The 57671-nt window shown below is 48.6% G+C and carries 53 protein-coding genes and 2 pseudogenes (2 of these 55 cut by a window edge); 13 read left to right on the forward strand and 42 right to left on the reverse strand.

The features are described 5' to 3' along the window. The 6 genes in view from PRUB_RS10295 to ccmA are tightly spaced (at most 2 nt apart) and all read right to left on the reverse strand, a layout consistent with a single transcriptional unit that may run on beyond the window. Window positions 1-1619: the 5' portion of a heme lyase CcmF/NrfE family subunit gene (locus PRUB_RS10295; protein WP_010385725.1), read on the reverse strand. It extends 337 nt beyond the left edge of the window; 1619 of the gene's 1956 nt are visible here — the first part of the coding sequence; its start codon is at window positions 1617-1619; the stop codon falls past the left edge of the window. Window position 1620: 1 nt separating this feature from the next. After that, complete coding sequence (gene ccmE, locus PRUB_RS10300) at window positions 1621-2100, reverse strand: cytochrome c maturation protein CcmE (protein ID WP_010385724.1); 480 nt, start codon at window positions 2098-2100, stop codon at window positions 1621-1623. Then, window positions 2097-2303, reverse strand: a complete 207-nt coding sequence (gene ccmD / locus PRUB_RS10305) for a heme exporter protein CcmD (RefSeq protein ID WP_010385722.1) — start codon at window positions 2301-2303, stop codon at window positions 2097-2099. Before ccmD ends, ccmE begins: the two co-directional genes overlap by 4 nt. 2 nt (window positions 2304-2305) lie before the next feature. Next, complete coding sequence (locus tag PRUB_RS10310; protein ID WP_010385721.1) at window positions 2306-3043, reverse strand: heme ABC transporter permease; 738 nt, start codon at window positions 3041-3043, stop codon at window positions 2306-2308. A gap of 1 nt (window position 3044) precedes the next feature. Beyond that, window positions 3045-3731, reverse strand: a complete 687-nt coding sequence (ccmB, locus tag PRUB_RS10315) for a heme exporter protein CcmB (protein WP_010385720.1) — start codon at window positions 3729-3731, stop codon at window positions 3045-3047. After that, the gene (gene ccmA / locus PRUB_RS10320; RefSeq protein WP_081694295.1) at window positions 3731-4354 is read right to left on the reverse strand and encodes a cytochrome c biogenesis heme-transporting ATPase CcmA; all 624 of its coding nucleotides are present in this window, start codon (window positions 4352-4354) and stop codon (window positions 3731-3733) included. The genes ccmB and ccmA overlap by 1 nt, the downstream gene beginning before the upstream one ends. 104 nt (window positions 4355-4458) lie before the next feature. On the opposite strand from ccmA, the gene fliK reads away from it, so the two are divergent. From fliK to PRUB_RS10350, 6 genes are all read left to right on the forward strand, one after another. Next, window positions 4459-7110, forward strand: coding sequence for a flagellar hook-length control protein FliK (fliK, locus tag PRUB_RS10325; RefSeq protein ID WP_010385718.1), 2652 nt, complete (start codon window positions 4459-4461; stop codon window positions 7108-7110). 125 nt (window positions 7111-7235) lie between these two features. Beyond that, the gene (locus PRUB_RS10330) at window positions 7236-9197 is read left to right on the forward strand and encodes an amidohydrolase (protein ID WP_010385717.1); all 1962 of its coding nucleotides are present in this window, start codon (window positions 7236-7238) and stop codon (window positions 9195-9197) included. Between the two features lie 110 nt (window positions 9198-9307). Further along, window positions 9308-9604, forward strand: a complete 297-nt coding sequence (locus tag PRUB_RS10335) for an EscU/YscU/HrcU family type III secretion system export apparatus switch protein (protein WP_010385716.1) — start codon at window positions 9308-9310, stop codon at window positions 9602-9604. A 248-nt stretch (window positions 9605-9852) separates the two neighbouring features. Beyond that, complete coding sequence (locus PRUB_RS10340) at window positions 9853-10230, forward strand: hypothetical protein (protein ID WP_010385715.1); 378 nt, start codon at window positions 9853-9855, stop codon at window positions 10228-10230. Between the two features lie 40 nt (window positions 10231-10270). After that, window positions 10271-10999: a hypothetical protein gene (locus PRUB_RS10345; protein ID WP_155946249.1), complete on the forward strand. Its 729-nt coding sequence runs from the start codon at window positions 10271-10273 to the stop codon at window positions 10997-10999. Between the two features lie 98 nt (window positions 11000-11097). Next, the gene (locus PRUB_RS10350) at window positions 11098-13266 is read left to right on the forward strand and encodes a hybrid sensor histidine kinase/response regulator transcription factor (RefSeq protein ID WP_081694296.1); all 2169 of its coding nucleotides are present in this window, start codon (window positions 11098-11100) and stop codon (window positions 13264-13266) included. Window positions 13267-13667: 401 nt separating this feature from the next. Here PRUB_RS10350 and PRUB_RS10355 read toward each other — a convergent pair whose 3' ends face one another. The 30 genes and pseudogenes from PRUB_RS10355 to PRUB_RS10500 all read right to left on the reverse strand — a co-directional run bounded on the left by PRUB_RS10355 (window position 13668) and on the right by PRUB_RS10500 (window position 43613). Then, window positions 13668-14069, reverse strand: a complete 402-nt coding sequence (locus tag PRUB_RS10355) for a DUF2802 domain-containing protein (RefSeq protein WP_422624126.1) — start codon at window positions 14067-14069, stop codon at window positions 13668-13670. 27 nt (window positions 14070-14096) lie between these two features. After that, a complete protein-coding gene (locus PRUB_RS10360) occupies window positions 14097-14594 on the reverse strand; it encodes a chemotaxis protein CheW (RefSeq protein ID WP_010385708.1) in 498 nt (165 codons plus the stop codon). A 24-nt stretch (window positions 14595-14618) separates the two neighbouring features. Further along, window positions 14619-15431, reverse strand: coding sequence for a chemotaxis protein CheW (locus tag PRUB_RS10365; protein ID WP_010385705.1), 813 nt, complete (start codon window positions 15429-15431; stop codon window positions 14619-14621). After that, complete coding sequence (locus tag PRUB_RS10370) at window positions 15424-16209, reverse strand: ParA family protein (RefSeq protein WP_010385703.1); 786 nt, start codon at window positions 16207-16209, stop codon at window positions 15424-15426. Before PRUB_RS10370 ends, PRUB_RS10365 begins: the two co-directional genes overlap by 8 nt. Window positions 16210-16262: 53 nt before the next feature. Then, window positions 16263-17420: a protein-glutamate methylesterase/protein-glutamine glutaminase gene (locus PRUB_RS10375; protein ID WP_010385702.1), complete on the reverse strand. Its 1158-nt coding sequence runs from the start codon at window positions 17418-17420 to the stop codon at window positions 16263-16265. A gap of 80 nt (window positions 17421-17500) precedes the next feature. Continuing rightward, entirely contained in the window at window positions 17501-19744 is a 2244-nt protein-coding gene (locus tag PRUB_RS10380; protein WP_010385700.1) for a chemotaxis protein CheA, read from the reverse strand. Between the two features lie 15 nt (window positions 19745-19759). Continuing rightward, window positions 19760-20530: a protein phosphatase CheZ gene (locus tag PRUB_RS10385; RefSeq protein ID WP_010385698.1), complete on the reverse strand. Its 771-nt coding sequence runs from the start codon at window positions 20528-20530 to the stop codon at window positions 19760-19762. 19 nt (window positions 20531-20549) lie between these two features. Next, window positions 20550-20933, reverse strand: a complete 384-nt coding sequence (gene cheY, locus PRUB_RS10390; protein ID WP_010385696.1) for a chemotaxis response regulator CheY — start codon at window positions 20931-20933, stop codon at window positions 20550-20552. 43 nt (window positions 20934-20976) lie between these two features. Beyond that, a complete protein-coding gene (locus tag PRUB_RS10395) occupies window positions 20977-21711 on the reverse strand; it encodes an RNA polymerase sigma factor FliA (protein ID WP_010385694.1) in 735 nt (244 codons plus the stop codon). 2 nt (window positions 21712-21713) lie between these two features. Then, entirely contained in the window at window positions 21714-22574 is an 861-nt protein-coding gene (locus PRUB_RS10400) for a MinD/ParA family ATP-binding protein (RefSeq protein WP_010385692.1), read from the reverse strand. Continuing rightward, entirely contained in the window at window positions 22567-24099 is a 1533-nt protein-coding gene (gene flhF / locus PRUB_RS10405) for a flagellar biosynthesis GTPase FlhF (RefSeq protein ID WP_010385690.1), read from the reverse strand. Before flhF ends, PRUB_RS10400 begins: the two co-directional genes overlap by 8 nt. 20 nt (window positions 24100-24119) lie before the next feature. Beyond that, entirely contained in the window at window positions 24120-26216 is a 2097-nt protein-coding gene (gene flhA, locus PRUB_RS10410; protein WP_010385688.1) for a flagellar biosynthesis protein FlhA, read from the reverse strand. A 60-nt stretch (window positions 26217-26276) separates the two neighbouring features. Then, window positions 26277-27407 carry a flagellar biosynthesis protein FlhB gene (gene flhB, locus PRUB_RS10415; RefSeq protein ID WP_010385687.1) on the reverse strand — a complete coding sequence of 377 codons (1131 nt, stop codon included), beginning with the start codon at window positions 27405-27407 and terminating at the stop codon, window positions 26277-26279. Window positions 27408-27428: 21 nt separating this feature from the next. Further along, window positions 27429-28208, reverse strand: a complete 780-nt coding sequence (gene fliR / locus PRUB_RS10420) for a flagellar biosynthetic protein FliR (protein WP_010385686.1) — start codon at window positions 28206-28208, stop codon at window positions 27429-27431. A 6-nt stretch (window positions 28209-28214) separates the two neighbouring features. Then, window positions 28215-28484 carry a flagellar biosynthesis protein FliQ gene (gene fliQ, locus PRUB_RS10425; protein ID WP_010385685.1) on the reverse strand — a complete coding sequence of 90 codons (270 nt, stop codon included), beginning with the start codon at window positions 28482-28484 and terminating at the stop codon, window positions 28215-28217. Between the two features lies 1 nt (window position 28485). Continuing rightward, a complete protein-coding gene (gene fliP / locus PRUB_RS10430) occupies window positions 28486-29226 on the reverse strand; it encodes a flagellar type III secretion system pore protein FliP (RefSeq protein WP_010385684.1) in 741 nt (246 codons plus the stop codon). Between the two features lie 4 nt (window positions 29227-29230). Further along, a complete protein-coding gene (fliO, locus tag PRUB_RS10435) occupies window positions 29231-29602 on the reverse strand; it encodes a flagellar biosynthetic protein FliO (RefSeq protein ID WP_010385683.1) in 372 nt (123 codons plus the stop codon). Window positions 29603-29612: 10 nt separating this feature from the next. Further along, the gene (fliN, locus tag PRUB_RS10440; RefSeq protein ID WP_010385682.1) at window positions 29613-30014 is read right to left on the reverse strand and encodes a flagellar motor switch protein FliN; all 402 of its coding nucleotides are present in this window, start codon (window positions 30012-30014) and stop codon (window positions 29613-29615) included. Between the two features lie 28 nt (window positions 30015-30042). Further along, on the reverse strand, window positions 30043-31137 hold the full coding sequence (gene fliM / locus PRUB_RS10445) for a flagellar motor switch protein FliM (RefSeq protein WP_010385680.1): 1095 nt from the start codon (window positions 31135-31137) through the stop codon (window positions 30043-30045). A gap of 9 nt (window positions 31138-31146) precedes the next feature. Then, on the reverse strand, window positions 31147-31671 hold the full coding sequence (gene fliL / locus PRUB_RS10450; protein ID WP_010385679.1) for a flagellar basal body-associated protein FliL: 525 nt from the start codon (window positions 31669-31671) through the stop codon (window positions 31147-31149). Between the two features lie 44 nt (window positions 31672-31715). After that, complete coding sequence (locus tag PRUB_RS10455) at window positions 31716-34010, reverse strand: flagellar hook-length control protein FliK (protein WP_010385678.1); 2295 nt, start codon at window positions 34008-34010, stop codon at window positions 31716-31718. 107 nt (window positions 34011-34117) lie between these two features. Further along, window positions 34118-34567 (reverse strand): flagellar export protein FliJ, encoded by a 450-nt coding sequence (fliJ, locus tag PRUB_RS10460; RefSeq protein WP_010385677.1) that lies wholly within the window; start codon window positions 34565-34567, stop codon window positions 34118-34120. Then, entirely contained in the window at window positions 34567-35910 is a 1344-nt protein-coding gene (gene fliI / locus PRUB_RS10465; RefSeq protein WP_010385676.1) for a flagellar protein export ATPase FliI, read from the reverse strand. Before fliI ends, fliJ begins: the two co-directional genes overlap by 1 nt. A 96-nt stretch (window positions 35911-36006) precedes the next feature. Then, the gene (gene fliH / locus PRUB_RS10470) at window positions 36007-36822 is read right to left on the reverse strand and encodes a flagellar assembly protein FliH (RefSeq protein ID WP_010385675.1); all 816 of its coding nucleotides are present in this window, start codon (window positions 36820-36822) and stop codon (window positions 36007-36009) included. Between the two features lie 3 nt (window positions 36823-36825). Further along, window positions 36826-37866, reverse strand: coding sequence for a flagellar motor switch protein FliG (fliG, locus tag PRUB_RS10475; RefSeq protein ID WP_010385674.1), 1041 nt, complete (start codon window positions 37864-37866; stop codon window positions 36826-36828). Further along, a pseudogene (fliF, locus tag PRUB_RS10480) lies at window positions 37859-39439 on the reverse strand (flagellar basal-body MS-ring/collar protein FliF); the annotation flags it as partial. The pseudogene fliF (PRUB_RS10480) and the gene fliG, both read right to left, overlap by 8 nt. Then, window positions 39438-40547 (reverse strand): annotated as a pseudogene (fliF, locus tag PRUB_RS10485) (flagellar basal-body MS-ring/collar protein FliF); the annotation flags it as partial. The pseudogenes fliF (PRUB_RS10480) and fliF (PRUB_RS10485), both read right to left, overlap by 2 nt. 20 nt (window positions 40548-40567) lie before the next feature. After that, entirely contained in the window at window positions 40568-40909 is a 342-nt protein-coding gene (fliE, locus tag PRUB_RS10490) for a flagellar hook-basal body complex protein FliE (RefSeq protein ID WP_010385672.1), read from the reverse strand. Window positions 40910-41094: 185 nt separating this feature from the next. Beyond that, window positions 41095-42504 carry a sigma-54-dependent transcriptional regulator gene (locus tag PRUB_RS10495; protein WP_010385671.1) on the reverse strand — a complete coding sequence of 470 codons (1410 nt, stop codon included), beginning with the start codon at window positions 42502-42504 and terminating at the stop codon, window positions 41095-41097. Further along, window positions 42501-43613, reverse strand: a complete 1113-nt coding sequence (locus PRUB_RS10500) for a sensor histidine kinase (RefSeq protein WP_010385669.1) — start codon at window positions 43611-43613, stop codon at window positions 42501-42503. Before PRUB_RS10500 ends, PRUB_RS10495 begins: the two co-directional genes overlap by 4 nt. A gap of 181 nt (window positions 43614-43794) precedes the next feature. Here PRUB_RS10500 and PRUB_RS10505 point away from each other — a divergent pair, with 181 nt between their 5' ends. Continuing rightward, window positions 43795-44406 carry a DNA-3-methyladenine glycosylase I gene (locus tag PRUB_RS10505; RefSeq protein WP_010385668.1) on the forward strand — a complete coding sequence of 204 codons (612 nt, stop codon included), beginning with the start codon at window positions 43795-43797 and terminating at the stop codon, window positions 44404-44406. Between the two features lie 147 nt (window positions 44407-44553). Here the strand turns inward: PRUB_RS10505 and PRUB_RS10510 are convergent, their stop codons facing one another. Both PRUB_RS10510 and PRUB_RS10515 read right to left on the reverse strand, forming a co-directional pair. Then, entirely contained in the window at window positions 44554-45996 is a 1443-nt protein-coding gene (locus tag PRUB_RS10510; RefSeq protein WP_010385667.1) for a sigma-54 dependent transcriptional regulator, read from the reverse strand. Window positions 45997-46363: 367 nt separating this feature from the next. Next, the gene (locus PRUB_RS10515) at window positions 46364-47149 is read right to left on the reverse strand and encodes a flagellin N-terminal helical domain-containing protein (RefSeq protein WP_010385666.1); all 786 of its coding nucleotides are present in this window, start codon (window positions 47147-47149) and stop codon (window positions 46364-46366) included. 225 nt (window positions 47150-47374) lie between these two features. Here PRUB_RS10515 and pseB point away from each other — a divergent pair, with 225 nt between their 5' ends. From pseB to PRUB_RS10530, 3 genes are read left to right on the forward strand one after another with little or no spacing between them, the layout of a single operon-like run. Beyond that, window positions 47375-48376, forward strand: coding sequence for a UDP-N-acetylglucosamine 4,6-dehydratase (inverting) (gene pseB / locus PRUB_RS10520; protein ID WP_010385665.1), 1002 nt, complete (start codon window positions 47375-47377; stop codon window positions 48374-48376). A gap of 17 nt (window positions 48377-48393) precedes the next feature. Next, entirely contained in the window at window positions 48394-49584 is a 1191-nt protein-coding gene (gene pseC / locus PRUB_RS10525; protein WP_010385664.1) for a UDP-4-amino-4,6-dideoxy-N-acetyl-beta-L-altrosamine transaminase, read from the forward strand. Between the two features lie 6 nt (window positions 49585-49590). Beyond that, on the forward strand, window positions 49591-50721 hold the full coding sequence (locus PRUB_RS10530; RefSeq protein ID WP_010385663.1) for a Gfo/Idh/MocA family protein: 1131 nt from the start codon (window positions 49591-49593) through the stop codon (window positions 50719-50721). Window positions 50722-50735: 14 nt separating this feature from the next. Here PRUB_RS10530 and PRUB_RS10535 read toward each other — a convergent pair whose 3' ends face one another. From PRUB_RS10535 to pseI, 4 genes are read right to left on the reverse strand one after another with little or no spacing between them, the layout of a single operon-like run. Further along, window positions 50736-52253 carry a class I adenylate-forming enzyme family protein gene (locus PRUB_RS10535; protein ID WP_010385661.1) on the reverse strand — a complete coding sequence of 506 codons (1518 nt, stop codon included), beginning with the start codon at window positions 52251-52253 and terminating at the stop codon, window positions 50736-50738. Next, the gene (locus tag PRUB_RS10540; RefSeq protein ID WP_010385660.1) at window positions 52246-53844 is read right to left on the reverse strand and encodes a hypothetical protein; all 1599 of its coding nucleotides are present in this window, start codon (window positions 53842-53844) and stop codon (window positions 52246-52248) included. The genes PRUB_RS10535 and PRUB_RS10540 overlap by 8 nt, the downstream gene beginning before the upstream one ends. Next, on the reverse strand, window positions 53841-54092 hold the full coding sequence (locus tag PRUB_RS10545; protein ID WP_010385659.1) for an acyl carrier protein: 252 nt from the start codon (window positions 54090-54092) through the stop codon (window positions 53841-53843). The genes PRUB_RS10540 and PRUB_RS10545 overlap by 4 nt, the downstream gene beginning before the upstream one ends. Then, entirely contained in the window at window positions 54089-55129 is a 1041-nt protein-coding gene (gene pseI, locus PRUB_RS10550) for a pseudaminic acid synthase (RefSeq protein WP_010385658.1), read from the reverse strand. The genes PRUB_RS10545 and pseI overlap by 4 nt, the downstream gene beginning before the upstream one ends. 185 nt (window positions 55130-55314) lie before the next feature. On the opposite strand from pseI, the gene PRUB_RS10555 reads away from it, so the two are divergent. From PRUB_RS10555 to PRUB_RS10565, 3 genes are all read left to right on the forward strand, one after another. Further along, window positions 55315-56040 carry a cytidylyltransferase domain-containing protein gene (locus tag PRUB_RS10555; protein WP_010385657.1) on the forward strand — a complete coding sequence of 242 codons (726 nt, stop codon included), beginning with the start codon at window positions 55315-55317 and terminating at the stop codon, window positions 56038-56040. A 93-nt stretch (window positions 56041-56133) separates the two neighbouring features. After that, the gene (locus tag PRUB_RS10560) at window positions 56134-57081 is read left to right on the forward strand and encodes an NAD-dependent epimerase/dehydratase family protein (protein ID WP_010385656.1); all 948 of its coding nucleotides are present in this window, start codon (window positions 56134-56136) and stop codon (window positions 57079-57081) included. Continuing rightward, window positions 57078-57671: the 5' portion of an SIS domain-containing protein gene (locus PRUB_RS10565; RefSeq protein ID WP_010385655.1), read on the forward strand. The gene runs 18 nt beyond the window's last position; 594 of the gene's 612 nt are visible here — the first part of the coding sequence; its start codon is at window positions 57078-57080; its stop codon lies off the right edge, out of view. The genes PRUB_RS10560 and PRUB_RS10565 overlap by 4 nt, the downstream gene beginning before the upstream one ends.

A 57671-nucleotide genomic window follows, 5' to 3' on the forward strand; every position in this document is an offset into this window, starting at 1 on the left:
ACCCCTTCAAAGCGATACTCGTAATCATTAAGCGTTGCGATTTCACCTTTTTTCATCACTACTGAACGCTCTACTGAATACGCAGAGGTCAGAGTCACACTGGCAATCACGAACGCAATACCCACATGACCCAGCACCATCGCCCAATAGCTCATACCCAGGCGCTTCAGGCCCTGTGCTGTACTTGGATGAACACTGACTTTTTCTACCAGGTCGACTACCGTGGCGATACAGATCCACACCGCCAGTGCCGTAGCCAGGTAAGTAAGCGTGCTGATTTCATCAAAGCTGGAGAACAACCAGGCACTGGTGATCACTATGGTCGCAACCAAAATGCCCACCCACTTTTTGGCCAGGGGTGGCAACTTGTTTTGTTTCCAGCGCAGCATAGGCGCCATGCCCATTAAGATGGCAAACGGCACAATCAGAATCGCAAACATCTGATTAAAGAACGGCACGCCAATGGAGATTGACCCCAGTCCCAGCTCTTTATGGATCATAGGTAATAAGGTACCCAGTAATACAATCAGTGTTGCCACAACCAGGAAAATATTATTCACCCATAGCCCGACTTCACGTGACACCAGTTTATAACGACCTTCGCTATAAACCTGGCTGACACGCAGCCCGTACAGTGCCAAACTACCACCAACCACTAAAGCGAGGAAAGACAGAATAAACAATCCACGATCCGGATCTGTCGCGAAAGCGTGTACAGAGACAATAATGCCGGAGCGGACGATAAAGGTGCCTAACAGACACAAGCTAAAGGCCGCGATGGCTAATAACACAGTCCAGGATTTAAATAAGCCTCGCTTCTCTGTAATAGCCAGAGAGTGCAATAACGCCGTTGCAACCAACCAGGGCATTAACGACGCATTTTCAACCGGATCCCAGAACCACCAGCCGCCCCAGCCAAGCTCTGCATAAGCCCACCAGCTGCCGATGGTAATACCCAGGGTTAAAAAGCCCCAGGCTGCCATTGTCCACGGACGCGACCATTTGGCCCAGGTATTGTCCAGCTTGCCTGTCAAAAGGGCTGCGATAGCAAAAGAGAAAGACACAGATAATCCCACATAGCCCATATAAAGCAGAGGTGGGTGAATGATCATCCCCGGATCTTGCAACAGTGGATTAAGGTCACGGCCTTCAACCGGATAATAAGGTAATAGTCGCTCAAACGGGCTCGACATCCACAAGGTGTAGAGCATAAAGCCAACACCCAGGAAACCCAGCACGCCAAGTACGCGCGCGCGCAGCACCCAGGGCAAAGACTTAGACATCATAGCAACTAATGCCGTCCAGCTTGCCTGCATCACCAACCACAGCAGGATAGCGCCTTCATGGCCTCCCCAGGTCGAGGTGACTTTGTAGTACCAAGGCAGCGTGCTGGAAGAATGATGCGCCACATAAGCAACGGTAAAGTCATCAGTCAATGTGATGTAAATCAGTACACCAAAAGAGAACAACACCAGCAAACACTGACCCACAGCCAGCGAAGGGGCTGTACGCATCAGGCGCAAGTTGCCGGTATAAGCACCCCAGAGAGGAAAAATACACAACAGCAGGCTCAGGCCCATAGCCAGAACCAATGAAAAATAACCTATCTCAGGGATCATATTAGTTCTCGCTGTTTAAATTATACTTAGGTTTTTCATGCTTGATCCCTTTCACTGCTTCAGCGATTTCAGCTGGCATATATTCTTCATCGTGCTTTGCCAACACTTCAAATGCTTCAATGACATTAGGTTCAACCAGTGTCCCCTGCGCAACAATCCCCTGACCTTCACGGAACAGGTCAGGTAAAATACCGTGGTATTTAATGGTTACCATAGGACCGGTATCGATGAGCTTGAAGGTCACATCCAGAGACGTTTCAACTCGATCCACACTGCCCGGCACAACCATACCGCCAATGCGCAGTTTTTGCCCGATATAAGGCAGCTCTTTCTCTGGCCCTTTACCTTCAATTAGCTCACTGGGAGTATAGAAAAGATTGATATTTTCCTGCAACGCATACAGGGTCAGACCTACGGCAGAGCCGATCCCGAAGATCACGGCTACAACGGCAAACAGGCGTTTTTTACGTCTTGGGTTCATGCTTTTACCTCCTCTTCGCGGGCCTGCTTGATGCGCGCTTCACGCTTAATTTGTGCTGCTACTTCACGCTTAATGCGCTTGGCATCGTTTAGCGACGCCCACACCAATCCCAACAGGATAAAAGCACAACTGCCAAAAGACAGCCACACATAAAAGGCGTAACCACCCATATGAAAAAAGTCACTCAAAGATTCAAACTGCATACTTAACCTCGACTAACCAGCTGACGCACCCAGGGGCGGTGCTTCTCGACCTGAAGGATCTCATTTTTAAGGCGTACCAGTGACAGTGCTCCGACAAATGCAGCAAATCCTAAAATATTGATAAGTAACGGCCATAACATAGACGGATCGATGGCCGACGTATCAAACTTGGTAATGGTTGACCCCTGATGCAAGGTGTTCCACCACTCAACAGAAAAATGAATAATTGGCAGGTTAATCACCCCGACAATGGCCAGAATACAGGCCGCTCTGCCACCAGACTTCTTGTCTTCGAAAGCATGATATAAAGACAGCACCCCGAAGTACAAAAACAATAGGATTAACTCAGAGGTTAAACGTGCATCCCATACCCACCAGGCACCCCACATAGGTTTACCCCAGGCAGCACCGGTGATAAGTGCAATGGCGGTCATAGCTGCACCAACTGGCGCAATTGCAACCACAGCGAGTTCGGCATTACGGATCTGCCACACCAGGGCAACGATCGCAGCAATGGCCATAGAAGAATACGCACCCATAGACAAAATGGCCGAAGGCACGTGAATAAAGATAATGCGATAGCTGTCCTTTTGCTGATAATCTGCCGGGGCAAATGCCAGGCCCCAGATCCATCCGACGGCGATACACACCACCGTTACGGTAACAAAGTACGGAAGCAAGGTGTTACACAATTGGTAAGCACGCTCCGCTTTGGCATAGGGATGTAACCACTTCCACATTTTAACTTACACTCACTCTTAAAGCTGACGATATAGCAATTGGTGCCGTGACAATGGCGACGGCCAGCATGGCACCAAGGATCGCAAGTTGTCCGCCATAAGCGACCGACATACTGGCGGTATCAATGGCAGAGGTTGCGAAAATCAGAACCGGAATATACAAAGGCAAAACAAGCAGACTCATCAAAATGCCCCCTTTTTGCAAACCCACGGTTAACGCGGCGCCAATGGCACCGATAAAACTTAATAAAGGCGTTCCAATCAACAAAGTCAGAATGGTTGCGCCCAGTGCCTGGCTGTCGAGATTCATCAACAGCGCAAACAAAGGTGCCATCAGCACCATAGGCAATCCGGTGATGGTCCAGTGTGCGGCAACCTTGGCCAACACAGACAAAGACAAAGGATATGGCGAAGCAATCATTTGCTCCAGCGATCCATCGGCATAATCATCGCGAAATAACTTGTCCAAACCCAACATAGTAGACAGTAACGCGGCTACCCAAATGATACCTGCAGCCATGCGCCCCAGCAAGGCCGGTTCGGGTCCAATTGCCAACGGAAATAACGAAATGACTATCAGAAAAAACAGAAGAGGGTTAACGATTTCGGCGCGTTGACGGAACGCCAAAGTCACGTCTTTACGATAAACAGCGACAAATAAATGCCAATAAGAATGCTCAACCTTCATTAATGGCGGTACTCCAGAGCCAGGGTTTTCAGGGAGCTGAACTGAGTTGTCAGATCCTGGTGGGTCGTCAGTAAAATGGCGCCGCCATTTGCAAGGTGCGATTCAAACTGCCGTTGCAGCAGTGCCACGCCTTTTTTATCGAGTGCAGTGAAGGGCTCATCAAGGATCCACAAGCGGGCCTTGTTAAGCCACAGCCTGACCAGCGCAACCCGGCGTTGCTGTCCCGCCGAAAGGGTTCGTACCGGAACATCTTCCAAACCCACCAGTCCAAGCTGACCTAATAAGGGATAGACTTCCTCTTCGTCAGCCCCGTAGCCATGTACCTGCAACCAATATTGCACGTTTTCGTAGGCCGTTAATTGCTGATTCACCCCGGTTTTATGACCGATAAACAGCAAGGACTCAGCGAAGGTGTCGTAATCCCGACTGATATCCTGGCCTTCAAAGCAAATTTGGCCTTCGTCGGCTCGGGCGAAACCCGCAATGATACGTAATAAAGACGTTTTACCTGCACCATTTGGGCCTTCAACTTGCATGATTTGACCCGCCTGAAGCGAAAAACTCAATGACTCAAACAAACAGCGGTCCTGTTTAACACACGTGACGGACTTTATCTCTAGCAAGGCGCGACTCTCTGACGCTAAAAAATTGGGCGTTAGTCTATCATAATGGTAGGGTAATACGAATAATTGGATGCGACCGATCAACGAAAATTTGATTTAAAATAATGAATAAGCCGACGATTTCTATTCAAAACAATGCAAATTTAGCCACTTCACAGCTTAATGAGCGCGGATCATCAGCAAACCCCACCCTGGCAGCTGAGCAAACCTTCAATGCGCGCAACCTGGTAATAAAACCCGACAGCATTCAGATGGAAGTCACCATAGATGGTCGCTGGCAAGGCGTGCGACTGGCCAGCCAGAGTCAGTTACAGCAGCCACTTAAACTCCCTGAAGCTGAGATAAAACTCAGCGCTGACGGTACCTTACTGACAGTCAGCACCCCGGAGTTAAAGCTACAAATAAAACCCGCGCAAACATTGCTGAGCCTGTTAAGCTTGCTCAAAGGGCTTGGTGGTCAAAGCGCCTTGCAACTCGACGCACAGCTCAAAGGCGGCAATCAGGCGACTTTAATGCTGGACAAAATTGGCCTGGCGTTACCCGTTCCCCCGGCCCTGGCTGACTTACTCAAACAGGAGAATAAACTCGTCGCAAATCTGAGTACCCGGCAGAATACCCTGCTACTACAGATTTTTAATACCTTTGGTGATGAGCTGATGAAAGCACCGGTAAGTAAACACAAACTTACCTCTTTACTTGCCCAACTCGGTAATCAAGAACAGCCCAAAATTAAGCTGGGTCGCAACAGTGCCACACTCCAGCTTGCCAACCAGCAGGTTGAAGTAAAAACCCCACACGCTGAGAGTGGACTGAAACTTAATAGCTGGTTTAACGCCCAGTTAAAAGCACAACCTGACGGATTGCAAATCGGTGTTGCCAAGCAGTCGACACAGGTGAAGCTGAGCACACCGCTGCAACAAGCCTTGCCCAATCTGGCTACACACCGTTTTGCCGATGAACTGGAACAGGCAACCAGCACCACCGCAGGGTCCAAATCGACACTCAATTACGACAAACCTTTGCTCAATGTATCGATGGCAGACATAAAACAGACGGTTAAACAAGCCATAGGTCAGTGGCTGTCACGGCCCTTTTTCAATGCAACACCCGCTCACTCAGCTAAAAGCGCGCCTCAAACACCGGGCACCACGCAAGCGCCACAAGCAAAGCCCCACTCACCCAGCGCCGCTTTACCCCAGATGACCGCGAATAATACCGCCCTGGTTCTGAAAAGTATGACGCCGGTACACAGCCAGCCTCTATTACAGCTGCTTGATAATGTAGAGCGAGTATTTACTAACATTACAAAAGCAAGCAACACTAAAGACAGCTTGCAGCCCCCCTCTGCTGCAACTAAAAACAGTCCAACTGCTGAACGCAGCGCGGCGCCGACACCGACAGCAACAACGAGCCCTCAAAGCAAGTCGGCTCAGGCAACACCGCAAACGTCTGCGGCATTAAGCAAAATGGTCCCTGCCACAGAGACCAAAAGCCCGCAAACCACTGGTTCCTCTGCAAATAACAAACCGGTGCCTACAGCCTTTCCAGCGTCATCAGCGTCAAACGCATTTTCCCAACGCCTTGAACTGCTACAGCAGGTATTTTCGGCTGTCGTGCCTCAGCAATCTAAACCGTATAACGCCCAGCAGATAATCAGTCCGCAAGTACAGCAAGCCATGGCTTTAACAGAAGGGGCAACTGGTCAGCCTGTTACAGCAGAGATACCAGGCAGACCCATTGACCACCAACAGGGCAAGATGAGTCAGATGAGTCAGATGAATCAGACGAAAGCAGAACAGCTGGCCATAACAAAACCCAGTTTATCTTTGCCTATTGCCCAGATCCTGAGTAAAACCTTACGCCAGGCTGAGGCAGCCCCGAGCCAATCGGGCCCACCGCTGCAACAGCAGCTCAGTGAAACCCTGTCAGCAACCCAGCAATTTCGTAACCCACAGTCTGCCGACCTGATGCGTCTGGTCCATCAGGCCTTCAGTAAGATGATGGACGAAACGCGACACTCACCAGAGCAAGTGAGCCATGAGCTGTTTGCCCGGCTTCCCGCTTTGGCCAGCCAGCTTCAACCTGCTCTGCCCAATAGCAGCTTTGCACAAGCGCTGGACAAACTCATAGTAACCTTATTAGGCACCCAACTGGCAGCCAGGACTGACACTATGACGCCGCAAACCAGCATAGAACAGCGCGTTGCCGCGCTGGTCGACACACTGCAACCCGGCACTAAACTCTCTGCACCCAGTCAGTTTATTCAGGCGGTAACACAACAGGCACAGTCCAGTCTGATGGACGACCTGGCGCTGCTGCAAAACAACCTGGCTACGAATGCCAGCCCGGCGCCGTTGGCACAGAAATTTGACAGCGAGAGCCAGTTGCTGATCAACTTGTTTATGCCGCTCAAATTGCCACAGGAATGCCGCCAAAGTGAGCTACAAATTGGCAAATACAAGAAGCCAGCCAAGGCCAATATGCCAGAAAAACAAGTCTGGTTTGTACGGCTCAACTTTGATTATGCCAAGCTCGGCCAGTTAAGCGTTCAGGCTGAGCTGATGGACAAAGCCGTTGACTGTGAGATAGTGGGTGATAGTGCCTCTGTCTGCCAGCTAGCACAACCGCATCTGGATGCGTTGCGCAGCAAGCTGGCCGCGCATGGTCTTCAAGTTGGTGAAATCGAATTACGCGAGGATGCCTCGCAGGTAAAGCGCTTTTACGACAGCCACGCCATCGTCAGTATTCAGGTGTAACTCAATTTTTACTACCCGGAATGCAAAGAAAATCGACCTGCTTTCACTTTTGCATAGATGTTCTACGTTTATAGCGCAAGAACTCACTTGCCTAACACTACATCACATATGCAAAGGAGAACGCTATGTCTTCACATCATCCGCACCTTGGCTGTGCCTGTTGTAATTACCAGCTGTTTGGCCATGCAGTACAAGGGGATAGCAGCCAATCAGAAAAAGGGGTTTTCAATCTCGATAAACTACTGGTTGCCGCAGAACATTATATCGATGATTACATTGCCAACCAGTTTGTCAGGCCACCCCAGCAACACAAGATTTTTTACGGCGGTACCATTCGGACACTTGAAAACGGCGATGTAACCAAGACCGCAGAAGCGGTAGTCATCAAACATGGTCAGATAGTCCACACGGGCAGTCGGGCTCAATGTCAAAGCCTTTACCCGGACGCTGACCCAGAGGATTTACAAGGGGCATGTCTGCTACCCGGACTGATTGAGCCCCATGTCCACCTGACACCTACTGCCTCTTTTAACGCCTGGGTGCAGCTGGCACCGTTCAGAAAAGGAGTTGAAAGTGGTGGTCATGGCGACGACCAATATCTGATAGGCTGGGAATACAACAAACAGTCGGTATCAACTACTTTGATTGAAGCCGCCCGAGAGTTACCAAAAAACCGTAAATGGCTGTTAGCTTTTGGCGTCGATCCCAGTCAATTCAACCCCATTACAACAACGTCTGCTGACGGAACAGTGAGCCCAACTCCCTGGCAGGACTTCACAAAAGATGACCTGGATAAAATCAATGATCAGGCTGACAGAAAAGACCTGTGCATTTTTATTATGAATGCATCCGGTCACGTTGCTTACGTCAATACCAATGCGCTGAATGCAACCAAGCAACCTGCGACTGGAAACGGTATATTACTTGAATCTGATGAGATAGGTCCGGTCATTAAAGTCGCGCTGGAACAGTATTTTTTGGAGCACCCTAAAGGGATTACGGACCTATTCGGTAACCTGCAAAAGATCTTTAAACTCGCATTGTCACGGGGCGTAACCCTGATGTGGGATGCCGCGCTCGGTGCGTCTTTAAAAAATGCTGAACTGGAGATATTGAGTAAGATGGCCTCCAGTGGCCTTGCCGGGTTACGACTGGGTGGTGCATTGTTTTATACCGGTCCCGATCAATGGACTAAGATCACCCCAACCAAGCCGGCCCATTACCATACCGACTGGTTCAATATTGCCAATGCAAAAATCGTCAGTGACGGCTCCAATCAGGGTCTGACCGGGTACCAGCTGACCAAGTATCTATTCCCTGACAACAATATCAATGACACTTACCCCAATGGTGTATGGAATTTCAACCCACCGGCAGGTGAAGCGGATCATGAAGTAGAGTCTCCATTCAGGGTCCTTGTGACCGAATTGGTCGAGCGAGGCTGGCCGTTGATGATCCACGCCAATGGAACGCATGCCATAGATAACACCATCCTGGCTTATCGTGATGTACTCAACAACCAGGAAAAAGCAGGCCTCGAAAAACGCCACCGTATCGAGCACGCTTCTTTACTGAGTGACCAAAACTTAGCTGATATGGACTACCTTGGGCTGTCACCGAGCTTCTTGATCGGACATGTCGGTTACTGGGGTTACACTTTCAAGCATAAAGTGTTTCCTGAGCAGCCAGTGGTTGAACACCTGGACCGTACAGCCTCCGCAAGCCAGCACGCACTTCGCTATACCCTACACAGTGATCATTTTGTCTCTCCTATTGGACCACTGCGTATGATGGAACAAGCGGTAACCCGCATGATGGAAGACGCCCCGGAAGAGGCCTATCGCAATGGTCACCCACCGATCCTCAATGAGCAGGAGTGTGCAACTATGGCACAGGCACTGCGTGCCGCGACTTATGATGCCGCCTGGCAATGTCATATGGATCACCTGATTGGGGAGCTGGTCGTGGGTAAGCAAGCCGATCTGACCATACTTGATGAAGATCCCTTAACGCGTCCCGCCGAGGGGCTGAGGGATGTGCCAGTTCATCAAACCTGGGTGAATGGCCGACTGTGTTATCAACGCTAAATTGTTTGCCCTTATCCGGCAGTTTATCCGGATAAGGGCTTGTAAACTGATGGCCTCCCCGCGTGTTACATGCTACTTTGATAAGAGTGATGTTGATGTAGTTGAACCTTATGGAACAAAAAACCGCCATTGGCTTGTTATATGAAGCCGGTAAGTCACCCGAAGTCGTCTGTAAGGGCTTTGGCGAACTGGCCGAAGAGATCATTGCACTCGCCAAAGAAAAAGACATCATGATACACGAAGATGCCACGCTCGTTCAAACGCTCAGCCAGCTCGACCTGCACGAAGAAATCCCCAAAGAACTGTATTATGTGATTGCAGAGCTCATTGCTTTTTCCTACGTTTTGCGTGGTAAATTTCCTCCAGGTTGGAAACACTTTCAGGGCAAATTGAATATCAAAGCCTGAGCATGCCATTATCAAACACCACATATCGAAATGCGCGCGTCTTGCTCGCGCTCCAGGCCCCTCTGCACCGCATATAAATTAACGACATCTCATTTAAAATCCTGACATATATCGTAATTTTTTCTTCTCCTGGCGTGTCACTGACTGAGTTTGTCGGTCAATTGAATGCGCCTGCTACCCGGCTTTTATAAGCTTGCTGCGTCCCACAGGACATATCACCTAAAACAAAAACGGTAGAGGAAAATACCATGTCACACATCAAACTATTCATAAATACAGCGCTGGTGATTGGCGCTTTGGGTACTCTGGCAACTTCAGCTCCGGCAGAAGCAAAGCGCTTCAGAGTCAAAAACTGCACAACTATTGAGTGGGTGCAAGTAGCCTCTTACAACAGTTCAGACAGCTCGATGTTTTCACCCCACAGTAAAAAGCAAGTTAAGTCCGGAGAAACTGCACAGCTAAAATGTGACTCAAATCGTTGCCGCTTCGATGTACAGGACACACGGTTTAGTTACCGCAAGGGGAAGATTGGCAAACGAAAATGGCTAAAGCTGGACATTACTCGACATGGTAATATGCAAAACTATTACTACGTCTCTGTGAGTAAAAATGAGCCACAGTGCTAATAGCTAACCACACAGGGCAGACTCGTCAATGTGCTTCCCTGTGTCACTCAAACGAAAACAACTCAAAGTATTCCTGATGAGCAAAGTCGCATTTATCGCCGTAGTGAGTCTGGTAATTCATGGACTCATGGCACTCAACTGGGTAACGCCCGCCACGCAACCGGTCACATCAAATAATCATACTTGCCATAGTGTTGTCCGTGCGCCCATTGACAATCATGTTGTTCAACAACCAGCGCCAACGGTTCAGAAAAACACGGTTAAGCAACCCAACATCATGCTTGATCCACAAACAGCCCAACTCGCTTCAGTGCCCTCTACTCAGCTGATCGGTCAGTCGCTCACAAATCTGAAAGACGAGCTGAATAAACGCTTCGCCTCCACTGAACAACCCCATGATTTACTGACCTTAACTGAGCAAGCGTTACTCTTAAAACAACCAGAGTTACTCTTCGCGCATGCGAATAAGATTCTGAACCAATCACAAACACTTGATGCCCTGTTACAAGAAGATTTACTGATCTCACTGGAAAATGTACTGCAACCTGAACATCTCGATGCGCTCATACCTTATCTGACATCACAACACGAAGATGTGCAGGAGGAAGCGTTAGTGAGATTATTGGAAATCAAGGATGCACCTCAGATTGAACAGCACCTGAGTTATCTGGCCAACTATGGGTTAACCCTTTGGGTGAGAGAAGAAGCCGACAAACAGCTCACTATGCTGCATACTCGTTTACCTGTGGAAGCCTTACCATCAGAATGATAGGGCTGCTTTGCCTGTACTCCATTTTTGTTACACACTTTTGCGCTATGTTATTCTGGGTTACTTTTTTAACAACTGAATTTCATCGCTGAGACACTATGGACGCTGCACAGAATCCCTTCATCACCGTAAGCCATACCCGGATGCAAACCATCATCAACGCGGTGGGTATACTGGGTCTGATTGTACACGCCTTACTGATAGTCGATTTCATTATTCTGGCGATCCCCGAGCTGGTCGTACTGGAAGTGTGCAGCACCGTTACCTGGTATGTTGCACTGCGTTTAAATCGTACTAATAACACCTCAGGTGCCGTATTGCTGATGGTCGGCGAGGTGCTTGTCCACTCTACAATCGTGGTCCTGTATCTGGGTTTAGCACCCGGATTTCAACATTATTTATGGGCCGCAGTCCCCTTCATCCTGTTTTATAGGAAAATTCCATTGTGGGGGATCGTCACCTGTACAGTGTCTTGCATGGGACTGTTTGTTGCGTTTTACTTGTTTGCTCAGGACATTGAGTATACGTATGCCTATTCAGAATTGCTGCCCTATATTCATGTATCCAATCTGATCATTGCGTTTATGGCACTGGGCCTCACCTGCTTCCATTTTTACAATGCCACCATGGAAGCAGAGCAAGAAATTGCCAAGATGGCAGCAGAGAAAGTACAGCTGACCGAAGCTGCACTTGCAAAGAAAAACACCTTTTTCGCCAACATCTCACATGAGTTCAGAACCCCGTTAACGCTTATAACTGGCCCACTCGAGTCCATCATCACAAGCACAGAGACACCAGATAAGGCATCTTTGACAAGAATCTTAAGCAACGCAAAGCGCCTGCAAAGATTAGTAGAACAAACCTTAGAGCTGACCAAATCTGATTTCATCCTGCCTGAAGATAAGCATACACTGGCGCTAGACAGTATCGCAGAACAAATAAGTACTGCTTTTATCGCCCTGGCGAGGGAAGAAAAGATAGACATTCAGTGCAATACGCACAGCGACTGCCTGGTTGATATACCAATACAAGATGCTGAAGCCATCCTCTGTAATTTGATATCCAATGCAATTAAATATTCTAACCCTGACAGCGAAATACAGATCAGGTGTGAACAGGTCGACAATACCGTGCAGCTTAGCATCAGCGACGCTGGCATTGGCATTGCGCCACAGGACCAACACCGTATTTTTGAACGCTTTGTGCGCCTTGACACAGGTATGACTAACACAGTTGCGGGCACTGGCATTGGCCTAGCCCTCGTCAAAGATCTGGTGCAGCGCGCACATGGTCACATCACAGTGTGTAGCGATGGGGTTTCGGGCACACAGTTCACCATAACCTTTCCTCTGAGCAACAACACGTCCAATACAGATTATCCTTTGCAAACAAGCGATGTGGTTACTCTGGAGCAAGCTAATCTGCAACATCAAATCACACCCAGTGTGCCGCAATGCCCCGATGAAGATGTACAACATCAGCCCAGCATACTGATTGTCGAGGACAATCCTGATATGCGTGCTTACATAGCGGATTGCCTGCACGGCACATACCAGGTGTTGTTTGCTGATGAGGGAGAAAACGGTTTCAACCTGGCAAAAACACATGTGCCCGATCTCATCTTGACTGATCTGATGATGCCAAATGTGGATGGATTTCAGTTAGCACAAAAACTGCGTGAAGAACTCACAACCTGCCATATTCCAATACTCATGCTCACAGCAAAGGGCGACGAAGACAGTCAGACATTGGCCTGGAAAATGGACATTGATGCATTTATGAGTAAGCCTTTTAACGCAGAGCGATTACGAACCCGTATCCATAACTTGCTCAACATACGCAGCCTAATCAGTCAAAGAGTGGGTGAACAACCTAGCGCCCTTACCTCTAACATAACGCATCGTGAAAGGTACGCAGGGATCAGTAGCAAAGATGCTCAGTTTATCGACCAGCTAGAGCACTGGATGGCTGCACATTTTGCAGAGCAAAGCTTAACGATCAAATCACTTCTGCCCACGGTTGCCATGAGTGAACGGCAACTTCAAAGAAAGTTTAAAGCCCTGTTAGGTCAGACTTTTTCTGAGTACGTCAAAAAATTCAGGCTCAATAAAGGCGCACACATGCTGGCAAATGGTATGAGTGTCACTCAGGTTGCCTTTGAATGCGGCTTTTCATCGCAAAGCTACTTTAGCCTGTGTTTTAAAGCGCAATATGGCGTTGCACCTAGCCAGTTTCATCTGCAATCCGAGCGCCCTTCAGCGCTTTGATGTGTACCCTGAATATATGAGCGCGGTTTAACCCAGCAAAGAACTAATTGGTGCCTGGCTAGAGTCTAATACCGCCACTCATTTATGGTGTTACACCAATTTACATTGTTAAGTGTTCTATTTTGAGGCGAGAAAATAACGTCGATAACACCGCTCCCGCGTCCTGCTGTCGCTGAAGCATCTACGTCCATATAGGCGAGGCAAAAATTTGTGAACCTATGTCTAAGGTATAAGGTTCTAAATGAGAAATTTTTAAGGCTGTTAGCGTCCTATTTGCTCTTTCAAATAGGCAAGGTATTAAGCGAAATTGGTATAAGGCCTTCTCAACCTGAGGAGAGGCAGCCAACGCACAGCCGGTTTATTCATCCCGGTTTGTCGTTGGCTGACAATGAGCAACCATCTCATTGTTTGTTGTGTAGGGACATTAACAGTTCTGCTTCAGCGCGAGGTAATTCACACTCTCGCATTATCTCTTCGATATCGGCGCCCAGTTCGACCATCTTGACTGCACGGGAATAAATCTTCGCATCAGGGTCGTCATACTTTTGCGCGGCCTGTTGCTGGGCAAGATCCTTGGCATAATTTTCACAGGCGACCAGACGTTTACCTATGCTCAGGACACTGGCGCGAACTTCTGCAATTTCGCTACGTAGAATAGCAACTTGTTCATTTTCGCGCTTGAGATGCTGAAGCAACTTACTATGTTCGTTATTTTGCTGTTGTACTTTTTTGCTTAGCGCAAAAATAAACCCCAAGCACACTAAACACAGCAGGCTTGAGGCGATTACTAGGAGCAATAAAATCTCGTTTTGGGTTACTGCTTGCACGGGTTAAATATGGCTCAACTCATCCCACTCATCATCACTGAGTAGTTTATTTAAATCAACCAGGATAAGCAGCTCACCTTCACGGTTAGAAACACCTTGAATGAATTTAGCGCTTTCTTCTGTGCCAATATTTGGTGCACTGTCAATCTCAGAGCTGCGCAGATACACTACCTCAGCAACACTGTCGACCAGAATACCAACAACTTGCTTTTCTGCCTCGATGATCACGATACGAGAGTTGTCTGTGACCTCTGAGCTTGGTAGCCCAAAACGAGAGCGGGTATCGATGACAGTCACAACATTACCACGTAGATTGATGATACCAAGCACATACGTTGGTGCACCTGGTACAGGGGCAATCTCGGTGTAGCGTAATACTTCCTGTACCTGCATTACGTTAATGCCGTAGGTTTCATCCTCTAGCTTATAGGTAACCCACTGAAGGACTTCATCATTACTATCTGCATTTTTATCAGCCGAAAGTATTCTCTCTTGACTCATGATTTTACTCCAGTTAGATGCTAGCTACTGCTCTCGGCTATCGAGGCCATGCTCTAGCAATCGATTTAAATTCTCAACATCTATCAGTGCGCACATTTTTTCTTTAATGACGCCCGCCAGCCATGGCCTTTTCCCATCGGCTGTTCGCCATTTCACATCTTCTGGCTTCAACGTAATATTATTGACCAGATTTTCGGCTAACAAACCCCACTGACTATCACCCAGCATGATCAAGTACTGGTAGTCCAGGTTCTCTTCCAGCTCAGGTGTGAATTTCTCCGGCATTACCCATCGGGCAGTATCCACCACGTTGAGTTTTTCTTCTCGGTTAAGCATCACACCTTTAAACCATTTTGGCTTACCAAACAATTGATTAACTTCAGTAAGCTGATGTATACCACCCAGTGACTTCAATGGCACAGCCAAAGTAAGTCCGGCTACTTCGAAAAACAGCGCCTGAAACTCATTTTCTAAATAAGCATCTCGCGCGCGAGCTGGCACAGGCTGCTCAGCTTCTTCTTTGATAATAGTAGTATTTTCAGTTATCTCAAGATCAGCGGCCGGGGTTATTACCTGCACATCCTGAGCGATTTCCTGCTCAACAACGGGTTCAGCCGGAGGCTCAACTGTAGGTGGCTCCGCGAGCGTTTCAGTATGAGCTGTTTCTGAGCGCTCAACAACACTGGGCGCTGCGGCTTTGTCTTCCTGTGCTTCAGGCACAGACTCCAACAATTTAGCCACAGGAGCAAGCGCGACTTCATCTTCCTCTTCTTCGCGTAATAAGGCACCCAGATACTGTTTCATGACCTGTTCATTGGCAAACAGATGCTTACTCATTACTACCTCTATCAACTTCTGCAAGGTGTTCTAATAAGGCACGATAAGCATAGACGCCACGCGATTTAGGGCAATATTGTACCGGCACTTGCTGCGCTAAACTGGCATCTCTGAACTTAGTATCAACCGGTATCACACCAGGCCAAACTTTATCCTGATAAGTCTCTACCAAAGACTTATAGGCTTCGAGAGATGCTTTAGTGCGCTTATCATACATAGTTGGCACTATAGTATATTGATATTGCTTGGAATGCGAACTTTGCATTAATGACATTGTGCGCATCATGCGATCCAGTCCTTTCAACGCCAAAAACTCTGTTTGTACCGGGATGAGAATGCGCTCGCTTGCAGCGAGTGCATTCACCATAAGCACACCCAGTACAGGCGGGCAATCCAAAATGGCATAGTCATAATGCTCACTGATCTTGGCAAGCGCCTTTTTCAGAATGAGCCCCATCCCCGAGCGATTGCCCATGCTGCGATCCAGTGTCGCAATAGCCATAGTCGCCGGTAATATGTCCAGATTCTCGATAGTTGAAGGGCAAAGGGCCTGAAGAATTTCTTCGCTGGCCATATTTGAGCCGCGAATAAAAATATCGTACACACTGACTTCTAACTCTTCCGAGTCAATGCCAAAGTAGTATGTTAATGAGGCATGCGGATCTGTGTCTATCAATAATACACGTTTCCCCTGGAGCGCCAAGATCCCGCCGAGACTAACTGTGGTGGTGGTTTTACCCACCCCGCCTTTTTGGTTCGCTACCGTCCAGATTTTCACGTTATTTTTTTATTCCTTCGGCCAAACACAGATCGCATTCAGGCTAACATCAATTATGCACAGCCTATTTCTTTGTTTATTCTCAGTGCAACATCCTGCAAAGCGATATCTTCAGTTGAAATTCCCGCGCTCGCAACAGCTTGCGGCATGCCGTACACCACACAGGTTTTTTCATCCTGTGCCCAGATAGTCGCACCATTTTGCTTCAACATTCGGGCACCATCTCTCCCATCCGCGCCCATACCAGTTAGTATCACCGCGAGCACATCTCCGTTATATGCTTTGGCTGTACTGGCAAAAGTAACATCCACACTGGGTTTATAGGTAATACGAGGGCTGTCATCCTCAAACACCTTTAGGGTTTTACTGCCGCCTCTGGCTTCAACCAACATCTGCTGACCTCCCGGCGCCAAATAAGCAACGCCTGGTTGTAAGCGATCCCCCTGCTCTGCTTCTTTTACTTTGATTTTGCACAGACTATTCAAGCGTTGTGCAAACGCTGGCGTAAATGCCGCTGGCATGTGCTGGATCAACAAAATAGGATGCGGAAAATTCGCAGGCAATTGAGTTAAAATGGTTTGCAGTGCCACCGGGCCACCCGTCGATGTGCCGATAGCAACGATTTGATACTTTTTGCCAGACGCTTTAAAAGACGCGCCGGAACTGGGTGTATCTGGTGCAGGGCGTGAAAATGTTCGATCTGGTTGCGCAATTGGCTTAGCCGCAGGTCGCAGACCTGATGATGCACTTGGCGCGCTACGTGTCGGCGCGGGTGCTGATGACGAGCTAATAGGCCGGGTGAAGCGACTCACACGACGTCGGCCAATTTCTTTGACCTTGTTTTGTAAAGAGCGGATAGCGTCTTCACTATTACGGGCAATATCTTCAAACTTCTTCGGTAAGAAATCGACCGCCCCAGCGTCCAGTGCATCAAGTGTTGCGCTGGCGCCTTCACGGGTCAATGACGAAAACATCAGAATCGGAGTGGGGGAACTCTGCATGATCTGCTTAACTGCGCTAATCCCATCCATTACTGGCATTTCCACATCCATAGTGATGACGTCTGGCCTCAGTTTAGCGGCTTTATCGACCGCTTCCTGACCATTCACTGCAAAGTCAATCACTTTGATTTCAGGATCTTTTTCTAGTATTTCACTCACTCGACGACGAAAGAAGCTCGAGTCATCTACAACTAATACTTTAACTGCCATTGGCATTGCTCTTTTATTCGTTACAGATCCGAAAAGTGGTGTCAAAGACACCACTTTGTCGGTATAAATGCGCCAGGAATTTACTTGCCGGCGTAATATTTTAACATGCTGGGGACGTCCAGAATCAGCGCGATGCCACCATCAGATGTGATAGTCGCACCAGCCATACCCGGAGTACCTTGCAATAAGGCATCAAGCGGTTTAATTACCACCTCTTCCTGGCCTATCAGAGAGTCAACCACAAAGCCTACTTGCTTAGTACCCATCTGAACGATTACCACATGCCCTTCTGCTTTTCGGGCGCCTCTGTCGGCACCTTTCACTAACCAGTGCTCCAGATAAAACAGTGGGATTGCTTTTTCACGCACTATGATAGTCAATTGGCCATCAACCACGTTGGTCTTGGTCAAATCAAGGTGGAATATTTCACTTACCCCAGCCAGCGGCAGTGCAAATGTTTGCTGACCAATCATCACCATCAATGTTGGCAGAATGGCCAATGTCAGTGGTACTTTAATTTCCAGTATTGTACCCACACCCAGCTCTGACTGAATGTTGACGGAACCATTTAACTGGGTGATTTTAGTTTTGACCACGTCCATACCAACACCTCGGCCAGAGATGTCAGAAATTTGTTCTTTTGTTGAGAAACCTGGCGCGAAGATCAGATTGTAGGCTTCATTATCTGACAAGCGACTTGCCTGGTCAGAATCAATAACCCCTTTGCTAATCGCAATCTTCTTCAGCTTCTCCGGGTCCATACCTGCACCATCATCACGAATGGTCAGCAGAATATGATCACCCTCCTGAGAGGCTGATAAGGTCACAGTACCAGTTCTTGATTTACCTGCAGCTTCACGAATATCCGGCATCTCAATACCGTGGTCCACTGAGTTACGAACCAAGTGAACCAAAGGGTCCGCAAGGGCCTCTACCAGGTTCTTATCCAGATCCGTGTCTTCCCCTTCCAGTACCAAACTAATGTCTTTCTTGAGGCTACGGGCCAAGTCTCGAACCACCCGGGGGAAACGACCAAACACTTTCTTGATTGGCTGCATTCGGGTTTTCATCACCGCACCCTGAAGGTCGGCGGTCACCACATCGAGGTTAGAAATGGCTTTACCCATGGCCTCGCTGTTTGAGTTATTAGCCAAGCTGACTAACCGGTTACGCACCAACACCAGCTCACCGACCATGTTCATGATCTCATCCAGGCGCTTGGTATCAACCCGAACGGTTGTTTCTGCCTGAGCTGCTGGTTTCTTAGCGGCGGCTTTACTATCGGCCGCAGGTTTACTCTCAGCTGCTGGTTTTGCCGGTGCCGGTTTGGCAGCCGGTGCACTGGGCGCCTTAGCCACAGGTGCAGCTGGTTTAGGCTCAGGTTTAGGAGGTGCTTTAGGCGCTTCTTTCGGCGCTGCTACTTCCGCTTCCGTTGATTTTGGTGCTTGCCCTTTTCCGTGCAACTCATCCAGTAAAGCTTCAAATTCGTCATCGTTGATTTCATCGTCGTCACCGCCAGATGCTTTCGGTGGCTCTGGCGCAGCAGGTTGGGCCGGTGCCTTCGGCTGCTCAGCTGGCGCTTGCTCTGCGGTCGCGCCAAACTTTCCAACACCATGCAACTCATCCAGCAAGCTGTCAAATTCATCATCGGTAATGTCGCCATCATCGCTGCTTGATGGAGCCGGTGTTGCACTTGGTGCGGCAGGCTCTTGCGATGCAACTGAAGGGCCATTACCTGAGCCATGTAATTCATCGAGCAAGCTCTCGAATTCTTCTTCAGAAATCTCGTCTATGCTGTCCCCGTTGTCACTTCCAGATTCATCAACAGAATCCGCAGGTGCGTCAAACAGCACATCATCCGCACTGGGTGTCGCCACAACCGGTTCAGGCTCAGGCTCTGCTGCAGCAGGGGCAGCAATCACTTCGTCTTCTGATTCTGGCTGACTGAGCTGATGTAAAACTTCCAGTAAGTGTGGATCAGCGGGGTCTGGCTGCTCTCTGTTTTGAATGCACGAGAACATTTCATTGATGGTATCGAGTGATTGTAAAATCACATCCATCAACTCTGGTGTTACCTGACGCTGCCCCTGACGCAGGACATCAAACACGTTTTCCGCACCGTGACAAGCATCTACCAGCTCAGTCATGCTCAGGAAGCCAGCGCCCCCTTTAACGGTATGGAAACCACGGAAAATCGCATTTAACAGCTCTTTATCTTCCGGGTTGTTTTCTAGTTCGACAAGCTGCTCAGATAACAGTTCGAGTATTTCCCCAGCTTCAACAAGAAAGTCTTGTAAGATATCTTCATCGACTTCAAAGCTCATTCGCATACTCTCCTATTAGAAGCCCAAACTAGACAACAGGTCATCAACTTCATCCTGCCCGGATACGACATCATCTCGAGACTCAGCGTCCAAAATTGGACCCTCAGGACCTGATAACTCATCAGTAACGGCGGGGGCTTTAGTTTGTGCCTGTGGCTGGGCTGCAGTTTGTTGACTTTCATCTGCGCTGCCGAATACGGTCAACAAGTGAATTAGGCTGTCTTCAACTTCACGAACCAACTCAATGACACGCCGGATAACCTGTCCGGTTAAATCTTGATAATCTTGTGCCATCAACACATTGGTCATCAGATTTTGTAATTCATCTGTACGGCCTTTTGACGACTGCATAAAACTGTCAAGATCGTGGCACAAGGATTTGAACTCTCCGAGCTGGATATCCCGGCTCATTAATCTGTCCCAGGTGGGCTTAATTTCAGAGAGTTCATCGGCTAGTTCTTGGGCTAAGGGAAGACTTGCTTCTACGGCATCCATGGTTTTATTGGCAGCGCTTTCGGTCATCTCCATGACGTAATTAAGGCGCTGCTTGGCATCTGGAATGGCTTCTGTCGTGAGATCAGATAAACGGGTATCTAACTCAAAGTTCTTCAACGATTCGTGAAGTTGTCGAGTTAGCTTGCCCACTTCAGCAAAAAGCTCTGATTGTTCTTTGTTGGTGGCCTCAATTAATATCTCATCAGCCTTTTCCTGCTCACCTTGTTCAAGGTATTCAACGAGCAGTTTAGCCTGTTCCAGAGTTATCTGTGGCACAGAAGATGTTGACATAAGCCTACCCTTATCAATACTAGCCTAAACGTTCGAACACTTTTTCTAGTTTGGTTTTCAGGGTGCCTGCCGTAAACGGTTTAACGATGTAACCATTAACTCCAGCCTGGGCAGCAGCTACGATTTGTTCTTTTTTCGCTTCCGCTGTAACCATGAGTACTGGGATGTGTTTAAGCTTATCATCAGCACGAATTGCACGAAGCAAATCGATACCTTGCATGCCTGGCATATTCCAGTCAGTTACGACGAAGTCGAATTCCTGATTTTGCAACATTGGAAGTGCCGTACTGCCATCATCAGCCTCTTGAACATTGGTAAAGCCTAAGTCTCTTAGCAGGTTTTTGATTATTCTTCTCATCGTAGAAAAATCATCAACCACGAGAATTTTCATGTTCTTATCCAAAACTTCCTCCGGTGAGGTTTGAACCTATATTGTAAAACTAACTCTAATTGATCCAGTCATTGATCTTCGCACGAAGCTTGATCATTGCTTGACCGTGAATCTGACTCACTCGAGATTCGCTGACCTCTAAGATCGCACCAATCTCTTTTAAATTCATCTCATCGTTATAATACAAAGACAACACCAAAGCATCACGCTCAGGTAAAGTCTTGATCGCATTGACTAACGATTCGTTAAAGCGCTCATTTTTAACATTATTGAATGGTTTGTCTAGCGCAAAATCGTTGCCTGCGGGAGAAATTACGTCTTCATCTACCCCCAAGTCTTCGATGCCGATCACTTTACTTGCATTGACATCATGTAAAATATGATGGTACTCATCTAGCGTAATATCAAGTTTTTCAGCGATTTCAGTATCTTTTGGTTCCCGTCCAAGCTGTGCTTCTAGCTCAGCAATGGCCTCGGCAACCATGCGACCGTTTTTGTGTACCGAGCGGGGCGCCCAGTCTCCACGGCGGATCTCATCAATCATTGCGCCACGAATTCGAATTCCTGCAAAGGTTTCAAAGCTCGCCCCTTTGCTCGCGTCAAAATTTTTGCAGGCTTCGATCAGTCCAATCATACCTGACTGGACTAAATCATCGAGCTGAACACTGGCTGGTAATCTGGCTAACAAATGACAGGCCACCTTTTTCACTAAAGGCGTATGACGTTCCACCACCTTATGTAGGTGGTCTGTCGTTTTATATCCCGCCATGCGGTTGACCGGTGAAGCCATCTTTAACCGTTTACCAATTGCTCAATAAAGAATTCCAAATGACCTGAAGGTTGGTGGGGAATGGGCCACTTGACAGCTTTGCTTGCCAGGCCTCTGAATGCCACAGCAGCAGGTGAATTAGGATAAAGCTCAACGATGGTTTTTTGACGGCGTGAAGACTTACGCATATTTTCGTCAAATGGGATCGTTGCAACCAGCTCTAAAGCGACATCTAAAAATCGGTCTGTAACCTTGGACAGCTTAGCAAATAACTCCTGCCCTTCTCTTAAGCTACGCACCATATTGGCCACAATTTTAAACTTGTAGACGCCATGTTCACGGCTTAATACTTTGATAAGCGCATATGCATCGGTAATAGAAGTCGGCTCGTCACACACAACGACCAGTACATCCTGTGCAGCACGAGAGAAACTCAATACCATGTCTGAAATGCCAGCCGCCGTATCGACGATTAAAATATCAAACTCGCTGCTAAGCTCACTGAAGGCACGGATCAAGCCAGCGTGCTCAGCAGGCGTTAATTCGACCATATTTTGTGAGCCTGACGTTGCAGGCACGATACGGATCCCAGCCGGACCCTCTACCAAAATTTCGTCTAGCTCGCATTCGCCAGACAATACATGAGATAAATTTTTCTCGACCCTCAAGCCTAGCATGACATCACAGTTAGCCAGACCTAAGTCAGCATCAAGCACCAAGACCCGATTACCCTGCTGTCCTAACGCGATGGCAGTGTTGAGGGATACATTGGTTTTACCTACTCCACCTTTACCACCAGTCACTGCGATTACTTTTACACTGTGGTTATTTTTTTGGTTCATTCTCCGCAGGCCACTTGCTTGATCTAAAACTGTATTAATCATACATTCCTACTGTCTGGGACGCCACTGGTACACGTCGCGAATGTTGTGCTTTTGTTCTCTTTAAATACAATTGCTCAGCCTTTTTGACTAACTTCTGAGCGTTTGCCACGCGAATGTCTTCAGGCACTCGCTGACCATTGGTAAGATACCCTATTGGCAGACGATTTTGAATCGCTATGCTAATTATCTCACCTAAACTTAGACTTTCATCAAGTTTTGTAAAAATACAACCACTTAAATTGACTTTTTTGAAGTGGTTTACGGTTTCTTGCAGTACATGCATCTGAGCAGTCGCACTTAATACCAGGTAGCTGCGAATGTCAACACGGCTACTGCGCATCAGGGTGTTTAGCTGCTCCGTCAAGCGTAAGTCACGCTGACTCATCCCCGCCGTGTCTATTAATATTAGACGCTTATTGCGTAAATGATAAAGAACCTCTGCAAGTTCATTGGCATCTTTTACTTGCTTAACAGGACAACCGATGATCCGACCATAGGTTGCCAGTTGCTCGTAAGCACCGATACGATAGGTATCCGTTGTGATCAGTGCCACATTATCGGCACCATATTTCTGTGCGCCAAGCGCTGCCAATTTTGCAACTGTAGTGGTTTTACCAACCCCTGTTGGTCCGACCATGGCATATACACCGCCCTGACGCAGAATATCGTTGTTTGTTGTATGCATCTGATTGACAACCATATTCAGCAGTGCGTTCCACGCTTCTTTGCGAGAAACGTCATCAGGAATAAAGCACGCCATCTGCTCTGCGACTTCCGCACCAATTCCCATGCCTTTAAGACGCTCAACCAGACAAGCGCGGGTCGGGTCACGACGTGCCATTTCCTGATTCATCAATCCGGACAACTGGAATTCAAGTAGCTGACGGATGGCGTTCATTTCATCACGCATGGAAGACATTTCATCGTCGTTGGCTTTTTTCTGAGCCGCTGGTTCGTCACCAAAGCCCTGATCAAGGTCATCTCCAAACTCCCAGGAAGTAGCTGCATCACGGCCATCAAAATCATGACTTTGTGCTTCATAACGCGGTTGACGCGCAGCCTGAGGCGCAGCTTTTGCTGGAGCTTCGTTACGTTGCTGAGCGCCGAACATGTCATCGGTGTTAATGCCAGACTGAGAGAACATAGAAGCAAGCTCGGGCGACTTAGGACGAGGGGCTTGGCGCTCAAGCAAGGCTTCAAGACTGTCTGCAACCTGCGCCTGCTTCTGAGGCTCTGCGCGGCGTGGTTGAGGACGAACCATTCTGGCAGGCTGGCTGTAACTGTGCTGAGCACTTTGCCCGGGAGCTGCCTGACGAGGTGCAGCCTGCGCTGCGCTTTGCTGAGGAGCTGACTGCGCTGCCTGAGGCTGTGGAGCAGGTGTCCGATCATTGTCTACTGCAGCGACGATTTCAACGCCATCTGCCAGTTTCTTATTTGACATGATCACTGCATCTGCACCTAGCTCTTCTTTCACTTCTTTCAAAGCGGTACGCATATCTTTTGCAAAAAAACGTTTAATTTTCATGGTCAGCCCCTTCTAGTCCTCTACTGTCCAACTGAGCTCACTATCTTGATTTGCCTCTCATCCGGTACTTCTTGATATGACATCACTCTCAGTCCCGGTATGGTGTGTTTTACAAATCTTGATAGCACACTTCTTAACATACCTGAGGTTAATAAGATGGACGGCTCGCCGAGCATTTCTTGCGTTTGATGGGCTTCTCTTAATGAACCTTGAAGCCGCTCTGCAAGGCCTGGCTCTATGCCTGCCCCCTCATCACCTGCGTTCTGTAGAGACTTATGCAACATCTGTTCCAACTCAGGCGCCAATGTTATGACAGGGATTTCTTCAGCCCCACCTACCGCATCCTGAACGATCAGTCGACGCAGTGAAATACGTACTGCAGCCGTCAGTACATCCGGGTCCTGACTGCGTGGGCCGTACTCAACCAGGGTCTGAACAATAGAGCGCATGTCACGAATTGCAACACCTTCATTCAGCAAGTTTTGCAGTACTTTCACAATCGTAGTGAGTGGCAGGATATCTGGTACCAGACCTTCAACCAGACGAGGGTGACTCTTAGCCAGCATATCAAGCAGATTCTGTACCTCTTCATGCCCCAGCAGTAGAGACGCGTTATTGGTCAACAGCTGACTGATATGTGTCGCCACGACCGTCGCTGCGTCCACCACTGTGTAGCCCAAAGAATGTGCTTCATCTTTTTGCTCTGGTTTGATCCATACCGCTTCCAGGCCAAACGCAGGATCTTTGGTCGCCACACCATTAATTGGACCAAACACCTGACCTGGGTTGATGGCCAGCTCATCACCATGCTTCAGTTCACCATCACCGGATCCTACCCCCATTAAAGTGATACGATATGCATTTGGGTCCAGCTCCAGGTTATCGCGGATGTGGACAGGCGGAACCAAAAAGCCCAGTTCCTGAGATAGCTTTTTACGTACCCCTTTGATGCGGTTTAACAGCTCACCACCTTGCGACTGATCAACCAGCGGGATCAGGCGATAGCCCACTTCGAGACCAATCACATCGACCGGCTGTACATCATCCCAACCCAGCTCTTTTTGTTCTTGCTGCTGAGAGGCAACCGCGCCACCTTTTGATTCTTCAGCTTCCTGCTCTTGTGCTTTAATTTTTTGTTGATGCGAGTAATAAGCCAGATATCCGATCAGGGCACCCAGACCGAGGAAGGCAACATGAGGCATGCCAGGTACGAGTCCCATAACAATCAGGATCCCCGCAGCGATAGACAAAGATTTCTCATTGCCCAGCTGCTGTGTCATTTGCTCACCCATGTTGTGCGATTCATTCTGACGCGTCACCACAATCGCAGTACCAATCGACAGTAACAGTGAAGGAAGCTGGGCGACCAGGCCGTCACCTATGGTCAAAAGGGTGTACACTTCCATAGCTCGGCCAAATGACAGATCATGCTGCACCATGCCGACAAACAAGCCGCCAATGATGTTAATTGCCAGGATAACGATGCCTGCGATGGCGTCCCCTTTTACGAATTTACTGGCACCATCCATCGAACCATAGAAGTCGGCCTCGCGGGTTACTTCTTCACGTCTGGTTCTGGCTTCGTCTGCGGAGATAAATCCGGCATTCAAATCTGCGTCAATCGCCATCTGTTTACCCGGCATTGCATCCAGGGTAAAACGTGCAGATACTTCAGAGATACGGCCAGCACCTTTGGTGATAACCACAAAGTTAATGATGATTAGGATCAGGAAGACCACCAGACCAACCGCATAGTTACCGCCAATCACAACGGAACCGAATGCTTCGATCACTTTACCGGCTGCGTCACCGCCGTTATGACCCTCCAACAAAACCACCCGGGTACTGGCAACGTTCAGTGCCAGTCGCAAAATGGTCGCAATCAGCAGCACAGATGGAAACATACCGAATTCAAGCGGCTTCATGGTGTAAACCGTCACCAGCAGAACCACCAGGGCCAGTGCGATATTGAATGAGAATAAGATATCGAGCAAAAATGGCGGCATAGGCAGGACCACCATGCCCAATGCAGCCAGGACCAGTACCGGTGTACCGACCCCTTTGGCATATTCTTTTTTATCTCGATTAACCTGCTGTAAAACCGCTTTAAAATCCATAACTTACAAACCACAAATTATTGACGCAGTTACATTAGAGCAAGTTTAATACCAACTAGCCTAGTGTTTCAGTTCATCCGGAATGGGCAGGTCTTTCTTTAATTCAACCGGGCGCTTACCACGACCCTTGTTAAATTTCTTCAATTGAAACACGTAGGCCAGCACCTGGGCCACGGCGGTGAATAGTTTTTGTGGGATTTGGTCGCCCACTTCAGTTGTATGATACAAAGAGCGGGTTAAAACAGGTGATTCAACAATGGGGACTTCGTTCCCTTTGGCAATTTTACGGATCTGCATAGCCAATTCATCAACGCCTTTGGCGATCACCATGGGCGCGCCCGCTTTTTCTGTGTCGTATTTTAGCGCCACAGAGTAGTGTGTCGGGTTGGTGACCACCACATCGGCATCAGGCACTTCCTGCATCATCCGCCGTTGTGACATTTCACGCTGTGTGCGCCGAATACGGGCTTTGATCTGAGGATCACCTTCCGAGTTTTTATACTCATCTTTGACCTCTTGCAGCGTCATCTTAAGCTGTTTGTGGTGATTGTAACTCTGATATGGCGCATCAATGGCCGAGATAATGATCATGGTGCAACTCAGCGCCAGAAACATCCAGGCCAGAATTTCCAGGGAGTGCATAATGCTGCCCGGGATTTGCTCGATACTGAGATGCAGTATTTCGTAAAAGAATACCTTAATAAGCAATATCGCAAACCCGGCCACCAGTACAAACTTGAGGATCGATTTGACCAATTCCACCGCGGCCTGAGGCCCAAACATCCGTTTGATGCCTTTCATTGGGGACATTTTACTTGGCTTGGGTGCCGCGGCTTGCCAGCTAAAGTTAAAGCCGCCTAACAGAGTATTACCAATGATCCCCGCAACCATAATGATCAACACAAACATACTCAGCGGAAAAATGATTTCAGAAAATGCATCCCCCCAGACAGAAAACATTTTGGTGGTGTCATAAGTTTCATTGCGATTCAGCGTAAACATTCGACCCATCATGTTATACAACCCCTTGGCAATATCCGGGCCGTATAGCAGCAATGAAACGGCAGAAAATATGAGCACAAATGTTGTACCCAACTCCTTTGAACGGGCAACCTGGCCTTTCTTACGGGCATCCGATATTTTCTTGTCTGTGGGTTCTTCCGTACGTTCCTGACCAGAATCTTCCGCCATCGTTTTGCTCCCGCTACTCGATTACACCGTGCAACCAATCAGGTTACACATTAATTCTGTCATTTTCAGCCACTGAAACTCGTATTGGATCACAAAGTTCCCCATCGTTGCCCAGATGATCAACAAACCCGATACCATGGTAAAGGCAAACCCCACAGAGAAAATGTTCATCTGCGGTGCAGCACGCGTCATGATGCCGAATGATAGGTTGATCAACAGCATGGCGGTGAGCGGTGCCAGAGATAATGCCAACGCAGTCGCAAACAGCCAGCTGCCCCAGGTCACAATCTGCCAATAATTATCAACCACCCACCAGCTGCCATCAATGGGCCAGCTCTGAAAACTATACACCACCATCTTGATCATCATCAGGTGACCATTAAAAACAAAAAACAACAATGTCGCCAAGATCAGATAAAACTGACCGACGGCCGGTACACTCAAGCCATTGGCCGGATCGACCACGGAGGCAAACCCTAGCCCCGTTTGCATTGCCAGAATCTGACCCGCGACAATAAACGTATTTAGCAGCAGAATAGAAGCAAACCCGATTGAGACCCCGATTATAATTTCATGCATCACCACCAGTACCATAGCGAAAGAAAATAAGTCGGTGAACTGGGTCTGAGGGATAGCCGGAACAACCGCTACAGTCACAACTACTGACATAGCAAGCTTAATACGGGTTGGGACACTCTGTGCCCCTAAACCTGCCATTATCATAATCATCGAGCTGATCCTGATAAACGGCAACATATAGTCACTGAGCGCCTGAATAATGAGTTCGAAGGGGTACTCCATGGCACGTTACCCTGCGATTTCGGGGATCTGAAGCACCAACTGGTTGAAAAAATCCATCAGCACCTGAGTCATCCAGTGGCCACCGAAAATCAGGGCCACAATGGTGACGATAAGTCTGGGCAGAAAGCTTAAGGTTTGTTCGTTGATCGAGGTTGCCGCCTGGAACACCGCCACAACCAGACCTATCATCAGGCCTGGCAGTACAATGGCGGTCACCAGTTTAATAACAATAAAAAGCGAATCACTCAGAATATCGACAAAAACTTCTGGTTCCATGTCACACTCCTAAGCCAAAGCTGCGAGCCAGGGTACCCATGATCAGAGACCAGCCATCGACCAGCACAAACAACATAATCTTAAAAGGCAAGGCCACTATCATAGGTGATAGCATCATCATACCCATCGCCATCAGTACACTGGCAACCACCAGATCCACGATCAGGAAAGGGATGAAAAACATAAAGCCAATGATGAAGGCGGTTTGCAGTTCACTGGTCACAAACGCCGGAATAATGACCACAAACGGGGTATCCTCAGGGCTATCCAGTTTATCGTAACCTGCTATTTTCGCGAATGTTTCTAAATCCTTTATCCGCGTTTGCGATAACATAAACGCTTTGATCGGTTCCTTAGCTTGCTCAAGCGCCTGAATTGACGTCAACTCTTCATTTAAATAAGGCTGCACCGCACGATCATTAATCTGGTTAAAGATAGGAGCCATAATAAAAAAGGTCAGGAACAAAGACATCCCCACCAATACCTGGTTAGACGGCGATTGCTGCAAGCCAATCGCCTGACGCAGGATCGCCAGTACCACGATAATACGGGTAAAAGAGGTCATCATAATCACAGCAGCAGGGATAAAACTCAGCGCCGTCATTATGGCCAGCACTTGCAGCGTGACTGAATATTCCTGAGAGCCGTCCGGATTGGTTGTCACACTCAGTGCCTCAATGCCGTCAGCTAAAGCACCCGGAGCAAAGCACAACACTGTGATAAGGAGTAAAAATCGGATCATAAGTTCATTTCTTATTGTTATTTGCGCCAGACATTAAGCGGCTGAGTTCTTGAGCAAACGGGGCTGTGGGTGTCACTTCTAAGGGCGACTCTAACTGATATAAATAATTGATACTGTGTGGTGTTACGCCCAACAAGTGTTGTTTATTGTCTATTTCAATGATCAGTAATCGCTCTTTGCTGCCAAGCGGCAGACTGCGGATCACTTTAAAATCCTGGCTGTTACCCAGATTGGGGTTAAAACGTTTCACCAGCAGGGCCAGACCAATGATTGCTATCACCACAAACGCTAATGACAGGCCCATTGACAGTAATTCACTGCTGAGGCCGCCTGGTGGCTGCACTGCAGCCACGCTGGAGAATATCAAAGCACTCATTAGCGGTCTGTTAGCGAAGCTTTTTAATACGTTCAACCTGGCTGATAACGTCAGTCAGGCGAATACCGAACTTATCGTTAACAACAACCACCTCGCCATGCGCAATCAGGGTGCCATTGACCAGCACATCCAGCGGCTCACCGGCCACTCGGTCCAGTTCAACAACAGAACCCTGGTTCAACTGAAGTAAGTTCCGTATGTTGATCTTAGAGCGCCCAACTTCCATCGAAATGGTGACCGGGATGTCTAAAATCGTATCGAGTTTACGCTTTTCATCAGCGCTCAGAGAAGCGCCGCTGTCTTGCAACTCTTCCAGTTCAGCAACTTCGGCTTCAGCACCGTCCTGGTCAGCTTCCTCGGCCTCTGCGAGTGCAGCCGCCCATTCGTCCATTGTATCTTGATCATCACTCATGCACTGACTACCTTAATTAACTTCTTCATCACCAATCTAAATCCACACCTTCAGACAGATGCAGATCTTCTTCTAACTCTGCCAACTCAGCATCTGAGTCCAGCTTCTTGCCGCCCTTCGTAAACACATGAAGTTCTGACTTCACAGATTCCGGACGTTTAATCTTCTCGCTGATTTGCAGCGCCACATTGTCACGAGAACGCCCCATTTTAGCCCTAAAGGTCGGCAGTTCTTCCACAAATACTGTGATATGCTCGGGCATCTCAACAGGAATAATATCACCCGCTTTCAACTGCATGATTTGGTCAAGCGATAAGTCTACTTCGAGTAATTGTGTAGACAGCTCAACTTCAACATCCATAATTTCATCACGCAGCGCCTTACTCCAGCGCAGATCCGTGTCTTCAGTATCAGACTGAACACCCGCATCAAGCAGTTCACGAATAGGCTCAAGCATTGAATAAGGCAAGGAAATATGGAAGTCTCCTCCCCCGCCATCCAGCTCAATGTGGAATGAGCTGATCACCACAACCTCAGTTGGAGAGACTATGTTTGCCATCGCCGGGTTCACTTCCGAGTCGAGATATTCAAACGACACATCCATAACCGGTGCCCAGGCTTCTTTATAATCTTCAAAAATGATTTTGAGCAGCATCTGGACGATCCGCCGCTCTGTTGGCGTAAATTCACGCCCTTCGATTTTCGCGTGGTAGCGCCCATCACCGCCAAAGAAGTTATCCACCAGGATAAACACCAGGCGGGCTTCCATGGTGATCAAGCCCGTCCCTTTGAGCGGACGAAAACGTACCATGTTCAAACTGGTTGGCACAAACAGCGTGTGAATGTACTCACCGAACTTGAGCATCTGTACGCCATTGATGGATACCTCGGCAGTACGACGCATCATGTTAAACAAACTGATACGCATGTGCCGCGCGAATCGCTCATTAACGATTTCCAAAGTCGGCATGCGACCACGGACGATACGGTCCTGTGACGAAAAGTCGTATTGTAAGGCGTTACTGGTGCCGCCATCGTCACTATCCGGGACTTCTTCTTCTTCGACCTCATCGACACCATGCAATAAGGCATCGATTTCGTCTTGTGATAATAAGTCGCTCACTGACTCTTCCTACTGCATTACAAAACCGGTGAATAACACGCGCTCGACCACCTTGCTGCCTTCAACGCTTTCCATTGCAGCCTGAACTTTGTCCAGTGCACCAAGGCGCAGAGTTTCTTTACCCGCACTGGTACTCAGTTCATCAGCGGTTGTGGTCGAAAACACACTTAGCAGTGTCCCTTCAATCAGAGGAATATGCTTCTTTGCTACCTCTTCGTTGACGTCACCGCGTACCAACAGTTGCACTTTAATTTGTACAATGCGGTCGCGACTGGCGCCTGGTACGTTAAATACAAAGGGACGAGGCATGGCAACATACAGTGCGCTGCCTGTTTGCGCCGCATTTTCCTGCGATGCCTGCTCTTGCTGCTCAGTCGTCTCTTCTGCCAGCGATTCGGGCGCGTCATCTGACCCTGCAAATAAAAAGTAGCCTGCTACTGCGCCTAAAACAACAACCACAGCGGCAATAATGATGATCAACTTTTTCTTTGATCCACCAGTTTCTTCTATTTCTAAATCGCTTTCTTCTGCCATATCCGCGCTTCTTTAAATCACTTTAACCTTAATCATAGCAGCTGTTATGCATAGTAATCTATTGCTGAATCACTTTGCCGTCTGCTAGTCGTTGATTGTTGGCCGTTATTTTGCGCTTCACTGCCATTATTAGCAAGTGTTCCATGACCTTGGGATGATTCCTGTTGCTGTTGCTCTCCCCCCTGGCCCTGCTGAATATTGCTTTCTCCAAGCTGGATCCCTTGCTCAGCAAGCATCTCTCTGAGCTTGGGCATGGACTGTTCTAACAGCTCTTTGGCTTGCTGGTTTTGCACCACAAAGTTTACCTGGGCCTGCTCACCTTCAGAACGAATTCGGATCTGCATGCTACCCAGTTCGGGCGGGTCAAGACGAATTTCCGCTTCTTTGTTGTTGATATTCAGCATCATGTTCACACGCTCTTGCAGTGCTTTCACAGCATCATTGCGGGCAATGTTGATGGCCTGACTAACAGCAGGGTCGGTTTGCATGGCCTTTTGATTCACAACGCTTTGTTGATTCACCTGTTGATTCTGGCGAACTTGCTCTACCTGCGCCAGCACTTCATTAAACTCATGCTTCAGTCCATCATCCATACGCTCGCCACGAATCGCTTTAAAAATATTCTCTACCGGCGCGGGCATGGCGCTACGCTGTTGTGAATTTTGCTGTTCGGACTGTCCGCCCTCCTTTTTAAGCTGGGCTAATTCAGGATGTTCACTGTCTTGTAACTCGGTGACAGTAGCCTGCTGCTGAGCGTCTTTACTTTGCGCTTTTTGATCTACGCTATTTGCTCCAGACTGACTCACTGTCGCCGCTTGTTTGTTGACCTTTTCTGGTGCAACCGGATCGGTTACTTTGGCAACTTTACTCTCTTTTTCAAACACTTTCGCCTGCTCGGTATGGCCAGACTGCTCCGCATTTGACACAGCAGGTGCTGTTACACCTTCTGCCTTGCCGGACAGTGTCCCGGTCGGCTTGACACCCAAGTGTTGCAACAACTGCTCGGCTTTTGCACGATGCTCAGGATCACTTAGCTCGTTGCTATCCAGCTGTGACTGCAAATTAGCCGCAAGCGTTTGCTTTTGCTGCGGAGTGAGTGCGTCAACCATCGCTTTCAAGTCCGCTGTGCTGTTCACATTTGCGCCCTGAGATGGTTGTCCTGGTTGTTGTGCTTTAGCCACATTGTCAGCGACTGACACCTGAGGTTTATTACTGTGCAAGATCTCGCTTTGCTCACTAAGCTTGGTCTCATTCTGGTCGCCCTGAGGTGCTGTTATCACAGGACCTACCTGATCAACCGGGCGCTGAGCGATTTTACCGTCGAACGGTACTTTTTCTGCTACCGATTTATGCACGGCAACCTGTTCAGGCGTTTGCTCTTGCTGCTGTAACACCTCTTTACCGTTTACAGGGTTTGTTTGTAATGAATTCGCTTGTACAGACGGGGCTTCCGTCGTAACCGGTTTAGCGCCTGGAAGCGGCTGCTCTGTATTCACAGGCTTAGCCTGGGCCTGCGCTTTGTCACTGTCTTTCAAATTGATTTCAGCATTGTCAGATTTTAACGCATCCGGGATCCCGGCGGGTTTTCCTTCACCTTTGACAAGCAGCTCATCAGCCACCGGTCCAGACGAGTCGCTGGGTTGTGTGATTCCAGGCCCCACACGATCAATCCGCTTATGAACAACCAGCTCATCCACGCTCTCCACCTGAGTTTTGCCTTTCATATGATTACCATCGGGCAGCGTATTTACGCCTGCGGTGATAGATTTAGGTGTCGCTTCTTGCAGCTTAGGATCCACAGCATCGTCAGTCTGACTCAACTCCCCCTGACCCAAAGGAGCTGGTACAACCGGCCCAGGCCCAATGTTGTCGAGCGGTTTTTTCGTTTCAGGTGGTGCCACCAGCGTTTCTTTACCCAAATAATCTTTTAGCGCTTTGGGAACGGGTGCCAAATTGTGAGCGACCTCCGTACTTTGCGCGTTGGAGGAAGTAATTTGAGCAAGCAGATCGTCAGCATCACTGGTGTTTGCACCTCCAGCTGTCGTCCCACCCTTTCCGGGCAACTCAGAATCATCTAGCCGTAAAGGTTCATCCGGCGCGGTTTTTTGTTTTTTCGGCAAATGACTATCATCGAGACCTAAACGGCGGTCCAGGCCCTCTGGCAATGGGGCAAATTCGCCCGCATTTTGCTCATCAGACTGAGACGCTTCATCACTACTGTCTTGCTCTGCCTGAGCAAGCATGGCAAGAAACCCTGACTCTTCCGCTTGTTCCGTTTGATCTTTTCCCTTCGCCGAAACTCCGTTATTGATTGCTACTTCTAGCGAAACATTGACCATATTTTCACCTTTATGTGCGGCAAACTTGCGCCGCTAACCGGATTAAATTGATATACTGGATTAATACTGCAAAAAGCACGCCATTCATGAACTATTTTTGACACCTTTTATGATTGTGCGAGCTTACGACGCATGAAGATATTGGTTGCAAACTCATCAAGCATTTTTTGCTCTGCTTTGGCCAGCCTTTGTTGCTCCTCTAATGCCTTTTTCTCTATCAGCTTGGCAATCGCTTTGGCTTTCACTTGCTGCTCTAACCATAACTTACGACGCTGATCTACTACCCGTTTAGCGGTGGCAACGGTATTAGCCTGCTGCCGAATGGCCTCTTCAATCTTACTGATGAAGGCGTGATACTGGCCAAACCCCGCGCTCGACAGACCTTGTTGTGCTTTTTGATGAAGTTGTTGACTGTATTCAAGACGAAAATCATTCAGGCCATTGAGCTTTTGTTGATTCGCATGAAAGTTTTGCTCCGCCTGAATAAAATTAAGGCGTAATTTTTCTTCTTTTTCACTTTCAAGTTTGAACAGTAAGTCTAGTTTGTTATTTGCCATTAGCCTTGTCCAAGAAGTTGTGCCAGACCTTGCAGACATTCGTCATAGTGCAACACGTCTTTCATGCCTTGTTGCAAGAAGGCGTTGATATTGGGCATCATATTGATGGCCTGATCCAACATAGGGTCACTGCCTTGCTGGTAGGCACCCAATGTGATCATATCTTTATTTTGCTGATACATAGAATAAACCTGTTTAAGCACACGAGCCTGCTGCATGTGACTGTCTGATACCACCTGAGGCATGACCCGTGAAATAGATTTCTCGATGTCAATGGCCGGATAGTGACCACTGTCAGCCAGCTCCCGCGACAATACAATGTGTCCATCAAGAATTGCCCGGGCAGAGTCTGCAATCGGATCTTGCATATCGTCCCCTTCACTCAATACTGTGAAGAACGCCGTGATCGACCCCTGGCCTTCCCCACCGTTACCCGCCCGTTCGACCAAAGCCGGCAATTTGGCAAATACGGAGGGGGGATAACCCTTGGTTGCCGGTGGCTCCCCCACCGCCAGCGCGATTTCACGCTGCGCCATGGCATAACGAGTAACCGAATCGAGCAGCAACAACACATTCAGCCCCTGATCTCGAAAATATTCTGCAATCGTGACAGCGCTCTCGCACCCCTTTAATCGCATCAGGGGTGATGCATCGGCCGGTGCCGCGACGACGACGGAGCGTTGTCGCCCTTCAACACCGAGGATTTCATCAATAAACTCTTTTACTTCCCGGCCCCGCTCGCCAACCAGACCAACCACAATAACGTCTGCCTCACTGCCACGTGTCATCATACCGAGTAGCACGGATTTACCGACGCCACTGCCCGCAAACAGGCCCATTCGCTGCCCTTGCCCAACCGTTACAATGGAGTTAATGGCACGCACGCCGACGTCCATTGGTTCTTTAATTGGCCTTCTGGCCAGAGGATTAATCGCCGCCTGTGCAAATTTAAGGTGGGTTTCAGCCTCAATCGGTCCGAGCCCATCAAGAGGACGACCCAGGCCATCTACAACCCGGCCCAACAGGGTCATCCCAACGGGCAAGCCTGCCTCTTTGATTTGCGGGATAACACGGGCGCCAGGTAACACACCTGATATATGATCGTTGGGCATTAAATAGAGGGTGTCATGATTAAAGCCGATTACTTCGGCATCGACAAAGCCACGAATGGTTTCGATTTTGCACTGACTGCCGACCGGGGCATTGAGGCCCTTAGCTTCCAGCGTGAGACCAACGACCCGAGTCAGACTGCCCGCAACGGCGACACCGTAAGGCTGGATATGTTTTTGAAATTTTTGCAGGCGTTCAGCCAAGGGTTGCTCTGTCGAACTGGATACGGTCATGTGCTGTCAGTGAATAAATTCAGATAACTCACTTATGCAAAAATCTCTCCAATATTTTTGCGGCGACTAATTCAGTACGCCGCGTTGTGCTCAGATTCAGGTGTCAGCACCACTGGCTTGCAAAAAGCTGCCCAGCACTTCAGCAATGCGATTTTTAAGACTCAAGTCAATTGACGACTCTGGCGTTCTGATATGGCAGCCACCACGTTCAAGCGTTGGCTCTGGCACTAACTGCCAGTGTTGCTCAGCGATGGTTTCCTCCCCATAGGCTTCTTTAACCAGGGCTAAATCTTCCGGGTGCAGGTTGATCCGCATTTGTGTGTCATGCAGCGGTAAGGCATCAATGCCTTTCTTAAGGGCCTGTAAAATCAGCTCAGGGCGGGTTTTAACTTGCTCAAAGATAACTTGCTCTGCCAATAAATTGACGAGTTGCAATAACTGCTTTTCGGCAGCTTCATCTATCTGTCGCAGGGGTTTTTGAGTTGCTTCAAGTAACGCGGACAAAGAGTGTAACCGCTCTTCAATCAGCGGCTTTGATTCTTCTATCCCCTGCTCTTTACCAAGCGTTACCCCTTCTTTATAACCTGCTTCTTTGCCCTCACTAACGCCTTTGTCAAATCCCTCGATATAACCCTGTTCATGGCCCTGTTTCAGGCCTTCTTCGTATGCATCCTGTCTGATCTGCTCCAACTCTTCGAGTGTGAGCATGGGGACTTCTTCGGCTTCCGGCTCTGGCTCTGGCCGACTGACCTTTTGTTGATAGAGCTCTTCAAGTGGTGTTCCCATGGCGGTGGAACGCCCGGAGTACTTACTCAGGTCTTCATCCACATTAGGGATTGGCCAGTTCTCAAGTAGCTCATCCAATGCTTCTGAACTCACCGGCTTACCACGATATAACTTCTTCTCAGCCATGGCTTACAAGAACTCCTCACCACCACCACCACCGAGCATGACTTCACCCGAGTCTGCCAGGCGTCTGGCTGTTGCCAGGATCTCTTTCTGCGCCGCTTCCACTTCACTGATCCTTACTGGTGGCATTGCCTCCAGATCGTCAGCCATCATTTCAGCTGCACGCTTCGACATGTTCTTCATGATCTTCTCTTTCAGCGAATCGTCGGCGCCCTTAATGGCTTTCATCAGGACATCTTGCTGTACTTCGCGCAGAATAGCCTGAATGCCTCTGTCCTCTACATCCATAAGGTTCTCAAAGACAAACATCAGATCCTGAATTTGCTGAGACATTTCTTCATCATGCTCACGGATAGAGTCCATGAGCTGACCTTCGATGTTGGTATCCAGATAGTTCATGATATCTGCAGCGGCTTTCAGGCCGCCCATTTTCGCAGCTTGCGCACCGGCCTGACCCGCGAACTGTTTCTCCATGATTTCGTTCAGCTCTTGCAATGCGGCAGGTTGAACTTCTTCAAGGTTTGCGATCCGCATTGTCAAATCGAGCCGCACTTTTTCGGGGAACTGCGACAATATTTCAGCAGATTGTTCCGGTTCGAGATAAGACAGTACAATGGTTTGTATCTGCGGGTGCTCGTTGCGAATGATATTCGCCACCTGCTTAGAATCCATCCATTTCAAAGAGTCCAGACCTTTGGCGCCGGAGCCCATCACAATCTGGTCGATCAGGCTAGCTGCTTTGTCTTCACCGAGTGCAGCGGTCAGTGCCTTCTTAATGAAGTCCTCTGACTGGAAGCCTATGGTACTGAAACTTTGGATCTGTTCGATAAACAGATTATGTACCGCACTGATTTTGGCCTGCGATAAGTCATCGAGTGCCGCCATCGCCATACCCACTTTCTGAACCTGCTTTGGTTCAAGATGCTTCAGGATCTGGGCGGCATCTTCTTCCGTCAGGCTGAGTAGCAGGATGGCGGCCTTATCGACCCCATCCAGTTTGTCTACATCAAACGCCGGCGGCAGTTGTTTTTGTTCTTCATCACTCATCTTCAGTTAACCATGCTTTGACTACTTGAGAAGACAGCTCTGGCTCGTTGGCAACCAGTGCACGAACAGCTTTAAGCAAATCTTCATCGCCATGTAAGTCTGGCAATTGTAATGTACCATCGGAAGAGAAGCCAACTGCTGATTCATCAAAGTCATTGTTTAGCATATCTAAAGTACTGTCGCCAAGGTCTACACCTGAGGTTAGCGCATCTTCATCATAGTCTTCCAGTGTATCTTCTGGGTAAATCAGACGTTTCAGCATAGGTCTGACAACCGCCAGTATCAATACAATGATAACCAGAGCGCCCATGACCAGACGGATGGTTTTCATAAACCATTCCTGCTCCCACAACGGCAAGTCACTCTCTTCAAGAATATTTTCGCGTACAAAAGGTACGGTCACCACTTCCAGCGCATCACCACGCTGCATATCAAAGCCTACACCACCTTGCAACAAACGACGTATGTTGTTGAGCTCTTCTTGTGAGCGTGCAGTCATTACCATATTGCCTTCAGCATCTGGCTTGTTCATGTAGTCCACCGCCACTGAAACACTGATGCGACGGATCACGCCAGTTTGCTGACGCTTGTGTGAAATGGTGGTATCCAGCTCATAGTTACGTGTGGCCTCTTTGTGGACACGTGATGGTGTCGTACCGGAGCCATTGCCCTGACCTGCCACTTCAGGAATATTAGAATTCACCGGTGGCTGATTGGTAAGTGCACCTGGGATACCCACTGCCAGGCCGCCAACATTATTTTCTTCAAAGGTGGTTTCACTACGCACCGCAGGTAAGTCAGGGTTGAAGCGTTTTTGGGTTTCTTCAACCGCGCTGAAATCCATCGTCAGATCAACCTGAGCGGTATACTTACCCAGTCCCACCACGGGGATCATGATGCTGTCAATTTTTTCCAGATATTCCTGCTCACGCTTACGCTCGATTTCATATTCTTTACGAGAGCGTGCTGCCAGAGAGTCTTGAGAGCCGGAATTGAGCAGGCGACCATTCTGATCAGTCACGGTAACACGCGCTGGCGTCAGACCTTGTACCGCTGAAGCAACGATATCGACAATGGAATCAACTTCTTCACTGTCCAGTGTGCGGCCACGTTTTAATGTAAGCACTACTGTCGCTGACGGCTGCTTTTCACGTCGTGCAAAAACATTTTCTTTCGGAATCGCCAGCAGAACTTTGGCGCGGTTGATGTCTTGTAGCTCTTCGATAGTACGCGCTAACTGTTGCTCACGGCTGTGTTTAAGACGTTCACGTTCAAGACGCTGACTCACGCCAAACCCCATGTCCTGCATCAGAATATCAGTACCACTGCTCGGTGCCTGGCTGAACCCGTCACGAGCCATTCTCAGTTTTATGTCCTGATAATCAGACTCCGCCACCATTATGGTATTGCCATCCAGGTCATATTCGATTTTTTGTGCATCGAGAAAGTCCAGTGTCTGAACCAGCTCTTCAGTAGGGTATTGACCTAATGGACGCATATCCGGCTGACGTGCCCAGATAATGATGAAGATAGCGATTGCCAGACAGATAGCCAGTGCGATCACCAAAGTAATCCAGCTCATAGTTACGTGTGGCCTCTTTGTGGACACGTGATGGTGTCGTACCGGAGCCATTGCCCTGACCTGCCACTTCAGGAATATTAGAATTCACCGGTGGCTGATTGGTAAGTGCACCTGGGATACCCACTGCCAGGCCGCCAACATTATTTTCTTCAAAGGTGGTTTCACTACGCACCGCAGGTAAGTCAGGGTTGAAGCGTTTTTGGGTTTCTTCAACCGCGCTGAAATCCATCGTCAGATCAACCTGAGCGGTATACTTACCCAGTCCCACCACGGGGATCATGATGCTGTCAATTTTTTCCAGATATTCCTGCTCACGCTTACGCTCGATTTCATATTCTTTACGAGAGCGTGCTGCCAGAGAGTCTTGAGAGCCGGAATTGAGCAGGCGACCATTCTGATCAGTCACGGTAACACGCGCTGGCGTCAGACCTTGTACCGCTGAAGCAACGATATCGACAATGGAATCAACTTCTTCACTGTCCAGTGTGCGGCCACGTTTTAATGTAAGCACTACTGTCGCTGACGGCTGCTTTTCACGTCGTGCAAAAACATTTTCTTTCGGAATCGCCAGCAGAACTTTGGCGCGGTTGATGTCTTGTAGCTCTTCGATAGTACGCGCTAACTGTTGCTCACGGCTGTGTTTAAGACGTTCACGTTCAAGACGCTGACTCACGCCAAACCCCATGTCCTGCATCAGAATATCAGTACCACTGCTCGGTGCCTGGCTGAACCCGTCACGAGCCATTCTCAGTTTTATGTCCTGATAATCAGACTCCGCCACCATTATGGTATTGCCATCCAGGTCATATTCGATTTTTTGTGCATCGAGAAAGTCCAGTGTCTGAACCAGCTCTTCAGTAGGGTATTGACCTAATGGACGCATATCCGGCTGACGTGCCCAGATAATGATGAAGATAGCGATTGCCAGACAGATAGCCAGTGCGATCACCAAAGTAATCTGGCGGAGCATATCAACACCGCTCAAAGCACTAAAGTAGCCTGATTTTTGCTCTTGTTGCGTGTCTGCATCAGCACCGGCTCCTGGAACGGATTGTCCATCAGCAAGTGCCAGATCGGTTGATTGATTGGTAGCCACGATTACTCTCCACTAAACTCTGTTTATACCGGCATGCTCATGATGTCTTTATATGCTTCTATCAGCTTATTTCTGACTTGCATGGTCGCATCAAAGGCCACTGATGATTTGTTTTTAGCTATCATTGCTTCCGCCAGAGAGACGCTGCGGTCACCCATTTCAACCGCGGTCACTTTCTCTTTGGCATCACGCTGTAGCCCTGCAACCGTATTAAGTGCATCGCTAAGTAAATCGCCAAACTGGGCACTTGAAGTTGCCGCCGTTGCCTGGACAGGCAATTTATTTGGGTCCTGGGGTCTGACACGGCCGGCCTCGGAGGCCATTGCCTGCATTTCCTGATAAAGTCCGGTAGATTGAATTTTCATGGTCTGGCTCACTTTGTGAGTTATACATAACTTGAATAATGCACAAAGTGTGCCAGATTAAAACACAATAAAAACAATGAGTTAGATGAATTGGGGATAGTCGAATTTTTGACAGTGACTACTAAACGGTCACAGGAAGGCCTTTCATCCGGGCAAGTGGTTGCCCGGATGTTGTGATTAAATGCTTAGGCTGGCACAGGTAAACCCAAGTCGCGCATTCTTGCCAGCTTATATCTGAGTGTTCTGGGACTGATCCCGAGTAACTCGGCAACATCTTTACGTTTGCCATTGCAGCGGTTCAACGTATCGAGAATAATTTGGTGTTCCTTATCCTGAAGCTCCTCTTTGTAGCTCAGCCCCTCTGCATCCTCGCTCATGTTCACGGTGATCTGATCAGCAGGCTCACTATCATTTGAGGCAAATTCAGCAGGCTCCGTCAGTGGCGGTTGTGCAGCAGTTGTGAGCACCGGCGCAAAATTTTCGATGAAAATATCGTCAGCGGCAATGGTCGCGCCTTGCTGCAGAATAAGCGCCCGCTGCACGACATTGTCTAACTCCCTAACGTTGCCCGGCCAGGCGTGACTCATGAGTTTGTTTTTAGCACATTGAGACAACACTGGAGTCACTTTACCGGCTTTGTCACAGTGACGCTGTAACAGATGCGCTGCAAGTGGGACGATATCTCCGCTGCGCTCTGCCAATGGCAGCCAGGTCAATGGAAATACATTCAGTCTGTAATAAAGGTCTTCCCGGAAAACACCGTCATTCACCGCCTCTTTGAGGTCGCGGTTACTGGTTGCCAGGACCCGAACATCCAGCTCAATGGTTTTACGACCCCCCAGCCGCTCGACTTCTCGTTCCTGCAATACCCTTAATAGCTTGGCTTGCAAGCCCAGATCCATTTCCGTAATTTCGTCTAGTAGTATTGTTCCTTTCTGTGCTTGCTCAAACTTACCAGGGCAGGCTGTAATCGCACCGGTAAAAGCGCCTTTTTCATACCCAAACAACGTCGCTTCCAGCATATTTTCGGGAATGGCAGCACAGTTAATTGCCACAAATGGTTGATCTGCACGCTCTGAACGGTCGTGAATATAACGAGCAAGTACCTCTTTACCTGAGCCACTCGGACCCAACACCATTACACTGGCATCTGAGCGCGCCACTTTTTTGGCGAGCTCAAGCAGCTCAAGGCTTTTGCTGTCTGCCACCACCGGACCATCGGTTTCTTTCGCTTTTTCCGGCATGTAGCGGCTAACCATATTCAGCAATACTTCGGGCGCAAAAGGTTTTGCCATGTAATCAATCGCCCCAAGACGCATCGCTTCAACCGCATCGTCTATGGTGGCGTATGCCGTCATCATCAGCACAGGTAAATCTGGGTAGTTAAGTTTCACAGTCCTGAGCAAGTCTAAACCACTCATGGCACCCATTTGTACGTCACTGACCAACAGCGAAAACACTTGTTGTTTTAACAATATCACTGCCTGTTCAGCGCTATCCGCCTCGACGCACTCAAACCCCGACATTTCAAGCGTGTCGATAAGTGCTTCGCGCAACCCGGCATCGTCTTCGACAACTAAAATTTTGTTGCTCATACGGCCTCCTGTAATGATGAATGTTCGCTGGAAATAGGCAATAACATGCTAAAACATGCGCCTCCGCTTTCATTATTGCTAACGTCAACCCGACCTTTATGGGAATGGGCGACAGAATTCACGACGGCTAACCCCAGGCCTGTGCCTTGTGATTTAGTCGTATAAAAAGGTTCAAATAGTTTACTAGCCTGGCTCAGGTCAACACCTGGGCCATTGTCAGACACGCTAATACGCACAGTATCTGTGCCGGCATCGCGTTGGGCGCAAATCTCTATTTGGGCTCCTGCGCCAATGTGTTGCACGCTGTTGTGGATCAGGTTCTGAATGGCGCTTGCCAGTGCCGTTTTATTGCCCAAAATTTCAATATCCGGCTCAGGTAAAGTCACGGTCAATTCGGCTTTGTGCAGTGACACCATTGCATCTGCGCCCGCTTTGACCTCGCTCAATAGCTGTTGCATTGAGACACGCTCAATGACCTGTTGTTCGCCACTTTTTGCGAACAACAGCATATCGTTAACTTGATTTTCAAGATCTTTAAGGCGAGACATCAGCTTAGTATGAAATTTATCTCGTGACTGCGCAGGTAGTTTGCTACTGCCCAGGTTTGCACCATAAAGCATCGCTGCAGACAAAGGCGTACGTACCTGATGGGCCAAAGACGCCACCATTTTTCCCAAAGCACTGAGACGCTGCATGTGTGCAACACGTGCCTGAAGACGACGCGTTTCCGTCAGATCCGTCATCAGGATCAGTTGGCCAGGCTCCGGCGTCAGGGCGGTAATATCGAGTTTGATCAGACGTCCGTCTTTGAGAGACACTTCATGGCCATCATCCTGCTGTGGACAAAAGGAACGCTGGATAATAGTAAACCACTTTTCCCCCTCCAGTGGCTCACCCAGCATATCAATGGCTATCTGATTGGCTTTGGCTATCATACCCTGCCCATCTAATACCACCACACCCGCTGGCATGGTATCGACCAGATGACTCAGCCAACTGGCCTGTTGCCGCAAATCACTCAGCTCACCCATATACGCTTCTTGTAACAAGCAAGGGTTGTATTGAGTGGTTGGCACAAATTGTGGATTAATCACTTTTGCTAATGCCATGACGTTGCTCTCATAAATCTAGATACTCAGAAAAAGCAAATGCCATGCCAACTTTAAAACCCATAGTATTCAATAAGTTAAAAACAGCAAGGCGCCTTCAAAAGTTTGACACTGTTTATTTGTACAGCAATTAATAATGCGCTACACTAACTCTAATCACTGTCACATTAAGGACAATATCATGACCACACGTTGTCACTGGGTCGATTTAAGCAAGCCTGATTACGTTGCGTATCACGACGAAGAATGGGGAAAGCCCGTACTGAATGACAATAAGCTGTTCGAGTTTATTACTCTGGAATCTGCTCAGGCAGGGCTCAGTTGGTATACCATATTAAAAAAACGTGATAACTATCGAGCGGCGTTTCATCAGTTTGAGCCACACAAAGTTGCAGCAATGACTGAGGACGATGTGGCCAGGCTGATGGACAACCCCGGGATCATCCGTAATAAATTGAAGATCCAGGCCACCATTAATAACGCAAAACGATTTATCGACATTCAACAGGAGTTTGGCAGCTTTGCTTACTATCAGTGGCAATTCGTCAACTTTACGCCAATCGTAAACACCATTCACAGTCCCGAGGACTATCGGGCAACCACAGAGATCAGCGCACAGTTTGCCAAAGATTTAAAAAAGCGTGGTTTCAAATTTCTTGGGCCCACCACAGTCTATGCGCACATGCAGGCCTGTGGCATGGTCAACGATCATCACGATGACTGTTTTTGCAAAGCGCCCATATTAGAAGCAAATAAGACGCTGGGTATTAAAGCGCAGCTTAGCAAGCAGTGATGTGTAGCGTATTAGCGTTTAACAGCAGCCAGGCTCTTTTCGTGCTACCCACGTACACAAACACATAAGTGTGTAGCGCATCTCATTTGTGCAACCATAAAAAACGGCACCGCCTGGGTGCCGTAATTACGTATTGAGTAACTCTGTCTAATCGCGATTCAGATTGTACTTCTTCATTTTTTCGACCAGGGTAGTACGGCGTACGCCGAGGATCTCAGCCGCTCTGGCAACCACATAGTCATACCGTTCAAGAGCCTGAGTAATGAGACTAATCTCCATCTCAGCCAGATACTCTTTGAGCTCAATCCCCTCTTCAGGCAGCAATCCCAGACCAGGCTCAGCATTATCCTGTTCGAGTGTTTCTTCTTCATCCTCAAAATCACTGAAACCATCACTGAATAGTTCGTTAAAGACGTCTTTTTCAAGCAGCTCTTCCGGGTATTCTGGTTCGTAAGCTTCCACTTCGATATAGCGATACTTACCAGGTAGGTCGGTCACATCGACCACTTTTTCGGGGAACATAATGGCCATGCGCTCCACCAGATTAGCCAGCTCACGAATATTCCCGGGCCAGCTATGTGCTTTAAGGCTGTCAATCGCGCGATCGGTGAACTTCACCGTACTGCCACCCTGCTCTGCAACACGACGTAACAACTCTTTTAATAGCAAAGGAATATCATCAGCACGTTCACGCAAAGAGGGGTTCTCAATAGGAAACACATTTAAACGATAAAACAAATCTTCGCGGAATTTGCCCTCTTCGATCATGGTTTCCAGGTTGCGGTGCGTTGCTGCAATAACCCGTACATCCGCCTGGATAGGCTTGGTACCACCAACACGCTCATAACTGCGCTCCTGCAGGACACGTAACAACTTAACCTGCATTTGCAAAGGCATATCGCCGATTTCATCGAGGAATAATGTACCACCTTGCGCTAGCTCAAAACGCCCTTTACGTGCGGAGATCGCGCCGGTGAACGCGCCTTTTTCATGTCCGAACAACTCACTCTCAAGTAGCTCTCCGGGAATCGCGCCACAGTTAACAGGCACAAAAGGACCTGAATTGCGGTTGGACAGCAAGTGTACATTTCGCGCAACCACCTCTTTACCGGTACCGGATTCGCCCAGGATCAGGACATTGGCGTCAGTTTTTGCAACCTGAGAGATAAGAAAGCGCACTTCTTTGACGGCTTTCGTATCTCCCACCAGGCCGTCAAACGACTTAGCATCATTTAGCTGCGTTGACTTACCCGGCAACATACGCTGATATTGCTGGCAATCATGCAATAATTGCATGGTCACTTCCTGACTAAATGGCTCCGTGATAAGACCAATCACGTTTGCTAACGACAGTAGTGGCCTTAAAGTTTCTCCAATCAGCAAAAACGGCACTGCGGGCAAAGATTTGATCAACGCCTCATGATTTAATTGTGACAGAGCCCCCAGGATAACCACTGGCTCTTGTAGGTTATGCAGCAGATCGGGGGAAAATTCCGACTCCGCAATGACCTGAGCTGGCTGCCCAACGAAACTCAATGCCGCTGCCAGCCCGGCTGCTCTGTTATTATTGTTATCCAGGATCGTAATCATGCCCGCAAGATCCAACTTCTTTGTATATATCAATACTAATGATTGTAAGTCAGTGACATGGGGATGCAATACCTAAGTGGCAAGTTTTTGACATCAACGCCAAAAAAACGCCGCTGCCTATGCGCCAAATCAATACTTAAGGATTAAAATTGAGAAAAATCAGAGGGGTGTACTTTTATAAGGAACGAAATTAACGCCTCAGAACAACCTGTGGCGTCGCAACATTGTGGTTTGGATCCAGGTACTATTTTGAATACACCAGTATGGACAAAGAAGAGCTTCCCGCGACCCAATCGCAGCAGAGGTAATAAAAAAGCCAGCATTAAATTGCAGGCTCTTTTAACGTATTGTAGTTACCAATTTTTGCTTACAGTAGCCCCAGCACCGATGAAGCAGAGTGATTTGCCTGTCCGCGTAATGCAATAGATGCCTGAGACAAAATATCGTTGGCCGTTTGCTCAGCAACCGCACTTGCATAGTCAGTATCCTGGATCCGACTCTGACTTTCCGCGATGTTGTCTCTTTGCGTTCCCAGGCCACGTATCGTGCTATTTAGCGTGTTTTCAAACGCACCCAGCTGGGTTCTCTGCGTATTGAGATCTTCAGACACCTGATCTGCCGCATCAATCGCCGTTTGCGCACCGGCCTGAGTCGAAATATCTACACTCAGGATCGGGTTAGCGAAACTGCCATCAGACGCCGTAAACCCTTGCGTTGTATTGGCATCAGGCCCCACCTGGAAGCTGGTCTGGTTACCATCAAACAGTGCCTGTCCGCCAAAGGTTGTATTAGCGAAGGTATCTGTGATCTGAGACTGAAGCTGCGACACTTCTTCTTGCAAAGCTTGCCTGTCACTGTCTGTCAGCGCGCCGCTGCCAGCCTGCAACGACAGTTCGCGGATCCGCGATACTGCATCATTGACACCAGACAACGCAGAGTCGGTCGTTTGCGAATACGAAATACCATCATAGGCATTACGGATAGACTGATTGTAGCCTTCCTGCTGAGATGTCAGACGGTTAATTATCTGCAACGCCGCCGCATCATCGGCTGCTGAGTTGACCTTTTTACCACTTGCAAGCTGTTGATTAAGCTTGTTATTGGTCTTATCAACCTGATTAAAAAAATTAGTACTTTGAGAATTTATCTGCATAACGCCTCCCCATCAGGTGTTATTAGCTTTAAGTCTACTCCTTTGTGTTCAAAAAGTCATCTATTGTCAGAAATTGAATAGCAGTCTCGGTATATTTACTGCAAATTATCAATATCTGATATAAAGTATTGAGTAATCGCTTTTTTATTTTTTTAAGCGAATTTTGTTACAGTCATACCTTTTTCTATACTGTAAAGAATTCAATGCACCTTTAGGTGGACTTTTATGTTTGACAATAAGACTATTCTCATCACAGGCGGCACAGGCTCATTCGGTAAAAAGTATGTCAAAACGCTTTTAACCCGTTACAAGCCAAAGAAAATTATTGTTTTTTCTCGTGATGAACTAAAGCAGTTTGAGATGCAGCAAATATTCAATGATCCCTGTATGCGCTATTTTATTGGTGATGTGCGAGACAAAAGCCGCCTTTATCGCGCGATGCAGGGTGTAGATTATGTGATCCATGCTGCGGCACTCAAGCAAGTACCAGCTGCTGAATACAATCCCATGGAGTGTATTAAAACCAACATCAATGGGGCTGAAAACGTCATTGAAGCAGCGCTGGACAACAATGTCGAAAAAGTCATTGCCCTGTCAACAGACAAAGCCGCCAACCCGATTAACCTCTACGGCGCAACCAAACTGGCTTCTGACAAATTATTTGTTGCTGCAAATAACATTGCAGGTGGCCACAAAACCTTATTCTCTGTGGTCCGGTACGGCAATGTGGTGTGCTCTCGAGGGTCGGTTGTTCCGGTATTTCAGCGTTTTATCGATGAAGGGTGTGATCATATCCCCATCACCCATGCCGATATGACGCGGTTTTGGATCAGCCTCCAGCAAGGTGTTGACTTTGTACTGAAAAATTTTGAACGTATGATGGGAGGTGAGATTTTCGTCCCTAAGATCCCTTCCATTCGTATTGTTGATCTTGCTACTGCAATGGCGCCGCAACTCCCGCATAAAATCATTGGGATCCGCCCGGGAGAAAAACTGCACGAAGTGATGTGCCCGGAAGATTTGTGCTTTGACACTTATGAATTTAGTGACCACTTTGTCATTGCGCCCGGTATCAAATTTAGCAGCCGCAGTAATGACTTCGATACCAATGCACTGAATGAACAAGGCCATGCTGTAGCACCTGGCTTTGAATACAATTCGCTCAGTAACCCGGACTACCTCTCTGTAGAAGAAATTAAAGCCTTCAATGCTCAGGCATTGGCCTGATACGCCGGGAGGATAATATGATCCCTTATGGCAAACAGAGCATCGCGCAGCAGGACATTGACGCGGTAGTCGCGGTGTTGCAGTCTGACTTTTTGACTCAAGGACCGGTTGTACCTCAGTTCGAACAAGCCGTTGCCAGATACTGTCAGGCACCTTATGCCGTCGCAGTAAATAGCGCGACGTCGGCTTTACATGTTGCCTGTATGGCACTCGATGTCACGCAGAGCAGTCTGGTCTGGACGGTACCAAATTCATTTGTTGCCTCAGCAAACTGTGCGTTGTATTGCGGTGCATCCGTCGACTTTGTAGATATCGATGAGACGTCGGGCAATCTGTGTGTCCGGGCCTTAGCTGAAAAGTTACAACACGCATACGAAGCCGGGCGGTTGCCCGATGTGGTGATCCCCGTACACTTTGCTGGTCAGTCTTGCGATATGCAAACCATCGCAAAATTGGCTAGGCAGTATGACTTTAAAGTCATCGAAGATGCCTCCCACGCCATCGGAGGGCGCTATCAGAATACCCCCGTTGGTCGCTGCGACTATTCGGACATTTGTGTGTTCAGCTTCCACCCGGTTAAAATTATTACGTCTGCGGAAGGTGGTATGGCTGTCACGCAAAATGAGGCGCTTGCGCAGCGTATGCGCTCATTGCGTAGTCATGGCATTACGGCAGATCCCACTCTGTTAACTGAGCCCAGTCATGGCCCCTGGTACTATCAACAGCACGCACTGGGGTTCAACTATCGTATGACCGATCTGCATGCTGCGCTGGGTTTGAGCCAGTTAACTCAGCTTGATCAGTTTGTTGCCACCCGTAACCAGCTGGCACAACGCTACGACGCCCTGTTTGCAGAGGTTGAAGACGTAACCCCTTTAACTCAATCTGATGATCAGTACAGTGCCTATCACCTGTATGTCGTCAGAATTGCGCACAGTACCCGGCAGCTACATGAGTATCTGGTCACTCAATTGAGAGCCCAAGGGGTCTTTGCGCATGTGCATTATATCCCTATCTATTTACAACCTTACTATCAGAAACAGGGGTTTAAGCCCGGATATTGCCCGGCCAGTGAGGCGTATTACCATAGTGCCATCACCTTGCCTTTGTTTCCGTCTTTAACCGCACCACAGCAACAACAGGTCGTTGAAACCCTTTGTCAGCTACTCAGCGACTGGCAACATACTCATACAGCACACAAGGAGTAGCAGCCCATGACAACTAAGCCTTTAAACCTTGCCTTTATCGGCGGAGGGATGAACTCGGCCGTTGGCTACGTACACTTTACCGCTGCACAACTGGACAATCGCTTCAAAGTGGTTGCAGGTGCCTTCAGTCGCGATCAAAATGCCAATGCAGCGACCGCACAGCAGTGGGATATCGCTCCAGAGCGGACCTACAGCGACTGGCGGACGCTTATCAAACAAGAAAAAGAGCTGGTAGACGCTGTCGTGGTGCTCACACCCACGCCTCATCATCTGGAAGTGCTGACGGCGCTACTGAACGAGAATGTTCCGATCATTTGCGAAAAATCACTGGTCTGCGGTACCGCTGAAACCCAGGCATTAGCAACAGTGTATGATCCTGCCAAACACTTCCTGGCTGTGACTTATAACTACAGCGGTTATGCTATGGTTCGTGAGCTCAAACACCTGATTGCTCAGGGCAAATTAGGTCAGATCCAAAAAATCCATCTGGAGATGCCCCAGGAAGGCTTCAAGCGTCCACCTGATATCGCGGGTAAACCTGCCAAGCCGCAGGCGTGGCGACTTCAGGACTATCAGGTTCCCACTATCTGCCTTGATTTGGGCGTCCATTTACATCACTTGTCGAGCTACTTACTGGAACGGGAACCGACAGAAACCTGCGCTCAGTTTGCCAATCACTCCGACTATCCGGGATTGATTGACGATGTACAAATGCTCCTTAAATACCCCGATGGGATCCACGGCAGTATGTGGATGTCGAAAACAGCTATCGGCCACCGTAACGGCCTGCAAATCCGAGTGTATGGCACAGCGGGCAGTGCGACCTGGGTGCAGCTCAACCCGGATGAGTTACAACTGCAATACAGTGATGGCAGGCGCGAGATACTGGACCGCGCTGGTCAGTGTCAGTATGCCAACCAGTTCCGTTACAATCGAATGAAGCCAGGTCACCCGACCGGATTTGTTGAAGCATTTGCAAACCTGTACACCGATATTCACCAGGCGCTCAGTGCTTATCAGACTGGCACAGCCCCTACAAATGAGTATGTGTTTGGCTTTGCTCAGGCTCAGGCGGGACTGGCACTTTTTGAAGCAGCAGTGACCTCTAATGAGCAACACAGTTGGTGTCAGGTCTAAGCCTGACACCCGGGTCACACCTCTGAAAAGCGTGTTTTCACGTCATTTCTGAGGACCTTGCCCATTGGCGTTCTTGGCAGCGCACTAATGCGTTCGAGCGAGCGCGGTTGCTGATAGTCCGTCAGCTCAGACAAACACAGTAGCCTTAACTCACGGCTGATATCCGTGTCATCCTGTTGCTCATAGACCACTTTGATGTACTCACCCAGCTGCCTGTCTGCACAACCAAAAGCCACACAATCCACCACTTTCGGATGCTTTCTGAAAACCGCCTCAATGTCCTGAGGAAAAATATTGATCCCCCCGCTGGAGATCACCTCTTTTTTTCGCCCAACATAATACAGGAAGCCATCTTCATCCAGATAACCCAAGTCGCCGGTCAGAAAGTAACCTTGTGGATCAAAAGCCTCCTGAGTTTGCTGGGGCATTTTCAAATAACCACTGAAGCCGGTTATCGTCTGACAGGCAATTTCGCCAATTTCCCCCTCACTCACTGTATGCCTTTGCTGATCCAGGATTTTGACCTGCACAAACGGCAAAGCCTCACCGACCGCGCCGTTTTTATCACGTCGCTCGCTAACACAAAAGTCACTGACCACACCGACTTCAGAAGCACCATAGCACTCATGAAAACGACAGGGTAATTTGCTCAACAAAGCCTGCTTAGACTCAGCTGACAGCACCGCAGAAGACGACACCACACAGCGCAATGAGCTCAAATCAGCTTCTTCATCACTATTGAGCAAGCTCTCTAATTGAGCCGATACAGCAAACAAAAAACTCACGCAATGCGTCTCGATAGCCGCGAGCCACTTTGGTAAGGTAAATTTTGGCAAGATCACACTGGTTGCGCCTAACATCAGGGGCATCAGTACCCCGCGCTGGGCAAGAGAATGATACAGTGGCGTAGCGACCAACACCACTTCATCCGGGGACAACCCGTAGTAATTTATCGTGGCGTCAAAGGCGCGGCTGATTTTACACTGCTGGCTAAGTACTATGGGCTTGGGCTGACCTGTAGATCCGGATGTCATAGTCAGTATATACGGGCTATTAACATCCACCTTTTGCTCTGGCGCATTCATCGACTGCACGGTTAGCTCTGCTGACATAATATCCTGCCAACAAGGCTCATCCGCAACCGGCTGTGACAAGCTGATCAGGTTGGTGGGCTCAATGACAGCGTCTGCAAGTAAAGTTCGACCAATAGAAGGCCAGGCAATCACTGCCGCAACAGGCGTTTTCTTTAGCGCCACCGACAGTGCATCACCTTTCAGACTGATTGGCAAAGGCACAATAGCCAGGCCCAGACGGGCTGCCGCCAGCATCACAACCGGATATTCGAGGCCATTCGGGGCAAACAACGCCACCCGTTGACCTGGTTGCAACCCTAACCGGCTAAAATGCGCACAAAGCTTTAATACTTCAACATTCAATGCCTGATAACTCAAGGTTTGTTGCTCAAACACCAATGCGGTTTTATCTGGCTGAGACTGCACGTGCTGTGCAAATATTTGATAGATGTTACTCACAGTTTGTCCTCGGTGGATATTTGCCAACAAAGTTAAAGTCTGCGGGACTGGCATTGGGGAAAAGCCGCCGCGCGGCGTCATGAGCGGGCTCATTATCAGCCAGTGCAACAAAGCCGGCGCGCTCATTCAGCAAGTTAACAAACCGATTTTGCTTGTTGATCACGGCAACCCAGATAGCGTCGGGGTAAACCTCAGCGGTATAAGTTAGCTGCCACTGCAAGATAAGCTGAGCATGCACAAAATTCACGGCATCACTGGCTGCAAACCAGCCACCAAACAAATAAGCCTGTCCATCTATTGTGGTACATTGGTGCCAGACATAGAGTAATGGTTCTTCGTCTTGTAACAACACAAATGAGTCACGTGTTTGGCGGAACCACCAGCGATAGTGGTCTACTGTATTAATACGATCGGTAATGGTCATGCGCCAGGCGTTATCACTGCGGTTGCGAGCACTGAGATAGCGATTGATGTGGGCATCTGTCACTGCAGTCAATCGCAAGTTATTTGCCAATGTCCAGCTGATTTGTGGCTGTTCATTGGCGTCTCTAAGTTCTGTCAACCCTGCTCCGGTTCCATTTAACAGCGCAGAGGCGATACGCTGCGCGCCCAGTCCATCCACCTTGATAGCCGCTTTTGTGCGAAGTTGGTGCACCCGTTTACGCTCATGGTACAAAGTTGCGATTAGCCCGATAACCTTATGTGTATCTTGCGCCAGCAAGTCAGGGATATGCAGGTAATGCCCCAGCGCCTCAAGATCCGCTAATGCATTATCCTGATTGACTGCCAGGCTAAAGCTCAGTGCAGGCGTTTGGGTTGCGGCCAGTTCATACAAAGATGTCCCGAGCGCACCCACAAACAGGCCACAGCGCTGATAATACGGTGCGAGACTAGTTGCCTGTTCAATTAAAGTCAGTCGCGGGTGTTGTGCTGCCAAAATAGACAGTTGTTCAGTGCTTGTCGCTTTAGGGCCAATCACAACCTGAATTTCTGTGGTCTCCAGCCCTTCAGGAGGCGCTTCGAGCAAACGCGCAATCCACTTTGCCGGTACACGCCAGTCACCACCCCCACCCAGTGAAAAAAGTAGCCCACCATCACGCACTTGTGCCTCTGGGTAATGATACTCAGGTGCCAAAATACAGTAATCTGGCCCCAGTAAAGTCTGGCTGTGGTCAGCCAGTTTACCATCATAACGCAAGGCGGTTTGTGACCCCTGCCATTTGGCATCAGCCACCAAATCAGCAACATGCTCCCGGGCTAAGTCATCCATTGCCAACAGTGGTACACCACTTTGCCGAATATGTGCTTCCCATTGCACATCAAAGCCGTAGCCATCAACCACCCAGCCACTCACCGTAGCGCCTCGTCGCGCCAGTGCATCCAGCGCAAACTGCGCATCACTGACAACATCAGGTTGTTGCGGGACTTCGATCAGTTCAATATCCACGTCATGGTAAAAACGCACCGGCACCGTATGCTCATCCACCAGCATTATCACTTGCTGCTGTTGCTCAATCAGTGCTTTGGCCAACCACTTCATGCGCATAAAGTGACCTAAGCCACAGCGCGTATCCACACGAATGGCTATCATGCCAGCGCCACTATGGCATCGACAAAACAACCCACTTGTGCATTGCGTGGTTCAAGCAGTAATTCTGGCGGGACAGACAAACCCAAATGCGCTTCAATGTGCATGATCATCGACAATACTTCGAAAGAGTCCAGCACACCGGCTGCAATAAAGTCGAAGGATTCAAAGTCCGCTTCGCTTACAACCACAGCGCGCGCTTCGAAAAATTCTTTTAACAAAACCAGTACGGCTTCACGCTGTATGCTCATAGCATATCTCCCCAGCTTAACTGCATCCCACGTATCATTGCCTTATTTACGGTGCGGCCAATCACATCTGGTAGCGATTTGGGCATGATCTCGCCGCCACCCGGACGCATCTGTGCCACATGCTCTGCCGTGATCCGCTCACCTGCTTGAATGTCTTTAACGATGTAAACACAGCGGCGTGCTTTGGACGCCTCACTCGGGTAATGAACCTGCCCCATCGCCATTTCTATTTGCCGCACGCCATGCACCAGGGCGGCTAATTCATCAGGTGTCATTGAGAAAAAGCTGTCGGCGGTATCGTCCTCTTTGCTCATCACAAAGTGCTTTTCAATCATGCAAGCACCCACAGCCACGGATGCCAAAGGCACATCATTACCTAAAGTATGATCAGACAAGCCGACAGGACAGCCAAAGGCCTCTCGCATATGCGGAATGGTACGCAGATTAATGCTGTCAGCAGGCGCAGGATAAGTACTGGTACACTTCATCAAACATAGCTCTTTAATACCCGCTTCCTCAGCCACCTTTACGGCTTCAGCAATCTCAACCAAAGTCGCTCCCCCCGTCGACATAATCACTGGCTTGTTGGTTGCTGCGACATCGCGGATAAGTTGATGATCAATCAACTCCGGCGAGGCAATTTTGTAGGCCGGCGCATTCAACTGAGCGAGTAAATCGACTGCCGTTTTGTCAAAGGGGGAAGAGAAGCAGGTAATACCTATTTTTTCAGCCAACTCAAATAACTCGGCATGAAAGTCCCAGGGCATATAGGCCCCTTTATACAAGTCATACAAGTATTGCCCCTGCCATGGACCCGTGGCCTCAAAATGCGGCAGTTTACAATCCATGGTCAGGGTGTCTGCCGTATAGGTTTGCAGCTTTATCGCATCGGCCCCGGCTTCTTTTGCCGCATGCACCAGCTCTTTGGCCTTGCTTAATGATTGGCCATGGTTTGCAGACATTTCTGCGATGATGTAGCAGGGCTGGTCATGGCCGACTTGCTTGCCTGCAATGGTAATGTGTTTCTGAAAATTCACTGTGCGCCTTCTTGTTTTACGCTGGCATCTCTATCAAATTAAGCAAAAAGTGCGCCCTTTTTGAAAAAATGAGTAAACATTGTCCAAAGTCAATAGGTTCGCGCGCTTCAACGCCACTTTGTCTCTGTCTTTGAGTGTAATCATTTGCTATATTGATCTCAATTACAATGATAACAATGACTTCAATGAATAAAGTTCAGATCATTATTCAGGCAAGAATGACCTCAACGCGCCTACCCGGCAAAGTGCTGCTGCCTCTGTGTAATAGCACTGTGCTGCAAGTGATGTTGGAGCGGCTTCAAGATTTGACGGAAAATGTGATCGTTGCAACCACCGACGATGGCAGCGAACACCCTATTGTCGCTCTGTGTCAGCGCCTTGGAGTGAAGTATTTTCAGGGCAGTACGGAAGATGTGCTGAGCCGCTACTATCTGGCAGCCCGTCAGTTTGGTGCACAAGACAATACCGCCATTGTACGCCTGACCAGTGACTGTCCTCTCATTGATGCTGATTTGGTTCGTCAAACCATCACTTACTACCACAATCATGATGTAGATATGGTCAGCCTGGGGCCACATAGCGGCTTTCCTCGCGGTCTGGATACCTGTGTATTCGCATTTCGCATGCTGGCACGCACACACCAGCTTGCTACCAGTGCACCAGACAGAGAACATGTCACATTAGGCATGGCAAAGTTCAACACCATGAATAGCCACATCATCAGTGCAGGTGACGACCACAGCCACTATCGGCTGACACTAGACGAGCCGGATGATTACACCGCAATTCAGGCAATTTATCAGCAATTTGATAATCGCCTCGACTTTGGTTACAGCGAGTTATTAGAAACATTAAAGAATCACCCCCACCTTGCCGATATAAATAAGCACGTTGAACAAAAAACTGTTTAGCACAGAGTAGGTCTTTGACACCTGCACTTTAGGCACGATATTTGCGTTAGCATTGTCATACCGGGTGATTAAAATATTCAAAAAGAGAGAAAAATGAGCAATAAAACCGTTTTAGTGACCGGTGCCACCGGATATAAGGGCACGGTATTAGTACCTAAGCTGCTCGCCAAAGGCTACCAGGTTATTGCGCTGGACACCCAATGGTTCGGTAACTTCCTGCCTGCACATGACAACCTTACTGTGATCAAGGGTGACGTGCGTCATACCTCAGATATTGAACTGGATGGTGTAGACAGCATTATTCATCTGGCCTCTATTGCCAATGATCCCTGTGGAGACCTGGACCCTAAACTGACCTGGGAAGTAAGCGCACTGGCCACAATGCAACTGGCTGACAAAGCGAAACGTGCCGGTATCAAGCAATTCATTTACGCCTCTTCAGGCAGTGTCTACGGTGTAAAAGATGAAGAGCAGGTCACTGAAGACCTAACTTTAGAGCCCATCTCAGAATATAACAAAACCAAAATGGTCGCCGAGCGTGTGCTACTAAGCTATGCCGACGATATGGCTGTACAAATTGTTCGCCCTGCCACCGTGTGCGGTTTATCGCCCCGCCAAAGACTGGATGTGTCCGTCAATATGTTGACGATGCAGGCACTTGAGAATGGCAAAATCACCGTTTTTGGTGGTGCGCAAGTAAGACCAAACATCCATATCGACGATATTACGGACCTGTATATCTATATGCTGGAGCATCCAGAGAAAACCAGTGGGGTGTTCAATGCAGGCTTTGAGAACATCTCCATCATGGACATTGCCAACATGGTGAAGGCTCAGGTTGAGTGCGACATTGAAGTGACACCATCAAACGACCCGAGATGTTACCGCATCAATTCAGACAAACTCCTGGCGACCGGCTTTAAGCCGACTAAAACGGTCGCCATAGCGATTGAAGAGCTGATCGCCGCGTACCGCGCAGGCCAGTTAAAAAATGAAGATCGCTTTTATAACCTTAAATGGATGCAGCGAGAAGTATTATGAGCAAGCAGCAAGGCATCGTCGCCCCAATCCCTCGTCGGGATCCCATTGTCGCCCTGACCGAAGACTATGTGCATACACTGAGTCAGGTACTGACGCAGCTCGATGGTAATGACGTCAAACAGCTGGTCAGCACTTTGCTGGATATGAAGGCCAAAGGCGGTACCTTGTATTTATGTGGCAATGGTGGGTCTGCCGCCAATGCTATCCACCTTGCGAACGATTTTACATTTGGCGTTCACCCCCAGGGAGATGCCCTCAAAGTCGAGGCGCTGGCAGCAAACAGCTCGGTGTTAACCTGCCTCGGTAATGACATTGGCTACGACAACATTTTTGCTCATCAGCTCAAAGTCAAAGCAGGCAAACACGATGTCCTGCTGGTGCTCTCTGGTAGCGGCAATTCTGGCAATATCATCCGTGCCATAGAGCAAGCTCAATTGCTGGGTATGCATACAGTCGGGATCCTCGGTTTTGATGGCGGTAAAGCCAAGCCTCTGGTTGACCAGGCATTTCACTTTGCGATCCAGGACATGCAGATCTCCGAGGATACCCAAGTGGTGATCGGACACATATTAATGAAAGCCCTTTATCAG

The sequence above is a fragment of the Pseudoalteromonas rubra genome (genome assembly GCF_000238295.3).
In the GTDB taxonomy this organism is placed as follows: Bacteria; Pseudomonadota; Gammaproteobacteria; order Enterobacterales; family Alteromonadaceae; genus Pseudoalteromonas; species Pseudoalteromonas rubra.

Bases quoted from the DNA above. Each gene is read 5' to 3' on its own strand.
- ccmE (WP_010385724.1), bottom strand. From the start codon at position 2,100: ATGAACCCAAGACGTAAAAAACGCCTGTTTGCCGTTGTAGCCGTGATC.
- ccmD (WP_010385722.1), bottom strand. From the start codon at position 2,303: ATGCAGTTTGAATCTTTGAGTGACTTTTTTCATATGGGTGGTTACGCC.
- PRUB_RS10310 (WP_010385721.1), bottom strand. From the start codon at position 3,043: ATGTGGAAGTGGTTACATCCCTATGCCAAAGCGGAGCGTGCTTACCAA.
- ccmB (WP_010385720.1), bottom strand. From the start codon at position 3,731: ATGAAGGTTGAGCATTCTTATTGGCATTTATTTGTCGCTGTTTATCGT.
- fliK (WP_010385718.1), top strand. From the start codon at position 4,459: ATGAATAAGCCGACGATTTCTATTCAAAACAATGCAAATTTAGCCACT.
- PRUB_RS10330 (WP_010385717.1), top strand. From the start codon at position 7,236: ATGTCTTCACATCATCCGCACCTTGGCTGTGCCTGTTGTAATTACCAG.
- PRUB_RS10335 (WP_010385716.1), top strand. From the start codon at position 9,308: ATGGAACAAAAAACCGCCATTGGCTTGTTATATGAAGCCGGTAAGTCA.
- PRUB_RS10340 (WP_010385715.1), top strand. From the start codon at position 9,853: ATGTCACACATCAAACTATTCATAAATACAGCGCTGGTGATTGGCGCT.
- PRUB_RS10350 (WP_081694296.1), top strand. From the start codon at position 11,098: ATGGACGCTGCACAGAATCCCTTCATCACCGTAAGCCATACCCGGATG.
- PRUB_RS10360 (WP_010385708.1), bottom strand. From the start codon at position 14,594: ATGAGTCAAGAGAGAATACTTTCGGCTGATAAAAATGCAGATAGTAAT.
- PRUB_RS10365 (WP_010385705.1), bottom strand. From the start codon at position 15,431: ATGAGTAAGCATCTGTTTGCCAATGAACAGGTCATGAAACAGTATCTG.
- PRUB_RS10375 (WP_010385702.1), bottom strand. From the start codon at position 17,420: ATGGCAGTTAAAGTATTAGTTGTAGATGACTCGAGCTTCTTTCGTCGT.
- PRUB_RS10380 (WP_010385700.1), bottom strand. From the start codon at position 19,744: ATGAGCTTTGAAGTCGATGAAGATATCTTACAAGACTTTCTTGTTGAA.
- PRUB_RS10385 (WP_010385698.1), bottom strand. From the start codon at position 20,530: ATGTCAACATCTTCTGTGCCACAGATAACTCTGGAACAGGCTAAACTG.
- PRUB_RS10395 (WP_010385694.1), bottom strand. From the start codon at position 21,711: ATGGCTTCACCGGTCAACCGCATGGCGGGATATAAAACGACAGACCAC.
- PRUB_RS10400 (WP_010385692.1), bottom strand. From the start codon at position 22,574: ATGATTAATACAGTTTTAGATCAAGCAAGTGGCCTGCGGAGAATGAAC.
- flhF (WP_010385690.1), bottom strand. From the start codon at position 24,099: ATGAAAATTAAACGTTTTTTTGCAAAAGATATGCGTACCGCTTTGAAA.
- flhA (WP_010385688.1), bottom strand. From the start codon at position 26,216: ATGGATTTTAAAGCGGTTTTACAGCAGGTTAATCGAGATAAAAAAGAA.
- flhB (WP_010385687.1), bottom strand. From the start codon at position 27,407: ATGGCGGAAGATTCTGGTCAGGAACGTACGGAAGAACCCACAGACAAG.
- fliR (WP_010385686.1), bottom strand. From the start codon at position 28,208: ATGGAGTACCCCTTCGAACTCATTATTCAGGCGCTCAGTGACTATATG.
- fliQ (WP_010385685.1), bottom strand. From the start codon at position 28,484: ATGGAACCAGAAGTTTTTGTCGATATTCTGAGTGATTCGCTTTTTATT.
- fliP (WP_010385684.1), bottom strand. From the start codon at position 29,226: ATGATCCGATTTTTACTCCTTATCACAGTGTTGTGCTTTGCTCCGGGT.
- fliO (WP_010385683.1), bottom strand. From the start codon at position 29,602: ATGAGTGCTTTGATATTCTCCAGCGTGGCTGCAGTGCAGCCACCAGGC.
- fliN (WP_010385682.1), bottom strand. From the start codon at position 30,014: ATGAGTGATGATCAAGATACAATGGACGAATGGGCGGCTGCACTCGCA.
- fliL (WP_010385679.1), bottom strand. From the start codon at position 31,671: ATGGCAGAAGAAAGCGATTTAGAAATAGAAGAAACTGGTGGATCAAAG.
- PRUB_RS10455 (WP_010385678.1), bottom strand. From the start codon at position 34,010: ATGGTCAATGTTTCGCTAGAAGTAGCAATCAATAACGGAGTTTCGGCG.
- fliJ (WP_010385677.1), bottom strand. From the start codon at position 34,567: ATGGCAAATAACAAACTAGACTTACTGTTCAAACTTGAAAGTGAAAAA.
- fliI (WP_010385676.1), bottom strand. From the start codon at position 35,910: ATGACCGTATCCAGTTCGACAGAGCAACCCTTGGCTGAACGCCTGCAA.
- fliH (WP_010385675.1), bottom strand. From the start codon at position 36,822: ATGGCTGAGAAGAAGTTATATCGTGGTAAGCCGGTGAGTTCAGAAGCA.
- fliG (WP_010385674.1), bottom strand. From the start codon at position 37,866: ATGAGTGATGAAGAACAAAAACAACTGCCGCCGGCGTTTGATGTAGAC.
- fliE (WP_010385672.1), bottom strand. From the start codon at position 40,909: ATGAAAATTCAATCTACCGGACTTTATCAGGAAATGCAGGCAATGGCC.
- PRUB_RS10495 (WP_010385671.1), bottom strand. From the start codon at position 42,504: ATGAGCAACAAAATTTTAGTTGTCGAAGACGATGCCGGGTTGCGCGAA.
- PRUB_RS10500 (WP_010385669.1), bottom strand. From the start codon at position 43,613: ATGGCATTAGCAAAAGTGATTAATCCACAATTTGTGCCAACCACTCAA.
- PRUB_RS10505 (WP_010385668.1), top strand. From the start codon at position 43,795: ATGACCACACGTTGTCACTGGGTCGATTTAAGCAAGCCTGATTACGTT.
- PRUB_RS10510 (WP_010385667.1), bottom strand. From the start codon at position 45,996: ATGATTACGATCCTGGATAACAATAATAACAGAGCAGCCGGGCTGGCA.
- PRUB_RS10515 (WP_010385666.1), bottom strand. From the start codon at position 47,149: ATGCAGATAAATTCTCAAAGTACTAATTTTTTTAATCAGGTTGATAAG.
- pseB (WP_010385665.1), top strand. From the start codon at position 47,375: ATGTTTGACAATAAGACTATTCTCATCACAGGCGGCACAGGCTCATTC.
- pseC (WP_010385664.1), top strand. From the start codon at position 48,394: ATGATCCCTTATGGCAAACAGAGCATCGCGCAGCAGGACATTGACGCG.
- PRUB_RS10530 (WP_010385663.1), top strand. From the start codon at position 49,591: ATGACAACTAAGCCTTTAAACCTTGCCTTTATCGGCGGAGGGATGAAC.
- PRUB_RS10540 (WP_010385660.1), bottom strand. From the start codon at position 53,844: ATGATAGCCATTCGTGTGGATACGCGCTGTGGCTTAGGTCACTTTATG.
- PRUB_RS10545 (WP_010385659.1), bottom strand. From the start codon at position 54,092: ATGAGCATACAGCGTGAAGCCGTACTGGTTTTGTTAAAAGAATTTTTC.
- PRUB_RS10555 (WP_010385657.1), top strand. From the start codon at position 55,315: ATGAATAAAGTTCAGATCATTATTCAGGCAAGAATGACCTCAACGCGC.
- PRUB_RS10560 (WP_010385656.1), top strand. From the start codon at position 56,134: ATGAGCAATAAAACCGTTTTAGTGACCGGTGCCACCGGATATAAGGGC.